Source organism: Burkholderia crassaminum (assembly GCF_964265005.1).
In the GTDB taxonomy this organism is placed as follows: Bacteria; Pseudomonadota; Gammaproteobacteria; order Burkholderiales; family Burkholderiaceae; genus Burkholderia.
The window spans coordinates 683408-739024 of sequence record NZ_OZ183801.1 but is presented as its reverse complement, the minus strand read 5'-3'; the positions used below and the strand labels follow the sequence as shown (position 1 = coordinate 739024).

The following is a 55617-nucleotide window of genomic DNA, read 5'->3' as shown; positions in this document are numbered from 1 at the left end:
GCGGCCGGCGAACCGGTCGAGCGTATACACGCCATATGTGCTGGACGCCGAGCGCACGCCGCCTTCCTCCGGTTCGCCCGCGATGCGTGCGAGCTCCGCCTGCAGCGCGGGCGACGGCAGCGCGTCGAGGCAGGGCAAATCCTCCAGCGCGCGTTTCCAGTCGCCGGCCGGGATGTCGCGGAACAGTTCGAGTGCGGCATCGGCGTCGACGAGCGGCACGAGTCCGAGCGCATCGATCTGCCGGTGCAGCCAGTGCGCGAATTTGGCGCGCGGGTCATCGAATGCCTGGTCGCGCATCAGGATCTCGTGCTCGACACGGCGCAGGGCCGGCCAGACTGCACCGAGCGTGTGTGCGTCGAGTGTCGACAGGTCGATCGGCGTGCCGGCGAAGCGCGGATGGTCGGCGCTGCCGGTCAGCCGCGCGACGAGCTGGTCGACGAGGGCGCGATCAGTCATCCGCGGCCTCCTTGCCGGCTGCGTTGTTCCGGCGCCATTTCTGTACGTTCCGGGCGGCTCGGATTATGCCGCCGAGGTTGGATGCGTGTTCGATCGTGTGCTGCATGGTCTGACTCCGGCAATGAAAACCGAGCGGACGCACAGTATTGCACCCTAATTCATGCAACCGGGCGAAAGGCCGCGCGGCGGGCGTTCCGGGCCGATCCGGCCGCGCCGCGCAAGGCTTCCGGCCGCCCGGCCATTTCATAAGACGTACAGTTTTCCCGCCATGCGCGATTCGCGCCGAACTGTACTCTTGTTCGCGCGGTCGATGTGTGTACTCGTCGCCAACTGTTCTGCTCTTAAGATTACATCATCAAGGGCACAGTGCCGCAGATCCAGTCGTACCGGAACCCTGTTGGCGCATCTTCAAGAGCGAGCCAGTGCGATGGAAAAGGCAAAACCGGAGGGAAAGATCAGGAATCACGACGGCCCGGCGAGCGGGCGAAACACGTGCGTGTCGGACGCACACGGCGGGGCGGTGCGGCTGCGCAGGCCGGCGGGAGGCGCGCGATGAAACTCTACGAAAAACTCGCGGACGACATCGAACGCCTGATCCGCCAGGGCGTGTACCGGCACGGCGACCGGATTCCGTCCGTGCGGCAGGCGAGCCAGCAGCACCGGATCAGCATCACGACCGTGCTGCACGCGTATCTGCTGCTGGAAAGCCGCGGGCTGCTGGAGAGCCGGCCGCAGTCGGGCTATTTCGTGAACCTGCGGCGCGACGACCGCAATGCGCCAGTGCGCGAGCTGCGGCCGTCGAAGCCGATCGCGATCTCGTCGTCGGTCGACGTGAGCCGGCTCGTGCTGTCGACGCTGCGCTCGATCGGCACCGACGACGCGGTGCCGCTCGGCTCGCCTTATCCGGACCCGAGCCTGTTCCCGTTCGAAAAGCTGAACCGCTACGCGTATGCGGCCGGCCGAGACAAGTCGCTGTGGGGTGTGACGGACGGGCTGCCGCCGGGGCATCCGCGGCTGATCCGGCAGATCGCACGACGCTACCTGGAAAACGGGATGTCGGTGGATCCGAACGAGATCATCGTGACGGTGGGCGCGACGGAGGCGATCAATCTGTGCCTGCAGGCCGTCGCGAAGCCGGGCGACACGATCGCGGTGGAGTCGCCGACGTTCTACGCGATGCTGCACGCGATCGAGCGGATGGGGATGAAGGCGATCGAGGTGGCGACGCATCCGGAATACGGGATCGACATCGCGGCGCTGGCCGCGATCGCGAAGTCGCAGCCGATCGCCGCATGCATGGTGATGCCGAACTTCCAGAACCCGCTCGGCTTCCAGATGCCCGACGAGCGCAAGCGCGAACTGGTCGAGTTCGCGACGAAGGCCGGGATGCCGCTGATCGAGAACGGTGTGTATAACGAACTGTATTTCGGCGATGCGCATCCGAGTTCGCTGAAGTCCTATGACCGCAACGGGATCGTGCTGCATTGCTCGTCGTTCTCGAAGAGCCTGACGGCTGCGTACCGGATCGGCTGGGCGCTGCCGGGCCGTTATCGCGATCAGGTCGAGAAGCTGAAGTTCCTGAACACGCTCGCGACGCCGTCGTTGCCGCAGCTCGCGATCGCGGAGTTTCTCGAACGCGATGGTTATGAGCATCACCTGCGGCGCTTGCGCAAGGCGTATGCGCAGCAGGCGAACCTGATGCGCGCGATGGTGTCGCGGTTTTTCCCGGAAGGCACGCGCATTTCGAGCCCGGCGGGTGGTTATGTGCTGTGGGTCGAGTTGCCCGCGCAGGTCGATGCGATGAGGTTGTACCAGCTCGCGCTGGAGCAGGGGATCACGATCGGGCCGGGCTATATGTTCTCGATCACGGACAACTACCGGAACTTCATCCGGCTGAATTACAGCAGCCCGTGGTCGCCGGAGATCGAGCAGGCGGTGATTACGGTGGGGAAGCTGGCTTCGGCTTGCATGAAGTGATCGGCGCGTGTTGTTGCATGCGGGGGAATGACGAAGCCGGCTTGGGGCCGGCTTTGTTTTTGGTTTGGCGGCGGGGCGGGGAGTGCGATGCGATTTGGCGGCGTTCGGCCAGGATCGGTCGGTGATCCGAGGGGAAAGCGGCCGCTCAACGTTTGGTTAAGGTGTGGGCTTTAGCCCGTCCCTGTGAGCAAAGCGAACGATCTGAACCAGTTGTTATTTGTTTTCACGATTCCAGTCAGCCTCCTTGTGTCGTGATATTAGCTCCTCTTCAATATAGTTTCGAAGAGATTCCGGTTCGATTGTGACCCAGGAAATTTTCACCAGCCCACCTGACTGAACATGTGTAACGATGTTTTCGAGTTTTGCTCCGGTTCTCTCGTTCTTTTTTATTAAATGGTTGCGGACTCTTTGGCGCGCAAGCTTTCTCGTTGTTTTTCCGATGTATTTGAGGGTGAAGACATTGGAATCTCCAGGTGCGGTGAATATCGCGTAAACGTTGGCGCATCCCGCAACGAGATCAAGAGTAAACTCATTTTCCGCGTCGAGTTGCTGGGCATTCCAAGGTGAGATGCTTTGCTGCGGATACTTGAAGGAGATTCGCCTCTCCTCTTGTAGAAGAGCGGCTTCCACTTTTTCCAAATACTCTTCAAGGCTTTTAAGTTGCTCGTACTTCATGTTTTGCGAGTCCCGTCATGCATAACACTTTAATTCTGGTTCGACCCATTATGGCGATTACCCGGAATGAACTTTTGTAGGTCACGTTCACGAAGAGTACTTCTGACCCTGGCCCAAGACGTAGTCCGGATCAAAAGTAGAGAAATTCGGCATTGAGGCTCGCCCCTCAGACCAATCCCACGCGACTTGTGCTGCTTGTCGCCGTCAAGGAGCTACAGCAGGTCAATGCATTGGTTCAAGGTGGTCGCTTCCCGATTTCGTCGACCGGCCTGACCATTATCTACGACGAAAATGGAGCCGGAAAATCCGGCTATTCCAGAATATTCAAACATGCGTGCCGCGAACGGGGCCGCAGAGCGCCTGTCTTCCTGTCGGCCTGCGCACTGAAACGCGTTGCCAAGCAAACGCGACGGCACATTGCTCGGCAGATGCCGCCTGCATGTATGAGATGGCGGCGAGAACGCGAACGCCGTACTTCGCGTGAGCGCCTCGCCTGCATCCATGTCCGTTGCTGAACGACCAACGTCTCTTTCGAAAGTCAGAAGGCCGGTAGTCCAGCAGCGACATGCCTGACACCCTCAATCATCCAATCTCACCGGATGTAACCCCCGCGCGTGCCGTACGACGTGCCCGGCGTCGCCGGAACACAACTGCGAAGATCCCCAGCAGCACGACAACCACCGGTGCTGCGAGCATCAACGGCCGGGCCCGCACGAGCAGCGGAACCGGGCCGCCGCTGCGCGCGACGGCCACGTCGTCGGGCGTCACGGTCACGTCGGCATTGCCATACTGCGCGAGCACGTAGTTCGCGATCGCGGCGATCTGATCGTCCTTCAGCGGCTGGACATAGGAATCCTCTCCAAATGACGGCATCAGCACGTGCTCGCCGCCCGCGTTGCGATCGACACCGTACAGGATCGCCGCAATCAGGTTCGACGGATTGCGCGAGCCCGTGGCGGTATTGTTCGACAGCGACGGGTAGGCCTGACTCGGGCTGCCCTTGCCGTTGGCCTGGTGACAGCTCGCGCAGTAACCGCTGAACAGCGCCTCACCCGTGGTCAGCGTACCGTTCGCATTCAACGCGGTCGTGCCGCGCAGCGTCGCTTCGCTGCTGACCGCGCGCCCATGCGCAAATGCCGGTGCAGACTCGTGCTCGTCGCGAATTGGCTTCGTGCTGCGCAGATACGTGACGATCGATTTCAGGTCCGCGTCCGACAGATACTGCAGGCTGTTCTGCACGGCCTCCGCCATCGGGCCGGCCGCCTGGTTCTTGCCGGGTGCGCGGCCGGTCTTCAGGTACGACACCAGCTCGTCGTCGGTCCATGCGCCGATGCCGCTTACCGGGTCCGACGTGATGTTCGGCGCATACCACGCACCGAGCTGCGCGCCGCCCAGATTGCGGCCGAAGTCTTCGGCCATCAGCGCGTTGCGCGGCGTATGGCACGCACTGCAGTGCGCGAGCACATTGGTCAGGTACGCGCCGCGATTCCACTGCGCGTCGTGCGCCGGATCGGCTTCGAAACGCTTGTTCGTCAGGAACAGCATGTTCCAGCCCGTCATCGCGATGCGCATGCCGAACGGGAACGGCAGGTTCGTCGCGGGCGCGGGCTCGTCGACCGGCTTCACGGCGTGCATGAAGTAGCTGTAAAGCGCGTGCACGTCGTTGTCGCTGAGGCCGCTGTACGACGTATACGGCATCGCCGGATACAGGCGTGCGCCGTCCGCGCGCACGCCTTCACGCAGCGCGCGTGCGAACTGCGCCTCGGTGTAGTTGCCGATGCCGGCCGTTTTCGACGGCGTGATGTTGCTCGAATAGATCTGCCCCATCGGCGACGCGATGCCGTACCCGCCCGCGAACGGCTTGCCGCCGTCGAGCGCCGTATGGCAGGCCATGCAGTCCGCCGCGATCGCGAGTTGATGGCCTTTTTTGATCAGCGCGGCGTCGGCCGACGTCGGCGTCGGCGCCGCACCGGTCGCTGCGTCCTGCGCGAACGCGGGCGTGCCGCCGACGCTGCCAAGCACCGCGAGTGCGACGGCCGCGCAGTAGCCGGCGCCGCGCAGCGTGCGAAGTTGTCGTTGGATCGTCTGTGTCATCGAATCAACCCTTCGCGAGGCTCGCGGAAATCGAATCCGCGGCCTTCAGGCCGAGGGCTGCCATCGACAGCGTCGTATTGACGACGGACGCCGACGGCATCGCGCCGCCGCCCGGCAACCACAGGTTCGCGTGATCGTGCGCGCGGCAGTCGCCGTCGACGACCGAGTTCTTCGGATCGGAGCCCATGATGGTGCCGCCCATGATGTGATTGTTCGCGTTCAGCGACGTCGTGATGTTGAACTCGACCGCATCGAACAGGCTGCCGATATGCGTGAGCTGCTTGCAGGCCGCGTCGTAGCCGCGCCGCACATAGTCGCCGACGTCGTAGTGGATGTCGGGGCACGCGAGGCCGAGCGGATCGAAGCGTGTCTTGCTGAGCGTCAGGCGGTTGTTCGGATCCGGCAGCGGTTCGAGGCTGATCGACAGGTCGACGCCGTAGATCGCGCGGCGCCGGATTTCCTCGTCGAGCGCCTTGCCGACCAGGCCGAGCTTCAGCGCCTGCTGCGTGGCCGGCCCGACGCGCGAGATGTTGTTCAGGATCATCTTGTTCGCCGAATACTGCCCGCGGAAATCGCCGTCGCGCGGGCCGACGATACAGCTGCTCTGCGCGGGGCCACGGCCGAGCCACATCGGCTCGTTCGCGAGGAACGTGCAGTGGAAGCCCGAGTGATCCATCATGTTGCGCCCGACCTGGTCCGAGCCGTTCGCGATGCCGTGCGGATTGCGCTCGTTCGCGGCCAGCAGCAACAGGCGCGGCGTCTCGATGCCGTTGCACGCGAGCACGAACATCTTGCCGCTCGCCTTGTGCGACTTGTGCGACGCGTCGTACCAGTGCACGGCCGTCACGCGATTGTTCGCATCGGTGTCGATCTTGTAGACGACCGATTCGGCGAGCACTTTCGCACCCTTGCGCTCCGCGCGCTCGATGTGGTGGATGCCGTTGTACATCGCGCCGATCGGGCAGATCGGCTGGCAATTGTTGTTGCCGCAACAGACCGGGCGACCTTGCCACGGCCGCGTGCTGCGTGCCTGCGGAATCGGGATCGACCGGTAGCCATGCGCGTTGACGATTTCGGCGAAGCGCCGGTCGCCATGGCCCCACGGCACCATGTCCATCGGATAGGGGCGGCTGCGCTGCGACGGCGACTGCATGGCCGGATCGCTTGGCCCGGCGACGCCCATTTCCTCTTCCGCGCGGCAATAGTACGGCTCGAGGTCGTCATAGGAGATCGGCCAGTCGCGGCCGATGCCATAAGCCGACTTCATCCGGAAATCGACCGGCAGGTGCCGCCAGCTCGACGCGGCCCAGTGCCACGTCGTGCCGCCGACTGTGCGCAGATAGCCCTGCTGGAAACTCTGGCCATCCCTTCCGCTCAGGCCGACGTAGTTGTTCTTCGGAAAATAGAGCGGGGCAGGCGCATTCGCCGCCTGCGGGTAGAGCCCCTGGAAGTCGGAGCCCACGCGATTGTCGAAGGGCATGTTGCGCCAGTTCTCGACCGCCTGCCCACGCTCGATGCGCAGGCCCGATTCGATGATCAGCACCGAATGACCCTGGCTGACCAGCTGGTCGGCGATCAGGCCGCCAACCACGCCGGAGCCCACGATCACGACGTCGGCCGATACGTCGCCGTTCGATTCAAATACAGGAGTTCTCATGAGGTTCAGGCGTGCGTTTGCGGGGGCGGGGTAGTTGCTGACGCAACCGTTTTGCGGGGCGGCGCGACGTCGGCCGGTGGCGGCTCGGCGGTCCACCATAGCGGGCCGTTCGAACAATAGGTCGGTGCGCTCATTCCGTCGTGGACGGTGTCGTACATCAGCGCATCGGCATAGGCAACCATCACGGCCTTCTGGCCATGACCGACGGTGCCCGTGTACCACGCGGCGACGATCGCGAGCGCCGTGTCGTGCAGGCCTGCGCCGTCGGCATCGGCCAGCAGTTGCGCGGGTGTCTGGCCGGCGCGGACGCGTTGCGCCAGCGCAGCCGCACGCGCGGCAAAGCCGGGGTCCGTGCGTCGGAATGCGTCGACGAGGCGCGCAGCCGTCGTCGGGTCGAGGTTCGCATGGCCTGTCAGCGCTTTCGATAGCGCGAGAAAGGTCCGGGTGTCGAGCGACGGCTGCTGCGCGAGTGCGTATCCGGGCGCGGCGGTGAGCAGCCCGACTTGCGTCAGCGCTGCGGCCATCACTTTCAGCGCCGCTCTACGGGTCATGCCGGCGCGCGCGAGGATGCGCGATTCATGTTTGTATGGGGCCATGTCGTTTTCGTCTTTTCCGCGAGACGTTGCTCGCATGTTTTCTTTCTTCCGAATGTTCCGCGTTGGGAGCCGCTCCGGGCCGAAACGACCCGAATGCGTCCCCCCGGCGGCGCTGCGTTACCCGTCCGAGCGCATCGGCAAACGACCATTGCCGGCTGAACAAAGTATTGCACACGCCGCATGCAGAGGTTTTTATCTGTTCAGGCGAGACAGCGTTCGGGCACGAGATTATGGAACCGGTTCCATTCGAGCGTCCAGTGTCGCGCTCAAATTTCATTGCAACGGGGGAGTGTATCGATATCGCACGATTCGCGTATTTTCAACGCGGCATCGGCGTACTGCGACCGGCTTAAAACAAACGTGAAAGAAAAATGTAATTAAAACGTCGGAATTAGACTGTTGTATTGCCGAAATGGGCGGTTCAGCGGCAGCGCGAGCGTCGGCAACGATACGGTTTCGCGACACGCGCGATGACGCGCACCTTACTTGATTGCCGCCGCGCCGGCGGCCGCGATGACACTGTCCTGCACACCCGCGCCACCGCTGGCCCCGATCGCGCCGATCAGGTGCCCGTCGATCACGATCGGGATGCCGCCTTCGCCCGCGAGGATTCCCGGGATGCTGAGGTTACCTGTCGCACCGTTGTTGATGGCGCTTTGCATATCCCGGGTCTGTCTGCGGAATCGGGCCGATGCGCGCGCCTTGGCTTCCGCGATTTCAACCGAGGCGAGTTGCGTCCCGTCCATTTTGTCGCACGAGACCAGGTTCCCGCCGCTGTCGACAACGGCAATCGCGTATTTCCAGTTTCGGCGTCGTGCCTCCGTTTCGGCCGCGGCCATGGCGGTACGCGCCTGCGTCAGCGTAATGGGCGGGCCGTAGGGGATGTCATACGGCAGTTGTTCGGGAATGGGGGCGGACGCGGCGGATTGTGCTGATGCATGAGCCGCGAAAATTGCGCTGGCCGCGATGAGGATCCGGAATTTATTCGAAAACATAGATTGATGATACGAGTGCCCCTGATTATTTCAGGCGCCGGTCAATGAGAATGAATACGATGCGATCCCGCAACGATGAGTTTCCTGGCTCGATTGCCGGGACATGTCGCGATCACGGGGAAAATATATTGCATCCTGGGCCAACGTGCAGTGAAGCGGGGCAACTGCGAACACCACAGGCACCGGCGAACTGTTCGCGGACTGCCGGCACGAAGCGTCGATGGAGCGGGACGGCGCGTGTCGCTATTGCGCGCCGTTCGAGTCGGAGATTTGTGCGTGCACGGCCGACGTGTGTCGCCGCGAGGCTTCTGGATGTCGTACGGCCAGCCGAGGGGATCATCGTGCTTGATCGTATTGAACCTGTTGTTCATCACGCACGATCTGGCTGTGACGGGCGCGACGGCGCACCGCGTGAATCAGTAACGCGTTATGGGTGGCGCGGGAACCGCCGATTCTGAAGTTCATGCCTTCGCCCACGGGCGGACGGCGGCGTACGGTCGATGATCTAGCCGCTTTGAACGGCATCTTTCGTGGACGCACGAGGCATCCTGCGGGCTGCCACGGTCACTGGTGCCAATCGGCACGAATCGATGACGTTCGAGCCCACATCTGATGCGATTCCGGCGGTACCTGGCCTGAACGGCCAGCCGCGCAAACGTCCGAGCAAGTTGCTCGCGGGCTGTGTTTGCACCTTGCCGACGTTATCTGAGACGGCGTGGCGTCAAGGCCCGTATCGCCCGTCGCGGCGTGGAAAGCAGCGAGCAGTCAGGACGGCATCGCTGGGCCGTCGAGCGAACGCATGCCTGGTTCGCAGGGTTCGGCAAGCTCCGTATTCGCGTCGAGCGTTGCCGCGATATTCGCCTCGCTTTGCTCTTCCTGGTTGCGGCCGAATCTGCTCGCGATTCGTGGAAGACTCGTGTCGGCGGCTTTTATCGCGTGTCGGCTATTGATGCTGCCCCGGGTCTCATGGTGAATGTCGGGAGTCGATCCGCAAACGGTCACTGCCAACGATTAATGTCGAAGATCGCCAGCGAGACGCGACCCGCCGCCAGAGCGGCGACGGTCCTCCTCGAAACGTCGCGTCAGCGCGAAGCTGCGCCGTCGCCGAGCGACGATTCTCGACAGCCGACGGAGTTCAGGCCGCTGCCGCTTGTTTCATCGCGTCGTGCTGCTCGCCACCCAGGCTATCGACGAGATCGGTCAACATCCGCGCCAATTCGCCCGTCATCAGCGTGACATCCGAGTCGAAGCGTTCGTCGTCGTTCTGCGCGGTGGGATCCGTCGCTTCCTTGATCACGTCGAGCGGCGTCACACGCTTGATCGTCAGCGATGGTGTCAGCACGAAGGAGATCCGGTCGTTCCAGGTCATCGCGAGGCGCATGCATTGTTTGCCGGCCTCGATGTGCCGGCGCATGTCGTTCGCTTCCAGCGCGTGGCCGACGTATCGCACCGTGGCGCCGCCTTCGCCGCTCGAGCGCAACTCGGCGTCCTGGTCCACGGTGAATCCGCCTGGCGCTTCGCCGGACAGCAGCCAGTCCGTCATCGCGGCGACCGGCGAATGCGCCACTTGAACGCTGGCGAGCGGCAACGGGTCGATCGATTTGACGAGCAGGCCGCGAATGTCGTCAGCGAGCGCCTGCGAAGCCGCATCGATGACGAGCCAGCCGTTCACCGTGTCGATCCACACGCGGGTATCGCGGCGAATGCTGAACGCGCGCGGCATCAGTTCGTCGGTAACCTGCTCCTTGAGTTCGCGCAACTGTTTGCGCCCCAACTTGAAGCCCTGCTGCTCCTCGACTTCAAGCGCCCGGGCCTTGGTCACCTGATTGACGACCGACGCCGGCAGCAGCTTCTTTTCCGCACGAAACACCAGCAGCATCTGCCGGTTGTTCGAATACACAAGCGCGCCGTCGTCACGCGGCGACGCCCATCCGAAGCGCTGCATCTCGATGCTGTTGCACGGCTGAAACGCGTAGGGCGCCAGCCATTTTTCCATCTGGTCGGGGGTAACGGCCCAAGGGGCCGGAAGACGATGAAGCTGAAGATTCTTGAACCACATAGGAGGGCGGGCAAAGCGGCAAAGCGTGCCATTCTATATGACGGGGAGGTGTTGCGGCCATGCGTCGATCGCGTCGATACACACTGACGACCGAGGGCCGCACGAACATCCGCGATGTCATATCAATCAGTGAACGCCCTGGCACGGCCGAGATCTGCTGTTCGGCAACGCCAATGGCCGGATGGCGACATTCGTCGAACGCCAGGCCCGGTTCGTGATGTGGGTAAAGATTATTCGCAAGGACGCTGAGGCTGTAGTCAGCGCTCCGATAAGACACGCCGGCTGAACGATTCCATCCAGCTGCTGCGTCGACCGGTTGAATTCGCCGTCAATGCCGGACGTCGACTTCGCGCGAAAGCGCAACGCTCGATGCCCGCCGTGGACGGGATCGCACCGACAGATGCAAGCGTTGAATGCCGGTCTCGGTCTAAACAGTGGCCGTCCAATCGTGGAGTAGTATTCCCCCCACGTCCAGGTTATTGCTCGGCCGCTCTGGCACACGGGCAGCCCATCCGTGACGGGGGCGGCAAGCGCGTTGAAGGGTTGGGAAGCCGCTTCAACGATACGTGTGGCGGCGTTGGCCGTGACAACGGAATTGACGGGAATGCATCATGTCAACCGAGTGGAAGCACCGCGTCAGACTGTTTATCCAGCGCTTCTGGCAGCCGACCAGTGCGTGCATGACCTGCATGCCGGGGAGCTGGGGCAACATCATGAGCCTTGCCCACTGGACTATCGCATTTCATACAGGTCTGCTTACCGGACTCCTGGCTGTACTTTTGACGTTCACGCCCGCGGTGAAACTCTACGCGCATCGATACGGCAATGCGCTGGTCGTTGGCTGCCTGACGACGTTGGGCGATGCCTACTCGCACACGAGTCACTACCGTATTCCGTATGTCGAGCACATCGTGACGGGGGCGATTTCAGGTCTCTTGACGCTGGTGGCCTCCTATCTCCTCGAGGACCGTGCGCGACGCCTTCGGGCGGTATGGGCTCGGGTATTCGGGTAGCTTGTCCGTTGACTTTTTGAACCCACGCGGCCCAACGGAAAGAGGCTCCCCGGTGTGGCTACGCTTCATGATCGCGAGGCTGCGCATCGACAACGGGACTCGCGAGCGTTACATGCCCCAGCTTCAGGGCGCGGCCAGAAGCGCTCTGTCGACGATCCGGTTGATATCCTCGACAATCTTTATAGCCGTGCCTGATTGCACGAGGTCGCGAACCCGCTTCCGCCGTCGTCCAACCTGTCCTCGCAAGTAACCATGCCACTACCGCTCGTCTTCTTGCCTGCAATGCCGTGCGACGAACGCATGTATGCCCATCAAATCGAAAGGTTGAGCGATCTGGTTGCGCCGTCTGTCCGGGTGCTCGGTTATCCTACGTTTGCCGACAGTGCCGAGAGCCTGCTTGCCTCCGTTGACGGCCCATTCATCATTGCAGGGACGGCCTACGGTGGCTGTCTCGCGATGGAAGTGCTGGCCCGAGCGCCTGAACGTATACGTGGACTCTGGTTGATGAACTGTCAGCCGGGCGCACATCCATATCCGGACGTTGTTCGCGCTACCAGCCGGAGGATTCGGGCGGGCGAGCATGAGCAAGTGATCGCCGAATTCGCCGAGAACGCCATTCCTCCGGAAGATGTCCGGTCGAGAGCAGCGTTTGTTCAAATGGCGCGCGATACCGGTTCGGACATGTTTGCGCGACAATCCGATGCTACGCTGACGCGCTCGGATCGGTGGTCGACGCTGGCAACGAGCAAGATTCCAACACTTCTCATATGGGGCAAGGCAGATCGCTTCGTTCCGGTCGATGTCGGCCTTCGTATCGCCAGGCTGATGCCGCATGCTCGATTCGAGTCGCTCGAAGGATGCGGGCATTTTCCGACGCTGGAGCGGCCATCGTCTTGCACTGACATTGCTCGACGCTGGCTGGTAGAGCAAGTTGTAGGCTGCCGTGTCCACGGTATCGTAGTCGGATGAGAAAAGGCTGAAACTGCCGGCCACGAACGGTTGTTCGACACCGTGCCTCGCCTGGACGACAATCGACCGGCTTCCTGCGTTCGCAGGCCGTCGACAGGGCCCCAAATGCCGATTACAGAAACGCTGCGCCCCCCGGGGGTCATCGTCGTACTCAACGGTCCGAGCAGCTCGGGCAAAAGCACATTGTCCAGATATCTACGCGAGAACCTGGACGAGCATCCTTTGCACGTCGAGCTTGATGTATTCCGGAGCATGGAGCCTGCCAACTATTGGGACGTCGAGAAGCCGTTGGTAGAGATCCGCTTGGCAGCCCTGTGTCGGGCGATCAATGCCACGGCCGCCACATTCTCCAGACATGGTCAGGCCGTGATCGTCGATCACGTTCTATCGTCCGATGCGTGGCGCTACATGCTTGAAGACCTGATCGAGCTACCGGTACTTATTATTGGTGTTTCCTGTGCGCTTGAAGTCCTGATCGAACGCGAACAGGCCCGTGGCGACCGTAAGATCGGACTCGCCAAGTCTCAGTTTCACTCGATTCACGCTAACCGGCACTACGATTACGTGGTGGACACATCGTCTTCGAACGGTGCCGAATGCGGTCAGCAGGTTCTGGAGTGGCTAGAAACCCGACCGACACCCGCTGCATTCACGAAGATGCACCAGCAGTTTTTCGGGTAACCCAGATGGACAGGTGTCGGCCATGTAGCGTCGTTCGCCTATCTCGCTGAACCGACATTTGGACGTCAGCTTCGCATCGGTTATCGGCCGCTCGCGTAACGATAATGCGCGCCACATCATCGGCTTCGCCCTGCCAGGATTGACAGGTATCATTGCGCCATTTCCATAACTATTATCCTTCCATTCACAATAAAAAATAATCGATCAGTTGTCGAAAATGAATTACACAAAAAATTAAGCGCAACTGTTGTAGCAGTAATGTAAGCGTGCATGAGGGGCTTCTTAAACTACCTTTCAAAACGGGGCATGCCATGTCAGACAATCGAGTATCCGGATTTTCTCCCTCGGGATGGATTTCCGGAACGGTCGACAACACTCTGCAGCAAAAGGGCTCTATCTCGGTACTTCCGCCGTTACCAGCTGGCACGATCATCTTGGGGCTGACGGTCTTGCCCATTCACCTTTATTCCAACGACCCACATCCCGAGCCGTTTCCCGGGCTACAGACCAACTTCACGACCGACGGACGCGGATTCATATTGTCGGCTGAGCCTTATAATCCGCGCGATTCAATCCAGTTTTTCATGTGGCAGGTTACGTATGGGACCGCACCGGCGGGCTATCAGCCGCGAGGCTGGAAATCCGGCGTGACCTCGAACGCTTCGTTGCCACAGAAAATCAATACGCAAATCTCCCCCAATGAGGCCATTGCCGGGGTCACAGTTCTACCAATTCATATTTACTCCAATGATCCGAATCCCGAGCCTTGGGCCGGCCTGATTGCCGAATTTACGGAATCCGGCTCGATATTTCTCAGTTCGGACGGGACGAAGGCGCGCGACAGTATCGACTGGTTCTTATGGCAGACTTTTCTGGGACGTCAAGGCGCGAGCCCGACCCGAATTGGCTGGAATTCCGGCGTAACAGGTAGCGCCGATCTGCCTGCACGTATTAACCCGACGATTCCACCGGGTTTCGGTATTGTTTCGGTGACGGTCTTGCCGATTCATATCTACAAGAACGATCCTAAGCCGGAACCCTGGCCAGGATTGCGTGTGGACTTTCCGACGCCACAAAGCTTCACGATTCAAGCGGTAGCCAACGACCCTCGCGATAGCATCGATTGGTTCGAATGGCAGGTTACTTATGCTGCGCTGGGTTGATGACAAGGTGGCCGTCCCCCGGTTTCCTGGACAGAGGCTGCAGCGTTAGTGTTCGAGCTTTCATGAGCCTTCGGCGTACGGCCGAAGGCTTTATTGTCGCGCGAATGTGCGCGGTGTCAAATCCTCGAGGGGGATGAGCAAGGTTCGTGATCGTGCTCTGCAGAGCATAAGGCAGAGATTCTTTGATTGGCGGTCGCGGCAACCAGCGCATCGCCATCGAAGAAACCCGTTCAAGCGAAGCTGTCACGACGCTTACTCCCAATCCAGGGTCAGGAAATCAGTTCAAGATGCTTGGCGCCGTTCGGCACGGCATCGTCATCAACCAGGTGCCGATCGAAGGTCGCCAGCTTGCCCTTGTGAGCACGAGCGAGCGCAAGCAGGTACGTGTCGGTCAGTCGAGCGGACGACAGCACACGGGTGGCGTCGACGTGTTTCCATCCAGCAAGCTCACGTCGTCCGGCCAGAAAGTGTGCCCCGCGTGGGCTGGCCGTTGTACGACGAGTGGTGAAACGGCTGACGGCAAGCCCATCGTGTTCATGTATTTCGGATTCCAGATAATTTGAGGCGTGCCGTTTTCGGTGAGGGGGCAGGTGGCCTAGGCAGAATGACCTGATCGGCCAAACCAGCATGCGCCGGCTCGTGCTGAACGTGTGCCGGGCCAAACGGCCGCTTCGGGTAGTTAGCCGAGAAATACCAACGGAATTCCACGAATCGCCACGTTCCCCGACGTCCACATCATTCCCGCCCGCCCAGATACTCACAAAGAAAATCCACGAACACCCGCACCTTTGCCGACAGGTTGAGCCGCTCCGGATACACCGCATAGATATCCGACGGCGGCAACGACCAATCCTCGAGCACGCGCGTCAGCGCGCCCGAATCGATCAACGGTTGCGCGTCCCATTCGGATCGCACCAGCACGCCGTGCCCGTCGATCGCCCAGCGCAGCGTCGCTTCGCCGTCGTTGCTGCTCATCACGCCATGCACCTTGACGAGTTCATGGCGCTTGCCCTTCGTGAAGTGCCACGTGCCGTATGCGGTGTCGTTCTCGCGCAGCACGATGCAGCGGTGGCCGCGCAGGTCGCCGGGCACCTTCGGCGTCCCGTTCGCCTTCAGGTAAGCGGGTGACGCGCAGACGAAACGGCGGTTCGCGGCCAGCTTGCGGCCCACCACGCGCTGGTCGGGCAGTTCGCCGAACCGGATGCCCACGTCGTACGCGAACTCGGCCAGGTTCATCGGGCGGTCGGTGAGTTCGAGCTGGATCTCGACCTCCGGATGACGATCGCGAAACGCGGACAGCGCGGGCACGATGTGGCGGCGCCCGAACCCGAAAGTCGCATTGACCTTCAGCAGCCCTTGCGGCTGGTTGCGGCTGCTCGACACCGTGCGTTCGAGTTCGTGTACCTGTTCCAGCAACTTCGAGCCGGTCGCGAGATACACCTCGCCCTCGTTGGTCAGCGCGAGCCGCCTCGTGGTGCGGTTCAGCAGCTTCACGCCCAGGCGCCGCTCGATCTGGTTGAGCCGCGCGCTGACGGCCGGCGGCGTCACGCCGAGATCGCGCGCGAGTGCCGACAGGCTGCCGTGCGTGACGAGCCGCGCGAAGAATTCCAGGTCTGCGATCGGATCCATCTTAAAGTTTCATTTAATAATGGGTTAAGCCGTGCCTCATTTTAAGGCGTCACCCTCCAAATTACACTTGCCGAAACGTCCGCACCAGGGCGTTTTCGCAAGACAGACCGGAGGAACGATGGGACAGACGCTTTACCGGAAGATCGTGGCGAGCCACACGGTGTTCCGCGTCGACGAGCAGCATGTCGTGCTTTATGCCGACCTGCACATCATGAACGAGTACACGAGCCCGCAGGCGTTCGCGGGGCTCGCGGAAAAGAACCTGCCGGTGCGCCGCCCGGAAAAGCAGATGGGCATCGTTGATCACGTGATCCCGACGCATCCCGTTCCGGTCGGCCAGCGCACGATCGTCATCGACGCCGCTGCCAGCCAGGCCGCCAACTTCACGCGCAACTGCCGCAAGCACGGCATCCACCTGTTCGACGTGCAGGACACCGAACAGGGCATCGAGCATGTGGTCGCGCCGGAGATCGGCCTGATCCGGCCCGGGATGGTCGTGCTGTGCGGCGACAGCCACACGACGACGTACGGCGCGCTGGGTGCGCTCGGCTTCGGCATCGGCACGTCGGAAGTCGAGCATGTGCTGGCGACGCAGACGCTCGTGTACCGCGTCGCGCGCGACATGCGTATCCACGTGGGCGGCGCGCTGCCCGCCGGCACGACGTCGAAGGATCTCGTGCTCTACATCATCTCGCGGATCGGCGCGCAGGGCGCACGCGGTTTCGTCGTCGAATACGGCGGGCCGGCGATCGCTGCGCTGAGCGCCGAAGCGCGGATGACCCTGTGCAACATGACGGTGGAAGCCGGCGCACGCGGCGCGCTCATCGAACCCGATGAAACGACGCTCGCGTATGTCCGCGAGCGGGTCCGCGACCTGCCGGCGGCGCACATCGACGAAGCCGCCGTGCAGTGGGCGCAACTGAAATCCGACGCCGATGCGCAGTTCGACATCACGCATCGCTTCGATGCCGCGGACGTCGCGCCGTTCGTGACCTGGGGCACGAGCCCCGACCAGGCAATCGCGATCACCGCGTGCATTCCGGCGTTGTCGGCCGAACCGCTCGAACGCGACAACGCGCGCAAGGCGCTCGACTACATGGGGCTCGATGCCGGGCAGCCTATCGATGGCCTGGCCGTCGATCACGTGTTCATCGGTTCGTGCACGAATGCGCGGATCGAGGACTTGCGTGCGGCGGCGGACGTCGTGCGCGGCCGCACGGTCGCGCGATCGGTGCGCGCGATGGTCGTGCCGGGTTCGGTTGCGGTGCGGGAGCAGGCCGAGCGCGAGGGCATCGCGCGCACGCTGATCGATGCCGGTTTCGAATGGCGCCAGCCGGGCTGTTCGATGTGCCTCGCGATGAACGACGACATCCTGCAACCCGGACAGCGCTGCGCGTCGACGACGAACCGCAATTTCGAGGGCCGCCAGGGCCGCGGCGCGCGCACCCACCTGATGAGCCCGGCGATGGCCGCTGCCGCCGCGCTGGCCGGCCGCATCGTCGACGTACGCAAGGAGTTCGACCATGTCTGAGCATGCATTCGTCACCGGCATCGCCGCGCCGCTGCCGCTGAACAATCTCGACACCGACCAGATCATGCCGAAGCAGTTTCTGTTCGGCATCGACAAGTCGGGGCTCGCGCGCGGCGTGCTGTACGACCTCCGCCACGACGGTTCGGGCGTGCCGCGGCCGGATTTCGTATTGAACCGTCCCGAGTATCAGCGGGCCCGCATCCTCGTGGCCGGCGCCAATTTCGGCTGCGGCTCCAGCCGCGAGCACGCGGTGTGGGGCCTGCAGCAGGCGGGCTTCGAAGCGGTGATCGCGCCGAGCTTCGGCGAGATCTTCTACTTCAACGCGCTGAACAACCGGCTGCTGCTGGTGATGCTCGATCCCGCCGTCATATCGGTGCTCGTCGGGCAGGCCGGCGACCCGGCCACGAGCACGCTGACGATCGACGTGCTGCGCCAAGTCGTCAGGATAGCAGATGGATCGGAATACCCGTTCGATCTGCCCGAGCGACAGAAGCGCATGTTCGTCGAGGGGCTCGACATGATCGGCATGACGCTCGCCGACCGCACCGCGATCGATGCGTTCGAGGCACGCCACTACAAGGCCCATCCGTGGATGAAGATCGATCTGCCGAAGCAGCAACGCGGCGTGACCGAAGCGCCATAGCGCCCGCTATACGGGGCCGGACGCGCGGTTTCGCCCGGTCTTGCCGAAGTGCGACTGGAACATAAAAAAAGGAGACATGAGATGGAAGCTTCCCCCGTGCAGACGAGCGTTCCGCCGCCAACGCGACGAGCGTCGCTGCTGACCCTGAAGATCGGCGGGATGCCGCTGCCGATGTTCATTGCGATCGCGATTGTCACGATGCTCGCGGCCGTCACGAAGCGGCTGCCGAACGACATGATCGGCGGTTTCGCGGTGCTGATGTTGTCCGGGCTGCTGCTCGGCGAGATCGGTCGCCGGATTCCGGTGTTCCGTCATATCGGCGGCCCCGCGATCCTGTGCCTGTTCGTGCCGTCGGCGCTGCTCGGCTACCGGCTGATGGACGATGCGATGCTCAGCGCGATCACGGTGACGATGAAGACGGCAAACCTTCAGTATCTCTACATTGCGTGCCTGGTCGCCGGGAGCATCCTCGGGATGAACCGGACGATCCTGATCCAGGGCTTCCTCAAGATGTTCGCGCCGCTCGCCGTCGGCACCGTGGCCGCGATCGCGGCGGGGGTCGCCGTCGGCCTCGCATTCGGCTACGACCCGCGGCACACGTTCTTCTACATCGTGATGCCGATCCTCGGTGGCGGCATCGGCGAAGGCATCCTGCCGCTGTCGATCGGCTATTCGGAGATCACCGGCGCCGCGCAGGGCCACCTGATCGCGACGATGGTGCCGGCCGCGCTGATCGGCAACGTCGTCGCGATCCTCGCGAGCGGCATGCTGAAACGCTTCGGCGAAAAGCACCGCGACTACAGCGGCGACGGCCTGCTGGTGAAGACCGGCGAGGATCGCGCACTGCTTGCCGCGCAGAAGGCCGAGGCGGCACTCGACCTACGGCTGATGGGGTTCGGCCTGCTGCTCGCGTGCACGTTGTTCATCCTCGGCGCATTGCTGGCACCGCTCACCGGCATCCCGGGCCCGGTGCTGATGATCGTCGCGGCAGCCGTGCTGAAAGTGTGCCGCGCGATTCCCGAGTCGATGGAGATCGGCGCGTACCAGATGTACCGATTCATGTCGACGAACCTGACGTTCGCGATCCTCGTCGGCCTCGGCACGCTGTTCGTGTCGTGGGACAAGCTCGTCGGCGCGTTCTCGCCCGGCTACTTCGTGATCTGCGCATCGATCGTGATCGCGATGGTGGTGTCGGGCTTTTTCGTCGGCGCCGCGCTGAAGATGTACCCGGTGGAATCGGCGATCATCACCGCGTGCCACAGCGGGCTGGGCGGCACCGGCGACGTCGCGATCCTGTCGTCGTCGAACCGGATGGGGCTGATGCCGTTCGCACAGATCTCGACACGTATCGGCGGCGCTGCGATGGTCGTGTTCGCGACGATCGTGATGAAGTGGCTGCATTGATGCGCGCGGGGTTGCCGGCCCGTTCGTGCGGCCGGCCCCGTTCAATTCGATACAACGCCGGCCTCCCGGAGCCAGCGAACCCGGCTACCGCTCGCCGTTTTCCTGAAAGCCGGTCAACGGGCTCGCAGCAAGGGAGCACCGCACGGTGCTGCGCGGGCGACCCGTCCCGGGGCGCGTGATTACGACGGGTAACGCCGGGGAAGGGTAGCTGCGACACGCACCGCTCAGAGGCTGTCCAGGAACGCCTGCGTGACCGCGACCCACGGGCCGTTCCCGTCGTTGTTCGCATCGTATTCGACAGCGGGATTCTGGCCGCCCCAGATGATCAGGCCGGCCGCGGCGGTGCTGCGGATCGTGTTCAACATGCTCTGCCAGGTCGAAGCCGGGATCAGCGTCGTGTTCTGGTCGTAGTACTGCGGCCAGATGTACGGAAACACCGGATGCGTGCCCGTGCTGCTCTGCCGGTCGATCGTGCCCGTCGTCGCGAGGTCGGCGTTGAGCTGCGGCGCCCATGCCGCGCCCGTATACGGCGACGTGCCGTTGGCCTTCACGTATTCGCTCGGGAAGTACGCAGTCCTGCCATTGTTGAGGTCCATCAGCTGCGCGATGTCACGATAGGCGCTGGCCGGATCCACGGTGCTGATGTTGGCCGCGTTCGCGAGCCCGTACCACCCGAGCACGCGATTGGGGCGAATCGCCTGGGTCCACTGCTGGAGTTGCTTGAGGATCGCGAACCGGTTGGCGATCGTCGCCGTGCTGCCGGTCAGGTACAGCTTTTCGCAGTCGAGCACGAGATAACCGGGCGCGTCGGCCGGTGTCGGATCGTAGGTGTTGACCAGCGCCTCCCAGTCGCTCTGCGACGGCAGCTTGACCTTGCCCGTCGACGCATCGTACGTGAGCGGCTGGCAGTAGCGGGCCGGGATGAAATTGGTCTTGACCGAGCCGTGTCCGAGTGAAACATCGGCGTATGCGGTGTTGTCCAGCACGGTAAACGACGGCGCGGCATCGGCGTCGAGCGGATGGGTGAGCGCAAGCGCGAGCAGCGCGGCCGTACCGACACTTGCTGCGATCGGAATGCGCGGGCGGAAGGATCCGGATGGCATGGTTCGACTCCTGGTTGGCAAAGTGGAAGAGCGTGGCGCGGCGCGCAAGGCCAGCGCGGCCGGCCACGCGGGCTAGAACACTGTCTCGATGCCGGCATAGACGCCGGTTTGTCCATGACCCGGCGCCGGGTTCGTGCCCCAGCCGGCGTTCATCGGCCCCAGGCCCGGGCTTTGCGGGTTGACGCCGAAATTCGCGTTGGCGCTGTTGAACACGTGCGCGGCCATGCTGTACAGGAACGTCCGCTTCGACAGGTCGTACATGCAGCCGACGCCGACCATCGTCACGCGCGATTCGCCGTCGTGGTCGGCGGTCCACTTGCCGGGGCCGACCTTCATCGTGTAAGCAGCACCCTGCAGGTGGAGAAAGGGGTTCACGTCGTAGGTTAGGCCGGCCCACCAGAGATCGGCGCGGTCGGACAATCCCGCCGGTGTATCCGGCGCGGAGTAGTGCGTGTAGGCGGCCTGCACGCGAAACGGGCCGAACCGGTCGCGCACGCCGACGAACAACTCGCGCGAGTAGCTGAACAGGTTGTTCTCGATGCCCTGGGCATTGCGGATCTCGTCCCAGACCACCCGCACCTGGAAATCGCCGTGCGTGTAGGCACCGCTGAAGCCGTCCGCGCGCCCGGCCTTGCCCGCGTTGCCCGGATCGCCCGCGTTGAAGCTGGTCGGGCTGTTGCCCAGGTTCAGCTCCGCATCGAACGAGAAGCCGTGCAGGTCGGGCGACAGGTAGCGGATGCCGTTGGACAGGCGCGAGCCGTTCCGGTACGCGACGAACGACTGGGCGCCGAAGTTTTCCTCGAGCAACGGGTCGTATTCCCACACGTAGTTGTTGAGCATCGGCCCCTGGCCGAACCGGATCGTGCCGTACGTGTCGTTCTTCAAACCGACCCAGGCCGCACGCTGGAAGATCAGCCCCGCGACCAGCGAGCCGGTCGGCGTGAAAGCCGATTCGAGCCAGAACAGCGCGTGGTTCCCGTTCCCCAGATCTTCCGTGCCCTTCAGCCCGATGATGTTGACGCCCCAGTCGCTGCCCTGCGACCAGCGGGACGCGGTGCCGTGCGGTGTCTGCACGCCGCTCGTGTACTGGACGTCGCCGCCCAGGCGTCCCCACAGCAGGACGCTCGATTGCGCATGCGCGAGCGTCGTCGCGAAGCACGCGATCGCGAAGGCGATTCCCCTTTTCATTTATTTAGCTATCCATATTTAATAGGGCAATAAAGAGGCGGCCGACCACTGGCACGACCGCCATTGCGCAAGGCCGCTCAGCGCGTCTGCTGCACCGGCAGCGGCCCGTCCGCCAGCGGCTCGGCGCGGCGCGACGCCGGGCGGACGAACTGTCGCTGCTGATCCTGCGTCAACCCGAAGAACCAGGTGAGCACGAACGCCGATGCATACGCCGTCGCCGTTGCGAGGCAATAGGCCGCGACGCTGCTGCCGAGCCCCATGGGCCCCGTGACGAGCGGAATCAGCATCAGGTTGGCGGGGCCGATTGTGGTCGCGCCGACGAAATCGCCGTGACTGGCGAGGTATCCGAGCACGAGCGCGCCGATGCCGCCGCCGATCGACGACGTGACGAGCGGGCGGCCGAGCGGCAGCGTGACGCTGTAAAGCAGCGGTTCGGACACACCCAGCATGCAGGTCGGCAACGTATCGCGGATCCGCTGTTTCAGTCCCGCGTCCTTCACGCGGAAATACAGCGCGAAGGCGGCGCCGGCTTGCCCGCAGCCGGACATCGCGAGGATCGGGAACAGCGCGGTGAAACCGTACTGCGCGATGAGTTGCGCATGAATCGGGATCAGCGCCTGATGCAGGCCGAACATCAGGAGAACCACGAACGATGCGGCGAGCACGAACGCGGCCGGCATGCCGCCGACATTCAGCAAGCGCGTGGTGAGCGCGCTGACGCCGTTCGTCAGCACGTCGGCCACCGGCATGAGCACGAACAGCGTCGCGACGCCCGCGACGAGCAGCGACACGGTCGGCGTCACCAGCGTCTCGATCGCCGGCGGGATTCGCGTGCGCAGCTTGCGCTCGACCAGCGCGACCAGCACGCCGGCCAGCAGCGCGCCCATCAGTCCGCCCTGGCCGGGCCGCAGTACGATCTCGCCGAGCAGCGGCAACGTGAACGCATGGAGCTTGGTCAGCGTCGGCACGATCATCACGCTCGCGGCCGCACCGCCGAGGCTCGGCGTGCCGTCGAACTCGCGCCCCGCGTTCATGCCGACCTGGATGACGAGGAACGCGAAGAATGCCGTGCCGATCGTCGACGCGACGGTCGCGAGAAAGGTCAGGTCGCTCGCGCTGTCGGCCGGCGAATGGCGGGCCCAGAGCAGCAGCAGGCCGCCCAGCGCGTTGATCAGCCCCGCGCCGACCAGCGCGGGGATCAGCGGCGTGAAGATCGACGCGATGCGGCGCAGGAAACCGCGCACGGCGTGGTTGCCGCGCCTGGCAGCCGCGGTCGGCTTCGCGGCCCGCGCATCGTCTTGCGGATGCGCGTCGCTTGCATCGTGTTCGCTCAATGCCTGCGCGAACGCGCCCCATACCTGCTTGACCGCGCCGGGGCCGATCACCACCTGGAGTGGATCGCCGGTCACCACGCCCAGCACGCCGGGCAGTTGCCGCAGCACGGCGGGATCGGCGAGCGCCGGATCGACGAGGTTGACGCGCAGTCGCGTCATGCAATGCGTGTGATTGCGCACGTTCCGTGCGCCGCCGATTGCCCCGAGAATCGCGCGGGCCAGTGTCCCGAACTGCTCTGCCGTGTCCGCCGCCATGCCTGGCTCCTGTGAAATGCCGAATCGCCCCTGTCCGGAGGCGAGTACGTTGAATTGTCGATAAATTGGAACGTACCAATTCACATATTGGTTGGCAATAGGTAGTTTTGTAGAAGCTGTCCAGGGATCGGATGGATAGCTTTTCAGTCTCGGAGATAACGGGGTCAGGGTGCGGTCCTGAACCGCTCGCACATTGAAATCTAATTCGTATCAGTGGTTTGACGATGTTTCGTTGTCGGCGTCAGCGAAGTTACCGGCTTCAACGATGCGACGCCCGATGAATTGGCGATTTACAACCAATGCCATACCAATTATGATCAAACCCATCTTTCGCCCAACCTGTGGAGTGCCGCCATGCCGCTGGATCGTTTGATCACCGAGCAGCCCAACGTCTTCAGCGCGAACCTCGATCAGCTCAGCATCGAAGAAGGCGTGGCGTTGATGAATCGCGAGGATGCGTTCATCGCGCCGTGCGTGGCGCGTGCGTTGCCGTCCATCGCGGCGGGGGTGCGGGCGGTCGCGCAGGCACTCCGCGCGGGCGGCCGGCTCGTCTACATCGGCGCCGGCAACAGCGGACGGATCGGCTATCTCGATGCGCTGGAATGCCAGCCGACCTTCGGCATGTCGCCGAAGGAGGTCGTGGGCATCGTCGCGGGCGGTTTCGTCGGCATGTCCGAGGGCATCGAGGATTCCGCGGCAAGAGGGCAGGCGGATCTGGAGGACATCGCGCTGCGGCGCGAGGACGTCGTGGTCGGGCTGAGCGCGAGCGGCCGCACGCCCTATGTGATCGGCGCGCTTCGCCATGCGCGGCACATCGGCTGTTCGACGGTTTCCGTGGCCTGCAACAGCGGGAGCGAGGTCGGTGCCGTGGCCGATGTCGCGATCGAAGTGGACTGCGGCCCGGAGATCCTGGCCGGCTCCACGCGCCTGAAGGCCGGGACCGTGCAGAAGATGGTCTGTAACATGCTGTCGACGCTGTCGATGGTCGCGCTCGGCAAGACCTATGGCAATCTGATGGTCGACCTGCAGGTGCACAATCACAAGCTGCAGCTCCGCGCGCAATCGATCGTCGCGCAGGCGGCGGGGGTCGCGCCGGACGTCGCGGCGCGCACGCTCGCGGAAGCGGGCAACCGCCCGCGGATCGCGATACTGATGCTGCTGGCGGGCTTGAGCTGCGGCGAAGCCGAGGCGTTGTCCGTCGAGCATGGCGGGTCGATTCATCACGCGCTGCAGTCGCGCAAGCCGTCCTGATGCCGTGCATCGCACCGTGTCGAATGTCCTCCAATCCTGACCAATTTTTAGTGTATCGATGACGGAACGCAGCCTGGATGACCCTCTTTCGCGCGACCCGCAACCCGGCGCGCCGTTGTTCGGCGCGGCGCAGGTCGCCGAGCTGCATGCGCCGTCGACGGGCGGCGCGCGCATGCCGATTGCGTCGCGACTCGCCCGGATGCTGCGCGCGACCATCGTCGACGGCACGATGAAGACCGGGGAGAGCTTTCCGCCCGAGCGGGAACTGGCTGCCCAACTGCAGGTGTCGCGCGACACCGTGCGGCGCGCGATCGAGGAACTGATCCGCCAGGGGCTCGTCGAAGCGCGGCAGGGCGCGGGGACGTTCGTCGCCGCGCGCGTCGAGCAACCGTTGACCGAGATCACCAGTTTCTCGGACGACATGCTCCGTCGCGGCTTCCGTCCGGGGTCGCACTGGGTCAAGCGCGAACTGCGCCGCCCGACGCCGGAGGAGTCGCTCGCACTGGGTCTCGCGCCGGATTCGGTCGTCATGCACCTGGAGCGTGTCAGGACGGCGGATGCGGTGCCGATGGCGATCGAGCGCGCGGTGTTGGCGGCCGACCTGCTCGGCGGCAACCTGGAATTCGGCGATTCACTGTACGGGGCGTTGAATGCCGCGGGCATTTGCCCGGTCAAGGCGCTCCAGCGGCTGCGCGCGGAACTGGCGTCCGGGCCGGACGCCGAGTTGCTCGGCATCCGCAGCGGCGATCCGGTGCTGCATATCGAGCGGCGGTCGTTTTCGATCGAGGGGCGGCCGCTCGAGCTGACGCGGTCGTTCTACCGTGGCGATCGTTACGATTACCTCGCGGTGATGGGAAAGGCGTGATTCCCAAGAAGACGGACGGCGACTGAATATCGCGCGCGACACGCCCGGCTTCGGGCAAGCACTGAACGACTGAATGCGCCGGCATCGATTTCGACGCCGGCACATTCAGCGTATCGGTTGCCAGGTTGCTGGGGGTGATCGCCTGCCCCGCAGCGGAGCCGTGTCGCGATTCGATGAGGACTCCAACGTGTTGCGTCACCGCTGCGAAACGCTGCGGCACGTTACGCGTCGTACCCGCGCGTGGCCCGAATCACATCACGGCCGCGAACCCTGTCATCCCGCTGCGCGCATTGGCGTCGGCCGCGAGGCGTCGTTCCCGTTCCGTCGCATGGATGCGGTCCCATGCGAGTACCTTGGGGGTCATCAGCCGGTGCCAGAGCGGCGGGATCATCGCGACGACGATCGTCGTCAGGTAGCCGCCGATCATCATCGGCGCATCGGCAAACGGCTTGAGATCCTGGTAAGGCACTTCGCCCTGCGCATGATGATGCGAATGGCGCGTCAGGTTGAACATCGACCACGAACTGATGCGCCGATTGGTATTCCATGAGTGGCGCGGCTGGACCGGCGTGCCCGGATCGCGAACGATACCGTAGTGCTCCATGTAGTTGACGATTTCCAGCAGTGCCTTGCCCCACAGCGTGCAGAGCAGGAAGTACATGCCCGTTCGGTACCCGCCGATGCTCCATGCGCCCGCGAGCAGCAGCACGCTCATCAGGTGGCCGCGAATCACCGCGTTGAACGGCGTGAACGCGCCGTGCCCGGCCCGCTTCAGGCGCTTGCCTTCGATCTTCCACGCGCTGACGTTGCCTTTGACCGTCGAGACGAGGACATGCAGGTAGACGTTGCGGCCGCGAGGGGCCGTGGCGGGGTCTTCGGTCGTCGACACGTAGCGATGGTGCCCATACACGTGCTCGATCGAGAAGACCGTATCGAAGCTGAAGGCCAGCAGCCAGCGGCCGATGAACATCGACACCCGGTCCCACGTGCGATGGGTCAGCTCGTGCGCGGGGATGGTGCCGATCATGCCGATCATCAGGCCGGTGAGCACGACGCCGGACACGTGGTGCCACCGGTTCGTCGCCGCGCGCGCCGCCAGCGCATCGTATCCGGTCAACCGTTGAACCAGTGTGCCGAATCCGAGCGGATCGGAGGCGGCGATCGACCAAACCGACGCAAGGACGATCAGCGACAGCAGCGGCAGTGCCATCCAGAGTTGAAACGTCAGGATGCCGGGATGGCGCAGCACGGGTGTCGACGTATCGTCGCCGCCTATCGCGTCGCCGACGATATAGAACGCGAGGATCGCGACGAGATCGAGCGTGATCCACGCCCCGCCCGCGACGAAGGCGACGATCGCGGAGATGCCGATCACGTGGAACAGGAAGTACTTCAGGTAGTGGTGCATGGGGACGTGTCTCCTCCGGGTTGGTATGGGCATTCAGGCGACTGCCTGCGTGTCGTGTTGCGTGGTGAACCGGTCCGCGTGAATGTGTTCGCGGGCAAGGCCGCGGGCCGTCAGCACGTCGGTGGCCGCGTCGATCATCCGGGGCGGCCCGCACAGGTACGCATGGGCATCCGCCGGCAGGTCGGCGGCGATGCCGTCCGTCACCCACCCGCGCGCACCGCGCCATGACGAATCGTCCGGCTCTTCGGAAAGGATCGGCAGGAAATCGAAGCGGTCGCGCCAGCGGCGCGCCAGATCCGCAATCGTGTCGAGCGCGTACAGGTCGCGTTGGGCGCGCGCACCGAACAGCAGCGTGACCGGACGCGCCACGCGTGCCGCCGCGCCGTCTTCGAGCAGCGCGAGAACGGGCGCAAGCCCGCTGCCGCCGGCGATCAGGATCAACGGGGTCGTGGCGGGGCGCATCCAGAAGTCGCCGAGCGGACCTTCGACGGTCACGGTCTTGCCGGTCAGGTCATGGCCGTGGACATGGCCGGAAAATACGCCGCCGGGCACCTTGCGCACGAAAAAGACGGCCTGCGCATCCGGTCGTACGCCGGTCGCGAACGAGTAGCTGCGCGCCTCGCCCGGCAAGGACGCGATCGACAGCTGCGCATACTGCCCGGCCTTGTACGGAAGCGCTTCGTCGAGCTGGATGCGCAGGCGCACGATGTCGTGCGTCAGCCGGTCCTGGCCGATCACGCGGCCGCCGACCTTCCGTCGCGCGCCGTAGCGGCTCAGGTCGACGGCGATGGTCACGTCGGAGCGCGGGAGGCTCTGGCAGGCCAGGATGAAGCGCTGATCGAGATCCTCGTCGGGCAGGATGTATTCGGTATGCGTGAGTTCCTTCACGCGGCCGTGGATCAGCCTGCATTTGCAGGTCGCACACCCGCCGACCCGGCAGCTGTGCGGAAAGTCGATGCCTTCGCGCAATGCCGCCTGCAAGAGTGTTTCCCCCGGCTGGACCGTGATGGTGCGATCGTTGATGACGGCCGTCACAGTCTTGGGTTTTGTCAGGAAGCTGAACATGGTGCCTTCCGGTCGGTACGGTTGAGGTACGTTCATCGTAGGGAACCGGCCGCCGTTACGGGAGTGCTCGAATTGACATCGATGGCGCATTTCAGGTCAATTGATGTCCGTCACCCACCGAGGATGTCCGACATGTCCGAGACGGACTTTTTTCTTCAACCGCAATACGCGCTCCAGATCTCGGATCAGGTCGTCCGGATGGGGGCGCGCTTGCCCGACTGGTTCGTGCAGCTGCAAGGTCCCGGCGCGACGGGCGAACTGACGGTCCGGGATTTTTCCTTCGACGCGTTCAAGCGGCTGGTGAGCGATGCAATCGACGCAACGCGCGAGCCGGCGTTCGGGCTGCTCGTGGGGGAGCGCCTGCGGATCGGCAGTCACGGGATACTGGGTTACGCGATGGCCAACAGCGTGACGCCGCGACAGGCGCTCGAACTCGTCGAGCGTTTCGTGCAGGTGCGGACCACCCTCGTTTCCGCGAAGCTCGAGACGGCGGGCGAACACGTGCGGCTCGTGTTCGTCGAATGCCATCCGCTCGACGACATCCGGCAGCCGGTGATGGAAGCGATCGTGTTGACGATCAAGAACCTGCTCGACTACATCACGCGGGGTGCGAGTCCGGCTTCGTTCGTGGCTCTCCCGTTCGATTTGCCCGGTTATGCGGATCTGGCGAGGGAGCTGTTCGGTTGCGACGTCCGGTATGGCCTCGACTGGGCGGGCCTGGACTTCCAGGCCGGCGACCTCGATCGGCCACTCGACAGCAGCAACGCACGTGCGCTGACGGAGGCGGTTCGCATCTGCCAGGTCGAACTCGCGAACCTGAGCCGGCAGCATGCGCTTGCGTCCAGGGTCCGGCGGCTGATGCTCGAGCGGGTAGGCGCGTTCCCGTCGCAACAGGCGACCGCCCAGTTGCTGAACATGACGCCGCGCACCTTGCATCGGCGCTTGACCGATGACGGAACGTCGTATCGCGAGATACTCGAAAGCGTGCGCCATGCGCTGGCGGTCGAGAGCGTGAAGTCGGGCAAGCTCAGCCTGCAGGAAATCGCGTTTCTGCTCGGCTACGACAGTCTCGGGAATTTCCGGCGCGCATTCATCCGCTGGGAGGGCATGTCGCCGTCCGAATTTCGCCGGGCCGCGACCCGTTCGTGACGCGTCGCCCGCGGCGATCCTGTCGTGGTGGGAGTCGATCGCGATCGTGCGCGAACGGCATACGGGCGTACGCACCGGGTTGACTGAACCCGGGATCGGTGTCGCGACGGCGAAGTGGCCGACGAGTGTCTACCGGTATCCGGCGTCACCGGGATTCCGCCCGTCGCGATTTCACCCGCCCGTCACCGGCGGGAAAAACGCGACCTCACTGTCTTCCCGCACGACGAATTCGCCCGTCACCATCTCGAGGTTCACGGCCGCCCGCACGGGCCGGTCCATCCGCAGCGCGTCCGCGCTGCGGGCGTCGCGCGCGGCCAGCGTGCTGCGCAGTGCGTCGACGGTGAGTTCGCGGGCGTCGACCTCGAGGGTTTCCTCGTCGCGCTCGAGTTGTTCGCGAATGCTTGCGAAGTATTTGATCGTCAGTTTCATGGCGATGTCTTGAATGGAGTCGGCGGGAACGGAAAGCGCATGGCGGACGGGCTCAGCCCCAGCGTCGCATGGCCTGGTCGTCGTGTGCCTTGGCCTCGACCCAGCCGGATTCGCCGTCGTGGCGGATCTCCTTCTTCCAGAACGGCGCGTGGGTCTTCAGGAAGTCCATCAGGAATTCGCACGCATCGAACGCGCACGCGCGATGCTCGGCGGCCACCACGACCAGCACGACGGCCTGCCCGAGCGGAATGCGCCCGACGCGATGCACGATCTTCACCGCTTCGAGCCGCCAGCGCGCGCTGGCTTCCTCGACGATGCTCCACAGGGCCTGCTCGGTCATCGTCGGGTAGTGCTCGACTTCGAGCGCGACGACGTCGTCGGTGTCGCCTTCCTTGCGCACGACACCGAGGAAATTCACGACCGCGCCGACATTCGGATTGCGAACGATCGGCGCGAGCTCGGCGCCCGCGTCGATCGGCGCGTACTGCACGCGCACCTCGAAGCCGGCGGTAATCGCGGGCGGCGGTTCGGGGTGCGGGTCGGCCGCATCGACGGGAGGCGGGTGGCCGCCGGCACGCAACGGATCGTCCGGCAGCCCGGCACGGGATTCGGTGAAGGTCGTCATGACTGGTTCTCCATTAGGCGGCGCGTGCCGTGTCGCGCGGCGGCCCCTCAGCCGCCGACGAGCGACATGCGCACGGTCGGATAGGTCTTGCCCGGCGCGCGGGCCGGCTGCGCGGCCCGGCGCTCAGAATAGCGGTCGTCGCGGTGCGTCCAGCGATCGCGCACGGCGGCGGCGAGGTCGGCGCTCGACGCGGCTTCATCGAGCCACGGCCGCAGGTCGGTGCCTTGCGTCGCGAACAGGCACGTGTAGAGCGTGCCGTCGGCCGACACGCGGGCGCGCGAACAGGTGCCGCAGAACGGATGCGACACGCTCGCGATGAAGCCGACCTCGCCCGCGCCGTCGATGTGCGCGCATCGGATCGCGGTCGCGTCGTGCGCCGGTTCGCCGACGAGCACGAGCGGGTAGTGCGCCTCGATCAGCGCGCGCATCTGCGCGGCCGGCACGACCTTGTCGCCGGACCAGAAGCTCGCGCCGCCGACATCCATGTATTCGATGAAACGCACGGCCACGCCCGTGTGCCGGAAGTGGCGCACGAGCGGCAGGATCTGGTCGGCGTTCACGCCGCGCTCGATCACCGCGTTGACCTTGACCGGCGCGAGCCCGGCCGCCTGCGCGGCCTCGATGCCGGCCAGCACGCGCGACACGGGCACGTCGGCGTCGCTCATCCGGCGGAACATCGCGTCGTCGAGCGCATCGAGGCTGACGGTCACGCGCGACAGGCCCGCGTCGCGCAGCGTGCGCGCCTTCGCGGCCAGCAGCGAGCCGTTGGTCGTCAGCGCGATTTCGACGGGCTTGCCGTCGACGGTCGTCAGCGCGGCGAGGCGTTCGATCAGCGCTTCGAGGTTGCGGCGCAGCAGCGGCTCGCCACCCGTGATGCGGATCTTCTCGACGCCGAGCGACGTGAACGCGCGGGCGATCTTTTCCAGTTGCGCGAACGACAGCCGTTCGGACGACGGCATGAACGCATAGTCGGCGCCGAAGCTTTCGCGCGGCATGCAGTAGCCGCAACGGAAATTGCACTGGTCGATGACGGACAGGCGCAGGTCGCGCAGCGGGCGGCCGAGCGTGTCGGCCGTGCGGGGGAAAGCGCCGGGCGATGCGCCGCCGGAAGCTGCGGCGGCGGCCGGCGCGGCGGAAACGATGGCATTCACGATCGGTTCGTCGGCCTGCATGAAGTAAGCGAAGGGGCGTCGCCGTTCGGCCGTGCGCGTGCCGAGGTGGCGGCGCACGGCGCGTGACGAGCCTCATCGTGAGGATAGTCCGCCGGGTTTTTCCGGCAGGGACACAATCGCGCCCGAATTGCAGGAATACAGTTCGCGGCGCGGGACGCGCGGCGCATGCGCTGCAGAGGGCGAGTGTCGGAGGGCACGCTCATGCGAGCCACGGCGAGAATTCGTAATACGGGACCGTGTCGCCGTGCGCGATGCGCCGCCCGGCCGGCAGCCGGGCAAGCCCGCTCGCCTGCACGAGCGACTGCAGCGTGCCGGCGCCTTGCTGGCGCAGCGTATCGAGTACCGGCATGCCGTCGAGGCCGACGGTGCAATGCACGCGTACGAAGCGCTCGCGCTGCGCATCCGGTTCGAAGTCGGCATCGATCGGCAGCGACGGCACGACCGGCATGCGTGCGTCGCGCCCTTGCAGGCGGCGGATCAACGGTGCGACGAACAGCGCGAACGCGGTCATCGCGGCGCCCGGGTTGCCCGGCAGCAGCACCACCGGCCGCGTGTCGAGCCGTGCGAGTGCAACCGGCTTGCCCGGTTTCATGCGCACGCCGGCAACGATGAACGATGCGCCGAGCGCGTCCAGCGTGGGGCGCAGCAGATCCTTGTCGCCGACCGACGCGCCGCCGACGCAGATCACCAGGTCGCAGCCCGCATGCAGATCGCGCAGTGCGCGATCGACGGCGGGCGCGGTGTCGGCCGCATGCAGGTTCATCGCGACCTCGGCGCCGGTGCCCGCGACCAGCGCGGCGAGCATCGGCGCATTGCTGTTGTAAATCTGTTGCGGCGCACGCGGCTGGCCGCACGCGACGAGTTCGTCGCCGGTCGTCAGGATGCCGACGCGCAGCGCCGGACGCACGTCGACGCGCGCGAACCCTTGCGCGGCGGCCACGCCGACATGCATCGCGCCCATGCGCACGCCGGCCGGCACGAGCAGGTCGCCGGCGCGCACTTCCTCGCCCCGGCGGCGGATGTGCGAGCCGCTGCGCTGCGGCGCATCGAACGCGACCCAGCCGTCCTGCTCGTGCGCATGCTCCTGCATCACGACGGTGTCCGCGCCGGGCGGAATCAAGCTGCCGGTGAAGAGGCGCGCGGCCGTGCGCGGGGCCAGCGGCGCCGGCGTGTCGCCCGCGTAGCAGCGCTGCGCGACGTGCAGCGGCTCGCCCGCTGCGAGATCCGCGTGACGCACGGCGTAGCCGTCCATCGCGCTCTGGTCGGCCGGCGGCTGGTCGAGCACGGCGGTGAGCGGCGCGGCCAGCACATGGCCGGCGGCCTCGCCGACGGGGATGGACGTGGTGGCCTCGAGCGGCGCGAACGCGCTGGCGAAATGCTGCTGCGCGGTATCGAAATCGGTCAGTGGTTTCATCAGGAGAAAGCCGGGCGCGCTTGCGCAAGCGCCGGTGGGTCGGGTTGAACGGCGTCGGGCGACACGTACTCGACGAAGCCGTCGTTGCGGCAGAAGCCGAGCAGGCGCACGCCGGCTTCGCGGGCGACGTCGATCGCGAGCGACGTCGGCGCCGAGATCGTCGCGATCATCGGGATGCCGACCCGCGCGGCCTTGCGCACCAGTTCGTAGCTCGCGCGGCTCGACAGGAACACGAAGCCTGCGTGCAGATCCGCGCGGCGCCGTGCGAGCCGGCCGATCAGCTTGTCGAGCGCGTTGTGGCGGCCGACGTCCTCGAACACGTCGAGCACGGCGCCGCTCCGGTCACACCATGCGGCCGCGTGGATGCCGCCCGTCTCGCGCATCAGCGCCTGATGGGCCGGCAACGTTCGCGCGGCGCGTGCGATCGCGTCGGCGCCGATGCCGGCGGCCGTGCCGGCGGCGGCGATGCGCGGCGGGTGCAGGTCGAGCTGCGCGATGCTCTCGATCCCGCATACGCCGCAGCCCGTGCGGCCGGCCAGTGCGCGCCGGTGCGCCTTCAGCGCCATGAACGCCTGCTGCGACACGGTAAGCCGCACTTCGGCGCTGCCGGGCCGGCATTCGCTTTCGATGTCGAACACATCCGACGCGCGCTCGACGATGCCTTCGCTGAGCGCGAAGCCGAGGCCGAACGCGTCGAGGTCGATCGGGGTCGCCATCATGACCGTGTGCGCAATCCCGTTGAATACGAGTGCAACCGGCGTTTCGTCGACGACGCGGTCGACGGTGTCGCGCGCTTCGCCGGCACGGTGACGTGTCACATGACACGCGGTGCTGCCGGTCGGCTCGTCGCGGCGGATGCTGGACTCCATGCAGTTTTCTCCAGGCGGATCGGCCGGCGGGCCGGCCGGGTCGGGCGCGTACGCCGGACCAGGGAAATCGAGGCTGCCGGGCGGGCGCCGCCGAGGGGCGCGCCGTGGCCGTTGGCAAGCGTTACACCGAATGTTAGCGGGGATGCGCTGTATGCCGGATGCACAGCGCTGCAATGCGGAAAGCAGTACAGCTGACCATCCCGCAGTCACGAAATGTGTTTTCCGTACACACATCTTCGGCAGTGGAAGCAGCACAGTTTCAGCGCACGTTCGAACGATTGCGAGTATCGTTGCAAACGCGATATCGTCATTCACGCTTCGATGCCATGCGAGTGACCGTTTGTGTTCGCATGTGTTGTCGCCAAGCCGTCGCGCGATTTCCTGCTTCGAGCGTACGTCCTCACAACCACGAGCAAATTACGGTCATGGAAATCTTCGATGCGTTCCATCTCGCCCGATTGCAATTCGCATTCACGGTGTCGTTCCACATCGTGTTTCCCGCGATCAGCATCGGCATGGCGAGCTTCCTGGCGGTGCTGGAATGGCGCTACCTCGTCACCGGCGACGCCGCCTACAAATCCATGTTCCAGTTCTGGTCGAAGATCTTCGCGATCGGCTTCGGGATGGGCGTGGTCTCCGGCGTCGTGATGGCGTACGAGTTCGGCACGAACTGGGCCGGCTTCTCGCGCGTCGCGGGCAACATCACGGGCCCGCTGCTCACCTATGAAGTGCTGACGGCATTCTTCCTCGAAGCCGGCTTCCTCGGCGTGATGCTGTTCGGCTGGCAGCGCGTGAGCCCGCGCGCGCACTTCTTCGCGACGCTGATGGTCGCGGTCGGCACGCTGATCTCGACGTTCTGGATCCTCGCGTCGAACAGCTTCATGCAGACGCCGCAGGGCTACAAGATCGAGAACGGCCTCGTCGTGCCGGTCGACTGGTTCAAGATCGTCTTCAACCCGTCGTTCCCGTACCGCCTCGTGCACATGACGATCGCGGCGTTCATCGTCGCGGGCTTCATCGTCGCCGCGTGCGGCGCGTGGCACCTGCTGAAGGGGCGCCGCGACGAGCCGGTGAAGCGCAGCTTCTCGATGGCGCTGTGGATGCTGCTGATCCTCGCGCCGATCCAGATCGTCGTCGGCGACGCACATGGCCTGAACACGCGCGAATACCAGCCGGCGAAGATCGCGGCGATCGAGGGGCTGTGGGAAACCGAGAAGGGCGGCACGGCGCTGAACCTCTTCGGGCTGCCCGACATGCAGGCCGAGACCACGCGCTATGCGATCCAGGTGCCGCACCTCGGTAGCCTGATCCTCACGCACAGCTGGGACGGCGAGATTCGCGGGCTGAAGGAATTCCCGCCGCAGGACCGCCCGTATTCACCGATCATCTTCTGGACGTTCCGGATCATGGCGGGCCTCGGGATGCTGATGCTGCTCACCGCGCTGCTCGGGCTGCTGCTGAGAAAGGGCGGGCGCCTCTATGAAACGCGCTGGTTCCAGTGGTTCGTGGTGGCGATGGGGCCGTCGGGCATCGTCGCGCTGCTGGCCGGCTGGATCACGACCGAGGTCGGGCGGCAGCCATGGACCGTCTATGGCGTGCTGCGCACCATCGATTCGGTTGCGCCGCTCAGCGCGCAGCAGGTCGGTGTGTCGCTGCTGATCTTCGTGGTCGTGTATTTCCTGGTGTTCGGAACGGGTATCTACTACATGATGAAACTGATGAAGCGCGGGCCGGCTGCCCAGGCCGGGTACATCGAGCTGCACCGGCATCCGGGGCTGCGCAAGAGCGCGCTGTCCACGCCGCTGAACGTGACCGAAGCGGAGTAAGCCATGCAAATCGATCTTCCTGTCGTGTGGGCCGCGATCATCGGCCTCGGCGTATTCATCTACGTGATGCTGGACGGCTTCGATCTCGGTATCGGCCTGCTGTTTCCGTTCTTCGATGCGAAGGCCGAGCGCCAGGTGATGCTCGATACCGTCGCGCCGGTGTGGGACGGCAACGAGACGTTCCTGGTGCTCGGCGGCGCGGGGCTCTATGGCGCGTTCCCGGTCGTGTATTCGACGCTGCTGCCCGCGAACTACCTGCCGCTGGTCCTGATGCTGGTCGGGCTGATCTTCCGCGGCGCGGCGTTCGAGCTGCGCGCGAAGGCCACCCGCACGCAACACATGTGGGATCTCGCGTTCATCGGCGGCTCCGCGCTCGCGGCGTTCTGCCAGGGGATCGTGCTCGGTTCGCTGCTGCAGGGGATCAAGATCGTGAACAACCAGTTCGCGGGCGGGCCGTTCGACTGGCTGTCGCCGTTCAGCCTGATGTGCGGGATCGGCGTGCTCGTCACGTACGCGACGCTCGGCTGCGGCTGGCTGATCCTGAAGGTCGACGGCGAACTGCAGCGCAAGATGCGGCTGCTGATGAAGCCGCTCGCGGGCGTGCTGCTCGCCGTGATGGGCGTGGTCAGCCTGTGGACCGTGATCGGGCTGCCGGCCGTCGCGCACCGCTGGTTCGGCAGCGGCGATCTCGGCTGGTTCCTGCCGGTGCCGATCCTCGTCGTCGCGTGCGTGTGGGGCATCTTCCACACGGTGAAGCGCGAGCACGAGGCCACGCCGTTCCTGCTGACGCTCGCGCTCGTGTTCCTCGGCTACACGGGGCTCGTGATCAGCATCTGGCCGAACATCGTGCCGCCTTCGCTGACGATCTGGGATGCATCGTCGAGCCCGTCGAGCCAGAAGTTCGCGCTCGTCGGCACCGTGATCGTGCTGCCGATCATCCTCGTGTACAACGCGATGCAGTACCGCGTGTTCCGCGGCAAGGTGCGCGAGGGCGACGTCGGTTATCACTGAGCGCCGCACGATGTGACGGGCGCGGCGCGCGCGGGCGTATCATCTCGCGCAGCACGGCGCCCGGCCCGGCATTCACCCGCCAGCGGCCCGCCATGCGCGGGCCGTTGCGCATCGGGCGCCGGCGTGCAGCCTGACGCATTTCCCTGGCAGTCGAGAAAACACCATGATCGTCCGACCACGACAAAACTGGCTCAGGATGCTGTTCGTCTGGAACGGCTCCGTATTGCAATCGATCATTCCGCAGCTCGTGTTCATGGCGATCGTCAGCACGCTGGCGGTCTTCACGAACGGGCGCATCTTCGGCGAGAAGATTCCGCTGAACACCGCGCCGTTCACGCTGTTCGGGCTCGCGCTCGCGATCTTCCTCGCGTTTCGCAACAACGCGAGCTTCGAGCGGTTCAAGGAGGCGCGGCATCTGTGGGGCAACCTGTTGATCGCCGCGCGCACCGTGACGTCCCAACTGAACCGCTACCTGCCCGACGGCGTCAGCGTTGTCGAGCGCAACCGGCTCGCCGATCTGCTGATCGCGTTCACGTATGCGCTGAAGCATCAGCTGCGCCATACCGATCCGACCGCAGACCTTCAGCGCATTCTCGGTGCGGAGCGCACGGTCGAGCTTGGCGGCAAATGCTTCAAGCCCGTTGCGATCCTCGACGAGCTGCGCGGCGGCATCGTCCGCGCGCTGGGCCGCGCACCCGGCAGCGACACGACCTGCTGGATGTTCGAGACGCAACTCGACGAGCTCGGCAAATCGGTCGGCGGGTGCGAGCGCATCCTGTCGACGCCGATCCCGTTCTCTTACAGCGTGCTGCTGCATCGCACCGTGTATGCGTATTGCGTGCTGCTGCCGTTCGGGCTCGTCGATTCGACGGAGTTCTTCACGCCGCTGATCTGCGTGTTCATCTCGTACACGCTGATCGCGCTCGAGGCGATCGCGAACGAGGTGGCCGAGCCGTTCGGCCTCGCGCCGAACGCGCTGGCGCTCGATGCGATGACGCGTACGATCGAGCGGTCGGTGCTCGAACTGGGCGACCGTCCGATGCCGGAGGAGTTCGTGCCGGCGTCGACCTACCAGATCACGTAAGCGGGCGCGCGCAAGCGCGCAACGAGCGGATCGCGTCGGGCGCTAGAATGGCGCTTGCCTGTTCTTCGGACCTGACGCAATGACCCTCGTCGACACCTATCTCGCCGGCCTGCGCGCCGCGCTGCCCGACACCGACAACGCGGCACTCACCGCCGCCACGGGCGCGACGCCCGCACAGCTCGACGCGCTGCGCGCCGCGTATCCGCAGTGTCCGGCCAGCCTGCTCGAACTGCTCGGCAAGCTCGACGGCACCTACTGGCGCGACTACGGCGGCACGACGATCAATGTGCTGGTGCTCGGCTCCGACGTCTACGAATACCCGTATTACCTGCTGTCGGCCGGACAGATGCTCGAGGAAGGGGCGAAGTACCGCGACAGCATCGCGGAGATCTACGGCGACGACGCGAACGACGACGGCGAACTCGTCGATCCGCGCATCGACATCGCGCTGCCGATGGGCCGGCGGCTGTGCTTCTCGCATTGCATGAACAACGGCGGCACGTCGCAGCTCTACATCGATTTCGAGCCGGCGCCGGGCGGCAAGGTCGGGCAGGTCGTGCGCTTCCTGCACGATCCAGACAGCTATGCGGTGATCGCCGACGACTTCGACGGCTACCTGCGCAAGCTGATCGACGACGGTTATGCGTTTGTCATCGATTTCGACGAAGAATAGCGAAGGGCGGGGCGACGCCCCGGTTTCGATCATCCGGCGTGGCCGGGCGAACGATGTTCGCCGGTTGCCGTTTCAGGAGCATGCACGATGCGAATCTACGTGACGAACGTGTTCGTCGACGACCAGGACAAGGCGTTGGCGTTCTATACCGACAAGCTCGGGTTTCAGGTCAAGTACAACGTGCCGGTAGGCGAATTCCGCTGGCTGACCGTGGTGTCGAAGGACCAGCCCGACGGCACGCAGTTGCTGCTCGAGCCGAGCAATCATCGCGCGGTGGGGCCGTACAAGCAGGCGCTGTACGAGGACGGCATCCCGGCCGCATCGTTCCAGGTCGACGATCTCGATGCGGAGTTCGCGCGACTCAAGGATCTGGAGGTCCGCTTCACGCTGGAGCCGATGGACGCGGGGCCCGTGCGCGTCGCCGTGCTCGACGATACGTGCGGGAACCTGATTCAACTGATGCAGATGAAGTGACGTAACGCGCCGCGCGCGGCGCGTTCAGCGCACCGCGACCGGCGGCGCATCGTGCATCCAGCTGCGCTCCTGCGTACGGCTCCGGATGCGCCACCCGCATTCGGTTCGCACCAGCAGGTCGCGATACCAGAGCCCGACGAAGCACACGCGATCGTCGCCGGTTTCATCGGCCGAGATCATCATCGCCTGGCCGGCCGTTCGCGCGGTGGCGGCATCGCCGTCGACGATCAGCAGCGACGTCGAGATCGTGTGCTGCGTGCCGCGCATCGCCGATGTCATCCGTTCCAGGTAGGCGGCGATTTCCGCGCGGCTGCCGGCCGGGCCGCCGAATGCCGTGTAGTCGAGCGTCGCATTGGCCGCGAAGAGGCGCTCGAATTCGTGCCAGTCGTGACGGTCGACGGCGTGGCAATAGCGGGTCAGCAGATCCTGGATCTCCATCCGGTCGATCGTTTCCTGCGGCGTCATGGTGTCGAGGGTGAGTGGATGACGGGGAAACGATAGCGGGGGCGTGCGGGTGCGGCATCGGCGGAGTGGACTAAGGGCCGGCCCGCTGCCGGCGTGAACGGCATCGCATGTGACGCTGTCGGGCGTTCACGTATCGCCCACAAGCGGCAGGGGTGACTTCGATGCGAAAGGCCGCGCTCAGGTAGACTCGTGTGCCCTTCAACGGAGTAGATGCAATGCAACTGCTTGATCACGTGTCAATCAGCGTGCCGGATGTCGACGTGGCACGCCCGTTCTACGATGCCATCATGGCCGCGCTGGGCGCATCCAAGGTCTATGACCGGGGAACTGCGCTGGGCTACGGCGAACGCTGCAATGCCAACGACACCGCATCGACCTGTCTGGCGGTCTACCTGGACCCCGCTGAAGTTGGTATGAGCAAGCGGCACTGGTGCTTCAAGGCCGCGAGCCGCGCGCAGGTGGATGCGTTTTTCGAGGCCGGCCTGTCGACGGGCGGGCAATCCGACGGTGAGCCCGGCTTGCGGCCGCATTACCACGGCGACTACTACGGTGCGTTTCTCGTCGACCCGGCCGGCAATCGCGTCGAGGCCGTGTGCCACGCGTCCGTGCCGGCGCACGCATCGTGACGCGGTGCGGTTGTCGCGCCGCCCGCTCGCGCACGTGACGCAGTGACCGCCACGCGCCGGCCCGATACCGTCCGGCGCGCGGCGCGCATTCACGCACTTGCTGCCTGCGCCGCTCAATCGAAGTAGTTCAACCCCATCGCGCCCTTCACCTCGGCGAGCGTCGCGCCGGCCACGTCCCGCGCGTGCATCGTGCCGCGCTTCAGGATCGCCATCACTTCGGCCTTGTCGGCCTCGAATTCGCGGCGGCGCGCACGGATCGGCTCGATCAGCGCTTGCAGCCGCTCGTTCAGCACGCGCTTGACGACGCTGTCGCCGAGCCCGCCGCGGCGGTAGTGCGCCTTCAGCTCGTCGACCTTCTGCACATCGGGCTCGAACGCGTCGAGGAACGTGAACACGACGTTGCCCTCGACCTGGCCGGGATCGCTCACGCGCAGGTGGTTCGGGTCCGTGTACATGTCCTTCACGGCCTGCGTGATCTCGTCCGGCGTCGAGCCGAGCGTGATCGCGTTGCCGAGCGATTTGCTCATCTTCGCCTTGCCGTCGATCCCCGGCAGCCGCGTGACCGCCGACAGCACGGCCTCGCATTCGACCAGCACTTGCTTGTCGACCGTCGCGTTGAAGCGGCGCACGAGTTCGTTGGTCTGCTCGATCATCGGCAACTGGTCGTCGCCGACCGGCACGTGCGTTGCCTTGAACGCGGTGATGTCGGCCGCCTGGCTCACCGGGTAGGTCAGGAAGCCGGCCGGGATGTCTCGCTCGAAGCCGCGCAGGCGGATCTCTTCCTTGATGGTCGGATTGCGTTCGAGGCGCGCGACCGTGACGAGGTTGAGCAGGTATTGCGACAGCTCGGCGAGCTCGGGCACCTGCGACTGCACGACGATCGTCGAGATCGCCGGATCGATGCCGACGGCGAGATAGTCGAGCGCGACTTCGATCACGTTCTCGGTGACGCGCTGGCGGCGGCCCATGTTGTCGGTCAGCGCCTGCGTGTCGGCGAGCAGCAGGAACTGCTTCGCTTCGTGCTGCATCTGCACGCGCGCGCGCAGCGAGCCGATGTAGTGGCCGAGGTGCAGCGGGCCGGTCGTGCGGTCGCCGGTGAGGATGGTCGGTCGGGTGGTCATGTTGGTCGTTGCTCCGGGTTATCGAAGCCGCCGGCCATGACGTCTGCGCAGAAACGCAAATGCCGCCATGGCTGGCGGCATCACGTTCGGGTCATGCAAAAGGAAACGGGCCGCCTGGGTCAGGCGCGCCACCAGCAATGCACGTTCGGCGAGGCGGGTTGGGTTTCCATGGCGCGAGTATAGCGTAGTGCGGGGACGGACGTGCCGCGTCAGCGGATGACCGACTCCATCGCGAGGCAGGCGGTTTCGGCCGACGGCCACAGCAGGTACAGCAGGCCGGCCATCAGCAGCAGCGCGCCGGCACGCACCAGCGGCGTGCGGTCTTTCTCGCGCGGGGGGCGGGTGGGCGGCTTCGAGTTCTTCATGCTTGCTGGCGCGCGCGGCGCCACTCCAACGGTTGCTGCAACGGGTCGCGTGAGGCGACGCCGGGGTGTTGCGGGGTTCGACGGGGGCTGGGGTGCGGTCGGGCACCGTGTCGCCTGGGCGGGACGGCGGGGTTGGCCGCTTGTGGGCATAAAAAGGGACGGTTGAACGCCCTTTGGCTGCCGTCCATACCGACGCGACCGGCATCCTACCAGTTCGGCGCTGTGGTGACAGTCAAGAATTGTCGGAGACAGGGGCCGCAGGGGGCGCGCGGAATGGCCGGAATTGCCCTCCGCGAGCCTTGACCCGCACACGCGACAGCCGACGACCGTAAGGTACCCGTCGGCCGATTGCATGAATAAACGCCGTTACGCACCCGTGATTATCCGGTGTCGGTTTTTTACGATCTCGTCGTAAATGGCTTGGATTATTCATGAAAATTAAACGGGCCAATCGCCACTTCAGATTCCGCATTTTTTTGATAATTTCGCTCGCCTTTGCCTTGCGAAAACCAATTCCATCTGCTTTATTTACTCATACCAAATCAGGATAAAACGCTATCGGGGTATCTCGGCTACTTTGCCAGGCATTCGTGCCTGCCGAATCGGCATCGATTCACCACGGCATCCCTGCGATCTGAAGGCGCAGCCCCTTTCCAGAGGGCGGGCTACGCCTGTTGCGCGTGTCCACGCCACTCATGGAGGCGATCAGGCGACCACGCGGGCCTGCCTATGGCCCGCTGATTAATGCTTTCAAAATGCCAGGCGATATTTGAATAAAAATAATTCTATTGAAAGCGAGTTTCGCTGATTTATTAATTACCCGTTTACGTTCAAAACCTGGCGGCAAAACCGTAACGCTACCCACGAAGGAGGCTGGATACATCATGACTAACGCATCTGGAGTCAGAGTTCGTCCGTCGATCGAATCGTTGCAAGTCGAATATCGGAAAGGCAACAAAAAGCCGCTGGAAGACGTGATGCGCGCGTGGAAAGGCATCAAGGAATTGCCGCCCGACGATCCGAACTCGTTCTTCATGATCGGCGGCTTCCACGGCGAACCGTTCCGCGGCGCCGGCTGGGGTTCGGCGTCTTACTGGGGCGGTTATTGCAACCACGGCAACGTGCTGTTCCCCACCTGGCACCGTGCCTACCTGGTGCGGCTGGAACAGGCGCTGCAGAGCATCCCCGGTTGCGAGCAGGTGATGCTGCCGTTCTGGGACGAAACCAGCGAAGAGTCACTGACGAAAGGCATTCCGTGGGCGCTGACCGACCCGGATTTCGAGCTCGACGGCGTAAAGATTCCGAACCCGCTGGCCTCCTTCACGTTCAACCGGGCGATCACCGACCACATCAACGGCGACGATCCGAACTACAGCAAGCCGCTGACTTACGTCACGGTTCGCTACCCGCTATCGGGGCTCGTGGGTACCCCCGAGGACCGGGCCGCCACCAAGGCGCACAACGACAAGTTCCCCGACGCCACCCAGAACGTCATGTTGCTGAACCGGAACATCGTGGACTGGCTCACGTCGTACATCGTCGTGAAGGGCGAGGTGGTGCCGACCAACGTGAAGCGCATGTTCGAGCAGTGCCTGGACGCGCCGAACTACACGTTGTTTTCCAACACGTCTTCCGCGGCCCAGTGGAACGACAATGTTCCGGAAGGCGCGATCCCTGTCGTCTCGCTCGAGGAGCCACACAACAAGATTCACCTTGCGGTCGGCGGGTTCGACGTGCCTTACGGTCCGAACAAGTACGACCGCTCGCCGATTCCGGGCGCCAACGGTGACATGGGCGAAAACGACACGGCGGGCCTCGACCCGATCTTCTATTTCCACCACTGCTTCATCGATCGCGTGTTCTGGCTGTGGCAGAAGCGCCATGGCTTCACGCAGCACCTCGACCTCATCGCCGAGTATCCGGGCACCAACTCCGTCGACGCGCAGGGGCCGACGCCGGGCACGGTGCCCAACTCCTGGCTCACGCTCGAATCGCCGCTCGATCCGTTCAAGAAGAGTGAGAACGGCAAGGAGCGCGCCTATACGTCGCTCGACTGCATCAACATCGAGGAACAGCTCGGCTACACGTACGGCCCCGGTTCGCTGGAAAGCCTGCCGAAGCTTTCGCTGGCGGCGACGACCGTGCCGGCCGGCAACAGCAGCAAGGTCGTGCGCGTGACCGGGCTGAATCGTGCGCCGATTGCCGGGTCGTTCCTGGTTTCCGCGTACGTCAACGTGGACGGCGAGCGGCAGTTGCTCGGCACGCACGCCGTGCTGAGCCGCTGGAGCGTGCAGTCCTGCGCGAACTGCCAGACGCACGTCGAAGTGAGGGCGTTCTTTCCGCTGAACCAGTTCACTGAAAGTGCGGTGGAGGATGCCCAGTACGAGGTCGAGGTCCATACGCGTGAGGGCGTACGCCTGCAGACGCAACCGGCTTCACCGCCCGCTTCGCAAGCCGTCGCCGGTGCGGCTCCGCAAGCTGCTCCGAAACTGTTCCGGCTCGAGGTCCGGTAACCACGGCGCGTGACGAACCGGCGCCATCGCCTGGCGCCGGTTCACCTCGGCACTTCGACAACGCGGACATGAAGGGGAGAGGCAGGCATGAGCTACACACCCGAAACCGGCAGCCTGGTAGGCCAGTGGACCTATCGCAGTTTCCTGAACGATCCCGACCCGGCCACCTCGTTCAACGACCTTGAATTCGGCCTCGGCACGATCGAGATCGCGCAGGCACCGGCGGGCATTTTCAAGGGGCGCATTTTCGGCCCGGGATGGGCGCTGCAGCTCAACGGCTGGATCAGCTACGGGAATCCCGGCACCGTGCGCTTCCAGGGGCGCGGCGTGGTCAACGGCGAGGAGTGGGTCTACGACTATGTCGGGTACGTGAGCGCGCCCTGGCCCAATGGCATCGATCAGCGTCCGGCGCTGACCGGTTCGATCGTCCGCACGGTTCCGCATGCGAGCGGCAACGGTGGTGTCGCGCCGGCCGGTGTGGTGTGCTCGTGGTATGCGGTCATGCGAGATCCCGCCTGAACGGCCATGACTGCTCCGACTGCACCGCCGGCCGACCCGGCCAGGCGTCCGGCAACGGTGACGGACGCGATCCGCGCATGCGTGGGCACCGGCATCGGCCCTGTGCGAACGGCCATGCTTTCGATGCCCGAACGCGTGCGCGGCGCGATGGCGTTCGCGATTCTCGGTTACCTGGCCTGCGACTTGCCGACCAGGCTGCATGGCGCTCCTTCCAGCTGGATATGGAGCGGCATCGGTGCGCTTGCCTGCGGTATGGCGGGTTATGCGACGAAAAGCGGAGCGCCGGGCAGGTGTGCGCGCCGGTCGATGCTGTGGTGCATGGCCGCCATCTGCGCGGGGTTGACGCTCGATGCGATGCGGGCGCCCCTCGAGGCCATTCTCGACATCTGCGGTGGAACGCTCGATGCCGGCGCGATGTGGAGCACGCTCGTGCTCCATCTCCAATGGTTTCCGATGTCGATGCTGGCCATGCTGGCGCTGTTGATCCTGCGGGAGGCCGACCGCCAGGACAGGCATCGACGCAGCGCGGTACGCGTGCTGGTTCGGGTTCCGGTTCGGGTCGCGCTTGAATTTGCGGGGATGTTGCTCGTCATGGCACTCGGCATGACCGCGATCAAGGGATTGGCGGTCGGCCTGGGGCTGCGTTGGGATACGAGCGGCGTCGCGTTCTCGATGCTCGTCAGCATGCTGGCGTTCTACGCACTGAGCGATCGAGCCGCACTCGCAGAGGTATCGCTGAAAAACCGCTTACGAAATAAAAACGGCCAAATTACTTAGGATGACAAAAATATATCGGAGATCACATTCGACGGAACATGATCGAGGCGTAGGTCAATTCCAATAAAAAAGACCACGCGCCCGGCGGCGAGTGAATGGAGCGCAACGGTATCAGCCGGCCTGCGCGGGGCAGCTTCGTGCCCGCGCATTGCCGCATCGTGCGTCGTGTTGCGTCGAGTTACGTCGCGCGAGCAGCGGCGTTCGCGCCGGCTCCGGGCAACGAGCGTGTCCACGAGAGGAACGGCGCGCCTTCGTACGGGCGCCGCTTGCCGCACCCGCGGCGACCAGATGCAACGGGGAACACCATGAGCATTTCAGCGCGCGACGAACAGAATCAACCCGTCGATACGTGGTTCGCCTACAAGGTGCCGAAACTCATCGGCGGCCAGACCAGCGCGGGCGCCACCGGCTACGAATACGCGTACTACGACCGCAAGGTGGGCGCGTTCGCCAAATCGCCGAGCCTGATGAACGACAAGCAGGGCGCGCTGTTCTACACGCTCGACGCCGTGTTCGGCAACCCGGCCGGGACGTACGGCTGGGTGCTCTACAACGACGAGATGCCGGCCGATGCCGGTGTTTTACGGCCCGCGTTTCCGTAACGTGAACCCGCCGGCGTAGGCGCGACGCACGGCGAAGACCGACTTCACAGACCCCTCGCACGGTTCGTCCCTGCAGCGGTCCTGCCGAAATTTCCGGCAGGGCCGCCGCCTGTCCATTTCCCGGAGAACACCATGCGATATCCATTGCAGTACGCAGGCCGAGGCGCCCCGGCGCTGCGTCCATCCGCACCCGAACCGCACGCACCGGCGCCGTGGGCGGCCATCGAGGAGGCGTGAGCCATGAGCAACGACGCACTCGACCCCTTGCTGCGGCAGTTCGCGGAGAAGCGATTGGGACGGCCCCTCGAGCCGGGTGAGGAACGGGCGCTGCTCGAGCGGCTGCCGAGTCGTCACGGAACCGAGCCGGCGCCGGCCGCCGGCACGGCCACGCAGGCGAGCGCCGCGAACCCGCCATTGCCGCGCTTGAAAACCCGGCAGGAGGCGCGCGAGCAGGTCAAGCATTTTCTGCAGCTCAACCAGCAGAAGGCGTACGAGAAGATGCGCGGCATCCTGCAGACGATCGACGCGCAGAACGAGACGACCCTCGGCATGCTGGCGTCGGAACAGCAAAAGGTGTCCGGCGTACTCGACGCGCACGAGCCGCCGGGTGACGCACCGGCATCCGGTGCGGCCGACATCCAGGACAGCACCCGCGAGGCGCTGGCGATGATCGGCGAACAGCTGACGGGCCTCATCCGGCAGGAAATCGACGCCTGCTTCCGGCAGCACGTCGATTCGCTCGCCGAACGGCTCGCCGTGCGGTTCGACGAGATAGACGAGCGGCTGCAACGCATCGACGCCCGACCGGCCGAACTGCACGAACCGGCCGCTACCGCCACCGCCCCCACTTCTGTTCACGATACCCCCGGGCCAGCGTCCATGGAGTAGCACACGGGGCATGCGGTTGAAGTCAGGCGGCCGAGGTCCGGCAGCTGAACGCAAAACCGGCCGGCCTCGATGTGCGACCTCTCAACTACGTGAATCAAGGAGCAAAAAATGGGTGATACGTGTCAGGTGTGCCAGGTCAATCCTGCGATTACCGATGCCGTCACGCAGGTCAACGTCAAGGTGGTCGCCGAGGCGCCGGCAATGGCGATGGGCTCGCTGTACCAGGCCCAGAGCCATTCGCTCAGCATCCTGTTCGAGAACGCGGTGCAGCAGCAGTCGCAGGCCGCGATCCAGTCGCAGACGTCGACGAACGTGGGGACGATGCAGCTCTACACGATCGGGCCGGAAAGCGCGGGGGCGGCCGCCACGGAAATCGGCGCGAACGGGATCATCTCCATTCTGGCCGACGTGATCGCGATCGGGAAGGCGATGCGCCCGTAAGGCGCGGTCGCAACGCCGTGGTTGAGCGGCGGCGCAAGCGGCAGGGGCCGCCGATACCGCCGCCGCGCCGCCGATCCGCAGCACGGCCGCCGGCGCCTGAACAGCGGTGCCGCGCGGTGTTCCGGAGCAAACGACAGAACGGGTAGAGCCGATTCGATGCGGCGCCCGTTCGCAAACCAGGAGAAATACGATGGCAAATGATACAACCGACCCGACGGACAAGAAGGATCCGAAAGACCCCTGCAACTGCAAGACGTGCGCGGTCAATGCCGCGATCACCGACGCCGTCACGCAGACCAACGTCAAGGTGGTGGGCGAAGCGCCCGCGATGGCGACGGGCTCGCTGTACCAGGCCCAGAGCCATTCGCTCAGCGTGCTGTTCGAGAACGCCGTGCAGCAGCAGTCGCAGGCCGCGGTACAGCTGCCGACCTCGACGAACGTGGGCACGATGCAGCTCTACACGCTCGGGCCGGCGAGCGCCGGCGCCGCCGCGACGGAAATCGGCTCGAACGGCGTGCTGTCCGTGCTGGCCGATGTGCTCGCGCTCGGCAAGGCGCTTGTCTGACGCGTAACCCGGCGTCGACGCCGGGCGGCGGCCCCGATTCTCGTGGCTGCCGCCCGGCGCCTGTCGTCATGCCGACGCTCGCGATGGCGAGCACTCGCGCGTACCGATGCTGCCGCCCGGCGCACGTCGCCGACCGACCCATTCATGCGTTCGCCGTGACTGCATCGCAGCGGCGGGCAAACCAGGAGCAACGACATGCCGGAACAGGTTTCCGCCGCGGTGACCGATGCGGTCACGCAAGCCAACGTCAAGGTGGTGGGCGAAGCGCCCGCCGTGGCCTTGGGCACGCTCATGCAGTCGAACAGCCATGCGTCCGCGATCCTGCTTCACAACGCGGTGCAGATGCAGGCGAATCAGGCGATGTCCAACCTCGCCGCCACGACCGTCGGCATCATGCAGCTCTACGCCGGCTCGCCGGTGGCGGTGGCCGCCGCGGCGCGCTCGGCGAACGACAACTTTGCGTCGCAACTGACCGCCGTCGCGCAGTTGATGAACGCCATCGGCCACTGGCGCGGCTGATCTTCGCCGCGCGCCGCGCAACCCGGCGCGCGCGACCTCCTGCCGCCACGGCGCGTCACGGCGCACGCGCCTGACGCGTCAATTGGCGTTGACGATGGTCCGGAGCTGCTCCGGTTTCTCGATCGTCACGCCGTGCTCGTGAAGCCGGATCAGGCCGTCGCGCTGCATCTTCTGCAGGCTGCTGTTCAGTCGCGGCCGGCTGACGTTGAGCATCGCAGCGAGAATGCTCTGGTTCTCCGGTAGCCGCACCTCGAGATCGTTCCCTTGCATGCGGTTCAGCAGATGGCGCGCAAGCCTTGCTTCGAGCCGGTACAGGCACGCCGATTCGATGAAGTCGCTCAACTGATGGACGTGCCGGCACAGCTGCTCGTGGATGCGCTCCATGAAATCCGCATTGGCCAGCAGCGGCGCGAAGTACTGGCGATGCAGCAGCGACACGCGGCAGTCCGGGCTCAGCTGCGCGGTGAAGCTGCGCCGGTGGGCGCGAACCAGCGTGTTTTCGCCGATGAGTTCGCCCGGCAACGAGTGGCCGAGAATGAGTTCGCGTCCGCCGGGTTCGTGCAGCGTCTTGTAGACGCGGCCGCAGTGCACGAAGGCGACGAAATCGCCCGGATCGCCCTTGAAGAACAGCAGCCGATTGCCGTGTTCGGGCCAGGGCGAGAGATGCCGCTCGATGTGAGCGAGCAGGCTTTCCGGAAGATCGGCGAGTATCGGTATATTGCACAGCGTTCGACCGTTGACGAGGGCAGGCATGTTTTCCGTGCAAGGTTGTTTGACGATGCGGCCACCTAGCGAAAAACGTTGCCTTTGGCATTGCGTGAAAAATGAATGATGGAAATAACCAGATAATGGGAAAGTGGTCCCGGTATGGCTTTGCTTCGGCGCCAGGGACATTTGGTCGACCGACATCGACAGCAGCGTGCCGGCGTAAGCGCATCGCGGCGGCAGTCGCTATTTTTCATCGAAATGCCATTCTTCACGCTCGACGGCGCGCCCGAATCGACGGATGAGGAGAGGCGAGGGAATTAAAGTTTCCGTTAATAATAATCAAGAAAATTTACAGGGGCCGATTATCTTGATAACGGTGTTACGCGGGTAACAGCGTCATTCTCGGCATCGAATCGATTCTGTGTTTTCCATGAAAAAGGAAGGCACGGGATGACAACCTCGAACCAGCACGCTGTTTCGACGCCTGAGTCACCGGCGCAGCAGCTCGATCACACGTGGCGGGAAATGCAGGCGAAATTGCGGCGCCGCGCGCGCCTGTTGTGCAAGGGCGATATTCACCGTGCCGACGAACTGCTCTCCGATACCGCGCTCAAGGTCCACATCTACCTGCAACGTTCGCCCGAGCGCGTCCGGAACCTGGCCGGCTTTCTCTTTCTGGCGCTGAACCACGCGTTCCTCGATGGCGCGCGCCGTCGTCTGCGCGAAAGCGGCATGCTCGAATTCGACTCGGGCTGGGACGACGATCACACGGCCGAGCTGGCTGGCCACGCGCCGTCGGTGGAGCAGCAACTGCTGCTCCGGCAACAGCTGCTGCGTCTCGAGCAGGTGCTGTCCACGCTCCCGTCGCAGCAGCAGATGCTGTTCACGCTGAAGTTCGAGGAGGACCGGCCCTATCTGCACATCGCGGCGACGCTCGGGATCAACGAGCCACTGGCCAGAAAGCGCGTCGAGTTGCTGCGCAAGAAATTGCGCGAGGAACTCGCATGAGCGCGTTCACGAACGCGGGCATGCAGCGTTCCTAACGGCATGCGCGGCGTCGATGGCCTGCCGGCCCGCCGTTCCTTCAATCGCATGCCGGAGCCGAGATCCGAGGAGGCCTCGTGGCAGACAAAGTCAATGAGCAGGTTACCGACGCGGTGACGCAGACCAATGTCAACGTCGTCGCGGGATCCCCGGCCCAGGCGCTGGGCACGCTCTACCAGATGTTCAGCCAGGCCGTCGGCATCTCAGCGCAGAACATGACGCAGCAGCAGGCGGCGCTGAACCAGATTTCGAACGCCGTCGTGTCGAAGGCGGTGGCCATGATCCTGTCCGTCGAAGCGTCGCCGAAGCCGGCATCGGGCGGCGCGGCGCAAGCCCCGGCGGCCGGGCCGCAGACGGGTTCCACGCATTAGTCGACTCTCGGGATACCTGAACCATGAACATGAAAGGCCTTTTGGGCGGACGCGGCGACGGTGCGCCGCAGGCGCCGCACGATGGCGCGTCCGCAGCAGCAGGCGCAACCACGCCGGCCGACGCCACGACGCCCGCCGAGGTCGCGCCGCACGTCGTGGCGTCGAAGGCAGGCGCACGCGCGTGGCCGGTCAACCGGCTGCGCAGGCTCACCGATGCGCTGAAGGCACCGAACCAGGTCGCCGGTCCGGCCGGAGCCGGCGGCCCGGCGCTGCAGACCGTGCAGGCGATCAACGCGGAGGCTGCGTCCTACGCGACGACGCAGATCGCCGTCGGCCCGAACATGATGATCACGCAGGCGGGCGGGATGGTTGCGCAGGCGGCGGCCAACTACTTCGAGGCGACGACGTCGCTGGCGATCGCGGGCAAGAGCGTGCTGATGAAGGATCTGGCGCAGAAGACCATCGACGAGAACGTGGGTGGGATGGCGATGGATGCGGTGGGCCTGCTGTTGACGGACCTGTTCGTCGCGACCGCGGCGATCGTCGCGGGTGCCGCGGAGGCGATCGAAGGGGAGGCCGCGAGCGTCGCGCTCGACAAGATCGACGAGAGCCTGCAGAGGTACCAGTCGCTGCTGGACAAGAAGGGCCCGTAGCGTGCGACCGCGCGCGCAGCGACGAGGAATCCATCGACACGACCCGCGGGGCCGTCAGGCTCGATGCGGGATGTGAGCGACGGGAACGACGCGTGTCCGTTTTCCCGGACACGCGTCGTTCCCGTCACCGGCAGTCCCATCGAGTCAAGTGAGGAGCCCATGCCCTACGACATTCAGAACGTACAAGGTCCCGCGCCGCTGGCGGTTGGCGAGCGCATCTGGGGAGATGCGACGGAAATCGATTTCGGCGCGATGACGAGCTGCATCGCGCTCGTCGAGCAGGTGCCGGGCCAGCCGGCGTCGGTGCGCGCGATCCATCTGTCGATCGTCAGCGCCGACGGCACGCAGGTGTACGACCCGTCGGCGAACGTGGCCGGGCAGGTCGAGACGATCATGCAGCAGAGCGGCGACCTGCGTACCTGCCTCGGGCGCATCGATCTCTGGCAGGCCAGCCAGTCGCAACAACTGCGTGATTTCTTCGCCGCGCTGATGCTGAGCCTCGACATGCAGAACTGGGTGCCGTTGCCGGACGGCAACCTGCGGGTGCGGATCAACGGCGGCGTGATCGAGTATCGGCAGGGCGCCGGCCCATGGGCGCACGCGTAGCCGGCGCGACCGGTCGAAGCCGACGCCCGCCATCCGGCGGGCGCCGGTGCAACACGGGCTCGTCGTCCGGTGCCGGTCACCGCCCGCGCCCCCCAGCTTTTTGCTCATCAACACCAACAAAAATCATCATTTCGCCGCAAGCGGGGTGTCAGCAGAATGTCTCCATTCCAGCTCACGCGACAGCACGCACGTCGCACTGAGCCGCACTTCAGAAGGAGACAGCCGTGGCAGTCGAAACAACCTCAATCGATACGCTCGTCGTCGGCGCCGGTCAGGCCGGCGTGGCCATGAGCGAGCATCTGGGCAAGCTGGGCGTGCCGCATCTCGTACTGGAGCGCAGCCGCATCGCCGAACGCTGGCGCACGGGGCGCTGGGATTCGCTGGTCGCGAACGGCCCCGCGTGGCACGACCGCTTCCCGGGGCTCGAATTCGACGGCCTCGATCCCGACGCGTTCGCGTCGAAAGACCAGGTCGCGGACTACTTCGAAGCGTATGCGCGCAAGTTCGACGCGCCGATTCGCACCGGCGTCGAGGTGAAACGGGTCGTGCGCAATACGGGCAAGCCGGGTTTCGTCGTCGAGACGTCCGACGGCACGATCGAGGCGAACCGCGTGGTCGTCGCGACGGGGCCGTTCCAGCGCCCGATCATTCCGCCGATCGCGCCGGACGACGCGCGTCTCGTGCAGCTCCATTCCGCCGACTATCGCAACCCGGGCCAGCTTCCGGACGGCGCGGTGCTGGTGGTCGGCGCGGGTTCGTCAGGCGTGCAGATCGCCGACGAGCTGCAGCGCGCGGGCCGGCAGGTGTACCTGTCGGTCGGCCCGCACGATCGCCCGCCGCGCGCGTATCGCGGCCGCGACTTCTGCTGGTGGCTCGGCGTGCTCGGCGAATGGGACAAGGAAGTCGCAACGCCCGGCCGCGAACACGTGACGATCGCGGTGAGCGGCGCGCGCGGCGGCCATACGGTCGATTTCCGCAAGCTCGCGAACCAGGGCGTGACGCTCGTCGGGCTGACCAAGTCGTTCGACGGCGGCGTGGCCACATTCGAACGCGATCTCGCGATCAATCTCGCACGCGGCGACGAGAACTACCTGTCGCTGCTCGACGCGGCCGACGTCTACGCGGCGCGCAACGGCCTCGACCTGCCGGAAGAACCCGAAGCCCGCCGCATCCTGCCGAACCCCGACTGCGTCGCGCACCCGATCCTCGCGCTCGACCTCGCCGGCGCGGGCGTCACGTCGATCGTCTGGGCGACGGGCTATGCGGTCGACTACGGCTGGCTGAAGGTCGACGCGTTCGCCGAGAACGGCAAGCCGCAGCACCAGCGCGGCGTGTCGAAGGAGCCGGGCATCTATTTCCTCGGGCTGCCGTGGCTGTCGCGACGCGGCTCCAGCTTCATCTGGGGCGTGTGGCACGACGCGCGGCACATCGCCGATCACATCGTGACGCAGCGCACCTACCTCGAATACCACGACGCGTCGCAGCGCCGCTCGGGATCGCGCACGGAGCAGGGCGGCGCCGCGTCGCACGCCGACGCGCAGCCGCTTGCCGACGCGGTGAACTGACCGGACCCATGCTGCCTGCCTGCTGCACCGCGTTCGCATCCGGTGCGGCGGCGCGACCATTGACGACCAAAGGATTTCGATGAGCCAACCCACCCATACCCGTATCCGCATGTTCAACACGAAGGATACCTACCCGAACCAGACGCTCGACAACGACCTGTGCCAGGCCGTGCGGGCCGGCAACACCGTCTATGTGCGCGGCCAGGTCGGCACCGATTTCGACGGCAACCTGATCGGCCTCGGCGACGCGCGCGCACAGGCCGAGCAGGCAATGAAGAACGTCACTCAGTTACTCGAAGAAGCCGGCAGCGACCTCACGCACATCGTGAAGACGACGACCTACCTGATCGACCCGCGTTATCGCGAGCCCGTGTACCAGGAAGTCGGCAAGTGGCTGAAGGGCGTGTATCCGATCTCGACGGGGCTCGTCGTGTCCGCGCTCGGCCAGCCGCAGTGGCTGATGGAAATCGACGTGATCGCCGTGATCCCGGACAACTGGCAGCCGAACCGCGCATAGGAGGCGACATGACTTTCTCCATCGTCGGGCGCTGCCCGGAGACGGGCCAGCTCGGCATCGCGATCAGCTCGTCGAGCATCGCGGTGGGCGCGCGCTGCCCGTGGGTGCGCGCGGGCGTCGGTGCCGTCGCGACGCAGAACATCACGCTGCCGGCGCTCGGCCCGCAGATCCTCGACCTGATCGAGCACGAGCAGCTCGCGCCCGCCGCGGCGCTCGACCGCGCGCTCAGCGCGAACGGCTGGAGCCAGTACCGGCAGGTCACGGTGATCGACGGGCAGGGGCAGACGGCGTGCTTCACCGGCAAGGAAGCGCTCGGCACGCATCACGCGGTGCGCGGCGAACAGTGTGTGGCGGCCGGCAACCTGCTGGCTTCGCCGGCCGTGATCGACGCGATGGCGCGCGCCTTCGAACAGGCGCCCGGCCTGCTCGCCGATCGCCTGCTGGCCGCGATGCACGCGGCGATGGCGGCCGGCGGCGAGGCGGGGCCGGTGCATTCGGCCGCGCTGAAGGTGGCCGGCGACGTGACCTGGCCGATCGTCGACCTGCGCGTCGACTGGGCCGATGTCGATCCGGTCGGGCAACTCGATGCGCTGTGGCGTGCGTATCGGCCGCAGATGCAGGACTACCAGACGCGCGCGCTGAACCCGACCGCCGCGCCGAGCTACGGAGTGCCCGGCGATGAATGACACGTCGAGCCGCGCGTTGCTCGAACGGCTGATCGGTTTCGCGACGGTCAGCCGCGATTCGAACCTCGAGATGATCGGTTTCATCCGCGACTATCTCGCGGGCTTCGGCGTCGAGAGCGAACTGTTCTACAACGCGGAACAGACGAAGGCGAGCCTGTACGCGACGATCGGGCCGCGCGATCGCGGCGGCATCGCGCTGTCGGGCCATACCGACGTGGTGCCGGTCGACGGGCAAGCGTGGACGGTCGAGCCGTTCCGGCTGACCGAGCGCGACGGCCGCCTGTACGGCCGCGGCACGGCCGACATGAAGGGCTTCATCGCGTCGGTGCTCGCGGCCGTGCCGGCGTTCGTCGCCCGGCCGCTGAGCGTGCCCGTGCATCTCGCGTTCTCGTACGACGAGGAAGTCGGCTGCCTCGGCGTGCGGCCGATGCTCGACGCACTCGCCGCGCGCGAGCACCGGCCGCGCCTGTGCCTGATCGGCGAGCCGACCGAACTGAAGCCGGTGCTCGGCCACAAGGGCAAGCTCGCGATGCGCTGCCACGTGAAGGGGGCCGCGTGCCACTCGGCGTACGCGCCGTCGGGCGTCAACGCGATCGACTATGCGGCGAAGCTGATCGGCCGGCTCGGCGAGATCGGCGCGGCGCTCGCGCGGCCCGAACGGCACGACGGCCGTTTCGATCCGCCGTTCTCGACCGTGCAGACCGGGCTGATCAAGGGCGGCCGCGCGCTGAACATCGTGCCGGCCGAATGCGAGTTCGATTTCGAGGTGCGTGCGCTGCCGGATTTCGATGCGCACGACGTGCCGAGGAAGCTGCAGGACTATGCGGAATCCGAACTGTTGCCGAAGATGCGTGCGGTGCAGCCCGATACCGACATTCGATTGCAGCCGCTGGGCGCGTATCCGGGGCTGGCCACCGCGCCGGACAGCGAAGCCGCACGCCTGCTCGCGATGCTGAGTGGTTCCGACGCATTCGGCACGGTTGCATTCGGCACCGAGGGCGGGCTGTTCGGGCAGGCCGGCATTCCGACCGTGGTGTGCGGGCCCGGCAGCATGGACCAGGGGCACAAGCCCGACGAGTTCGTCACGCTCGACCAGCTGCACGGCTGCGACGCGATGCTGGGCCGGCTGGCCGCGCATCTTTCGTCGGCCGCCTGAAACCGTCACCGCCGACACGCACGCACTGCCTCGCGCGGTGCGTGCGTGTTTGCGCTTGTTATCGCGCCGTTTCCGCGACGATCTGCGCGAGCCGCTCGCGGCAGAAATCGACGAACGACTGCGCCTGCTTCGTGAGTTGACCGCGCTTCAACCGCGCGCTCACGAGCCCCGAC

General features: G+C 65.1%; 57 protein-coding genes and 3 pseudogenes (2 of these 60 only partly in view). 36 read left to right on the top strand and 24 right to left on the bottom strand.

The features are described from left to right. Positions 1-456 carry the 5' portion of a DUF4132 domain-containing protein gene (locus ACPTTF_RS36580; protein ID WP_423372386.1) on the bottom strand. Its footprint begins 1722 nt before the window's first position, so 456 of the gene's 2178 nt are visible here — the first part of the coding sequence; its start codon is at positions 454-456; its stop codon lies beyond the left edge, outside the window. 552 nt (positions 457-1008) lie between these two features. On the opposite strand from ACPTTF_RS36580, the gene ACPTTF_RS36575 reads away from it, so the two are divergent. Beyond that, entirely contained in the window at positions 1009-2433 is a 1425-nt protein-coding gene (locus ACPTTF_RS36575) for a PLP-dependent aminotransferase family protein (protein WP_166959432.1), read from the top strand. Positions 2434-2646: 213 nt separating this feature from the next. Here ACPTTF_RS36575 and ACPTTF_RS36570 read toward each other — a convergent pair whose 3' ends face one another. The 6 genes from ACPTTF_RS36570 to ACPTTF_RS36545 all read right to left on the bottom strand — a co-directional run bounded on the left by ACPTTF_RS36570 (position 2647) and on the right by ACPTTF_RS36545 (position 8915). Next, positions 2647-3108: a hypothetical protein gene (locus ACPTTF_RS36570; RefSeq protein WP_423372385.1), complete on the bottom strand. Its 462-nt coding sequence runs from the start codon at positions 3106-3108 to the stop codon at positions 2647-2649. Between the two features lie 582 nt (positions 3109-3690). Next, positions 3691-5202, bottom strand: coding sequence for a c-type cytochrome (locus ACPTTF_RS36565; RefSeq protein ID WP_423372384.1), 1512 nt, complete (start codon positions 5200-5202; stop codon positions 3691-3693). A 4-nt stretch (positions 5203-5206) separates the two neighbouring features. After that, positions 5207-6859 carry a GMC family oxidoreductase gene (locus ACPTTF_RS36560; RefSeq protein ID WP_423372383.1) on the bottom strand — a complete coding sequence of 551 codons (1653 nt, stop codon included), beginning with the start codon at positions 6857-6859 and terminating at the stop codon, positions 5207-5209. A 5-nt stretch (positions 6860-6864) separates the two neighbouring features. After that, positions 6865-7455, bottom strand: a complete 591-nt coding sequence (locus ACPTTF_RS36555) for a sugar dehydrogenase complex small subunit (protein ID WP_423372382.1) — start codon at positions 7453-7455, stop codon at positions 6865-6867. A 482-nt stretch (positions 7456-7937) separates the two neighbouring features. After that, positions 7938-8450 (bottom strand): GlcG/HbpS family heme-binding protein, encoded by a 513-nt coding sequence (locus ACPTTF_RS36550; RefSeq protein WP_166959445.1) that lies wholly within the window; start codon positions 8448-8450, stop codon positions 7938-7940. A gap of 336 nt (positions 8451-8786) precedes the next feature. After that, the gene (locus ACPTTF_RS36545; RefSeq protein ID WP_347814781.1) at positions 8787-8915 is read right to left on the bottom strand and encodes a hypothetical protein; all 129 of its coding nucleotides are present in this window, start codon (positions 8913-8915) and stop codon (positions 8787-8789) included. A 65-nt stretch (positions 8916-8980) separates the two neighbouring features. On the opposite strand from ACPTTF_RS36545, the pseudogene ACPTTF_RS36540 reads away from it, so the two are divergent. Beyond that, positions 8981-9400: pseudogene (locus ACPTTF_RS36540) on the top strand (transposase); the annotation flags it as partial. Between the two features lie 185 nt (positions 9401-9585). On the opposite strand, the gene ACPTTF_RS36535 reads toward ACPTTF_RS36540, so the two are convergent. Next, a complete protein-coding gene (locus tag ACPTTF_RS36535) occupies positions 9586-10509 on the bottom strand; it encodes a recombination-associated protein RdgC (protein WP_423372380.1) in 924 nt (307 codons plus the stop codon). A 56-nt stretch (positions 10510-10565) separates the two neighbouring features. Here ACPTTF_RS36535 and ACPTTF_RS36530 point away from each other — a divergent pair. From ACPTTF_RS36530 to ACPTTF_RS36505, 6 genes and pseudogenes are all read left to right on the top strand, one after another. Next, a pseudogene (locus ACPTTF_RS36530) lies at positions 10566-10792 on the top strand (IS30 family transposase); the annotation flags it as partial. Between the two features lie 328 nt (positions 10793-11120). Next, on the top strand, positions 11121-11522 hold the full coding sequence (locus ACPTTF_RS36525) for a hypothetical protein (protein WP_166959451.1): 402 nt from the start codon (positions 11121-11123) through the stop codon (positions 11520-11522). Between the two features lie 252 nt (positions 11523-11774). Continuing rightward, entirely contained in the window at positions 11775-12491 is a 717-nt protein-coding gene (locus ACPTTF_RS36520; RefSeq protein ID WP_423372379.1) for an alpha/beta fold hydrolase, read from the top strand. 105 nt (positions 12492-12596) lie between these two features. Further along, entirely contained in the window at positions 12597-13172 is a 576-nt protein-coding gene (locus ACPTTF_RS36515) for a chloramphenicol phosphotransferase CPT family protein (RefSeq protein ID WP_423372378.1), read from the top strand. A gap of 311 nt (positions 13173-13483) precedes the next feature. Then, positions 13484-14335, top strand: coding sequence for a hypothetical protein (locus ACPTTF_RS36510; RefSeq protein WP_423372377.1), 852 nt, complete (start codon positions 13484-13486; stop codon positions 14333-14335). Between the two features lie 182 nt (positions 14336-14517). Next, positions 14518-14898: a hypothetical protein gene (locus tag ACPTTF_RS36505; protein WP_423372376.1), complete on the top strand. Its 381-nt coding sequence runs from the start codon at positions 14518-14520 to the stop codon at positions 14896-14898. A 172-nt stretch (positions 14899-15070) separates the two neighbouring features. On the opposite strand, the gene ACPTTF_RS36500 is transcribed toward ACPTTF_RS36505, so the two are convergent. After that, complete coding sequence (locus ACPTTF_RS36500; protein ID WP_423372375.1) at positions 15071-15964, bottom strand: LysR family transcriptional regulator; 894 nt, start codon at positions 15962-15964, stop codon at positions 15071-15073. Between the two features lie 118 nt (positions 15965-16082). On the opposite strand from ACPTTF_RS36500, the gene leuC reads away from it, so the two are divergent. The 3 genes from leuC to ACPTTF_RS36485 all read left to right on the top strand — a co-directional run bounded on the left by leuC (position 16083) and on the right by ACPTTF_RS36485 (position 19542). After that, positions 16083-17495 carry a 3-isopropylmalate dehydratase large subunit gene (gene leuC, locus ACPTTF_RS36495; protein ID WP_423372374.1) on the top strand — a complete coding sequence of 471 codons (1413 nt, stop codon included), beginning with the start codon at positions 16083-16085 and terminating at the stop codon, positions 17493-17495. Then, positions 17488-18138: a 3-isopropylmalate dehydratase small subunit gene (gene leuD, locus ACPTTF_RS36490; RefSeq protein ID WP_423372373.1), complete on the top strand. Its 651-nt coding sequence runs from the start codon at positions 17488-17490 to the stop codon at positions 18136-18138. Before leuC ends, leuD begins: the two co-directional genes overlap by 8 nt. Positions 18139-18219: 81 nt before the next feature. Further along, a complete protein-coding gene (locus tag ACPTTF_RS36485) occupies positions 18220-19542 on the top strand; it encodes a 2-hydroxycarboxylate transporter family protein (RefSeq protein ID WP_423372372.1) in 1323 nt (440 codons plus the stop codon). 224 nt (positions 19543-19766) lie between these two features. Here the strand turns inward: ACPTTF_RS36485 and ACPTTF_RS36480 are convergent, their stop codons facing one another. From ACPTTF_RS36480 to ACPTTF_RS36470, 3 genes are all read right to left on the bottom strand, one after another. Then, complete coding sequence (locus tag ACPTTF_RS36480) at positions 19767-20645, bottom strand: hypothetical protein (protein ID WP_423372371.1); 879 nt, start codon at positions 20643-20645, stop codon at positions 19767-19769. Positions 20646-20717: 72 nt separating this feature from the next. Continuing rightward, complete coding sequence (locus ACPTTF_RS36475) at positions 20718-21833, bottom strand: porin (protein WP_423372370.1); 1116 nt, start codon at positions 21831-21833, stop codon at positions 20718-20720. 77 nt (positions 21834-21910) lie between these two features. Next, a complete protein-coding gene (locus tag ACPTTF_RS36470; protein ID WP_423372369.1) occupies positions 21911-23422 on the bottom strand; it encodes a PTS transporter subunit EIIC in 1512 nt (503 codons plus the stop codon). A 282-nt stretch (positions 23423-23704) separates the two neighbouring features. Here ACPTTF_RS36470 and murQ point away from each other — a divergent pair, with 282 nt between their 5' ends. Both murQ and ACPTTF_RS36460 read left to right on the top strand, forming a co-directional pair. Further along, entirely contained in the window at positions 23705-24673 is a 969-nt protein-coding gene (gene murQ / locus ACPTTF_RS36465; RefSeq protein WP_423372368.1) for an N-acetylmuramic acid 6-phosphate etherase, read from the top strand. A 58-nt stretch (positions 24674-24731) separates the two neighbouring features. After that, a complete protein-coding gene (locus ACPTTF_RS36460) occupies positions 24732-25538 on the top strand; it encodes a GntR family transcriptional regulator (protein ID WP_423372367.1) in 807 nt (268 codons plus the stop codon). A gap of 250 nt (positions 25539-25788) precedes the next feature. Here the strand turns inward: ACPTTF_RS36460 and ACPTTF_RS36455 are convergent, their stop codons facing one another. Continuing rightward, the gene (locus ACPTTF_RS36455; protein ID WP_423372366.1) at positions 25789-26946 is read right to left on the bottom strand and encodes an alkane 1-monooxygenase; all 1158 of its coding nucleotides are present in this window, start codon (positions 26944-26946) and stop codon (positions 25789-25791) included. A 33-nt stretch (positions 26947-26979) separates the two neighbouring features. Beyond that, entirely contained in the window at positions 26980-28047 is a 1068-nt protein-coding gene (locus ACPTTF_RS36450; RefSeq protein ID WP_423391205.1) for a 2Fe-2S iron-sulfur cluster-binding protein, read from the bottom strand. 96 nt (positions 28048-28143) lie between these two features. On the opposite strand from ACPTTF_RS36450, the gene ACPTTF_RS36445 reads away from it, so the two are divergent. After that, positions 28144-29160: an AraC family transcriptional regulator gene (locus ACPTTF_RS36445; protein ID WP_423372364.1), complete on the top strand. Its 1017-nt coding sequence runs from the start codon at positions 28144-28146 to the stop codon at positions 29158-29160. Between the two features lie 171 nt (positions 29161-29331). Here ACPTTF_RS36445 and moaD read toward each other — a convergent pair whose 3' ends face one another. The 5 genes from moaD to fdhD all read right to left on the bottom strand — a co-directional run bounded on the left by moaD (position 29332) and on the right by fdhD (position 33669). Then, positions 29332-29589: a molybdopterin converting factor subunit 1 gene (gene moaD / locus ACPTTF_RS36440; protein WP_124818665.1), complete on the bottom strand. Its 258-nt coding sequence runs from the start codon at positions 29587-29589 to the stop codon at positions 29332-29334. Positions 29590-29641: 52 nt separating this feature from the next. Next, positions 29642-30214 carry a molybdenum cofactor biosynthesis protein MoaE gene (locus tag ACPTTF_RS36435; RefSeq protein ID WP_423372363.1) on the bottom strand — a complete coding sequence of 191 codons (573 nt, stop codon included), beginning with the start codon at positions 30212-30214 and terminating at the stop codon, positions 29642-29644. A 47-nt stretch (positions 30215-30261) separates the two neighbouring features. After that, positions 30262-31386: a GTP 3',8-cyclase MoaA gene (gene moaA, locus ACPTTF_RS36430; protein WP_423372362.1), complete on the bottom strand. Its 1125-nt coding sequence runs from the start codon at positions 31384-31386 to the stop codon at positions 30262-30264. A 199-nt stretch (positions 31387-31585) separates the two neighbouring features. Then, positions 31586-32800 carry a gephyrin-like molybdotransferase Glp gene (gene glp, locus ACPTTF_RS36425; RefSeq protein ID WP_423372361.1) on the bottom strand — a complete coding sequence of 405 codons (1215 nt, stop codon included), beginning with the start codon at positions 32798-32800 and terminating at the stop codon, positions 31586-31588. Next, a complete protein-coding gene (gene fdhD / locus ACPTTF_RS36420) occupies positions 32800-33669 on the bottom strand; it encodes a formate dehydrogenase accessory sulfurtransferase FdhD (RefSeq protein ID WP_423372360.1) in 870 nt (289 codons plus the stop codon). Before fdhD ends, glp begins: the two co-directional genes overlap by 1 nt. A gap of 425 nt (positions 33670-34094) precedes the next feature. Here fdhD and ACPTTF_RS36415 point away from each other — a divergent pair, with 425 nt between their 5' ends. From ACPTTF_RS36415 to ACPTTF_RS36395, 5 genes are all read left to right on the top strand, one after another. Next, positions 34095-35495 (top strand): cytochrome ubiquinol oxidase subunit I, encoded by a 1401-nt coding sequence (locus ACPTTF_RS36415; RefSeq protein ID WP_166959511.1) that lies wholly within the window; start codon positions 34095-34097, stop codon positions 35493-35495. 3 nt (positions 35496-35498) lie between these two features. Further along, entirely contained in the window at positions 35499-36506 is a 1008-nt protein-coding gene (gene cydB, locus ACPTTF_RS36410) for a cytochrome d ubiquinol oxidase subunit II (protein WP_166959513.1), read from the top strand. A 163-nt stretch (positions 36507-36669) separates the two neighbouring features. Then, positions 36670-37590 (top strand): bestrophin family protein, encoded by a 921-nt coding sequence (locus ACPTTF_RS36405; RefSeq protein ID WP_423372359.1) that lies wholly within the window; start codon positions 36670-36672, stop codon positions 37588-37590. 79 nt (positions 37591-37669) lie between these two features. Continuing rightward, positions 37670-38263: an SMI1/KNR4 family protein gene (locus ACPTTF_RS36400; protein WP_423372358.1), complete on the top strand. Its 594-nt coding sequence runs from the start codon at positions 37670-37672 to the stop codon at positions 38261-38263. Between the two features lie 87 nt (positions 38264-38350). Next, on the top strand, positions 38351-38737 hold the full coding sequence (locus ACPTTF_RS36395) for a VOC family protein (RefSeq protein WP_166959523.1): 387 nt from the start codon (positions 38351-38353) through the stop codon (positions 38735-38737). A gap of 24 nt (positions 38738-38761) precedes the next feature. Here the strand turns inward: ACPTTF_RS36395 and ACPTTF_RS36390 are convergent, their stop codons facing one another. Then, the gene (locus ACPTTF_RS36390; protein ID WP_166959526.1) at positions 38762-39202 is read right to left on the bottom strand and encodes a nuclear transport factor 2 family protein; all 441 of its coding nucleotides are present in this window, start codon (positions 39200-39202) and stop codon (positions 38762-38764) included. 215 nt (positions 39203-39417) lie between these two features. Here ACPTTF_RS36390 and ACPTTF_RS36385 point away from each other — a divergent pair, with 215 nt between their 5' ends. Further along, entirely contained in the window at positions 39418-39828 is a 411-nt protein-coding gene (locus ACPTTF_RS36385; protein WP_423372357.1) for a VOC family protein, read from the top strand. A gap of 113 nt (positions 39829-39941) precedes the next feature. Here the strand turns inward: ACPTTF_RS36385 and trpS are convergent, their stop codons facing one another. Continuing rightward, positions 39942-40949, bottom strand: a complete 1008-nt coding sequence (gene trpS, locus ACPTTF_RS36380; protein ID WP_423372356.1) for a tryptophan--tRNA ligase — start codon at positions 40947-40949, stop codon at positions 39942-39944. Between the two features lie 209 nt (positions 40950-41158). Next, the gene (locus tag ACPTTF_RS36375; protein ID WP_166959535.1) at positions 41159-41314 is read right to left on the bottom strand and encodes a hypothetical protein; all 156 of its coding nucleotides are present in this window, start codon (positions 41312-41314) and stop codon (positions 41159-41161) included. A gap of 884 nt (positions 41315-42198) precedes the next feature. On the opposite strand from ACPTTF_RS36375, the gene ACPTTF_RS36370 reads away from it, so the two are divergent. The 8 genes and pseudogenes from ACPTTF_RS36370 to ACPTTF_RS36335 all read left to right on the top strand — a co-directional run bounded on the left by ACPTTF_RS36370 (position 42199) and on the right by ACPTTF_RS36335 (position 48138). Next, positions 42199-43827, top strand: a complete 1629-nt coding sequence (locus ACPTTF_RS36370) for a tyrosinase family protein (RefSeq protein WP_423372623.1) — start codon at positions 42199-42201, stop codon at positions 43825-43827. Positions 43828-43914: 87 nt separating this feature from the next. Further along, the gene (locus tag ACPTTF_RS36365) at positions 43915-44346 is read left to right on the top strand and encodes a hypothetical protein (RefSeq protein WP_423372354.1); all 432 of its coding nucleotides are present in this window, start codon (positions 43915-43917) and stop codon (positions 44344-44346) included. A gap of 6 nt (positions 44347-44352) precedes the next feature. Next, positions 44353-45123, top strand: a complete 771-nt coding sequence (locus tag ACPTTF_RS36360; protein WP_423372353.1) for a hypothetical protein — start codon at positions 44353-44355, stop codon at positions 45121-45123. A gap of 305 nt (positions 45124-45428) precedes the next feature. After that, a pseudogene (locus ACPTTF_RS36355) lies at positions 45429-45698 on the top strand (deoxyribonuclease II family protein); the annotation flags it as partial. Positions 45699-45965: 267 nt separating this feature from the next. After that, positions 45966-46613: a hypothetical protein gene (locus tag ACPTTF_RS36350; RefSeq protein WP_423372352.1), complete on the top strand. Its 648-nt coding sequence runs from the start codon at positions 45966-45968 to the stop codon at positions 46611-46613. 108 nt (positions 46614-46721) lie between these two features. Next, entirely contained in the window at positions 46722-47054 is a 333-nt protein-coding gene (locus ACPTTF_RS36345) for a RebB family R body protein (RefSeq protein WP_021157934.1), read from the top strand. Positions 47055-47244: 190 nt separating this feature from the next. Then, complete coding sequence (locus ACPTTF_RS36340; RefSeq protein WP_423372351.1) at positions 47245-47619, top strand: RebB family R body protein; 375 nt, start codon at positions 47245-47247, stop codon at positions 47617-47619. 195 nt (positions 47620-47814) lie between these two features. Further along, complete coding sequence (locus tag ACPTTF_RS36335) at positions 47815-48138, top strand: RebB family R body protein (RefSeq protein ID WP_060060907.1); 324 nt, start codon at positions 47815-47817, stop codon at positions 48136-48138. A 78-nt stretch (positions 48139-48216) separates the two neighbouring features. Here the strand turns inward: ACPTTF_RS36335 and ACPTTF_RS36330 are convergent, their stop codons facing one another. After that, positions 48217-49047 carry a Crp/Fnr family transcriptional regulator gene (locus ACPTTF_RS36330; RefSeq protein WP_423372350.1) on the bottom strand — a complete coding sequence of 277 codons (831 nt, stop codon included), beginning with the start codon at positions 49045-49047 and terminating at the stop codon, positions 48217-48219. A 249-nt stretch (positions 49048-49296) separates the two neighbouring features. Here ACPTTF_RS36330 and ACPTTF_RS36325 point away from each other — a divergent pair, with 249 nt between their 5' ends. From ACPTTF_RS36325 to argE, 8 genes are all read left to right on the top strand, one after another. After that, a complete protein-coding gene (locus ACPTTF_RS36325) occupies positions 49297-49854 on the top strand; it encodes an RNA polymerase sigma factor (RefSeq protein ID WP_423372349.1) in 558 nt (185 codons plus the stop codon). A 113-nt stretch (positions 49855-49967) separates the two neighbouring features. Further along, on the top strand, positions 49968-50261 hold the full coding sequence (locus tag ACPTTF_RS36320; protein WP_166959557.1) for a RebB family R body protein: 294 nt from the start codon (positions 49968-49970) through the stop codon (positions 50259-50261). A 23-nt stretch (positions 50262-50284) separates the two neighbouring features. After that, positions 50285-50914: a hypothetical protein gene (locus ACPTTF_RS36315; RefSeq protein WP_423372348.1), complete on the top strand. Its 630-nt coding sequence runs from the start codon at positions 50285-50287 to the stop codon at positions 50912-50914. Between the two features lie 159 nt (positions 50915-51073). Continuing rightward, on the top strand, positions 51074-51520 hold the full coding sequence (locus ACPTTF_RS36310; RefSeq protein WP_166959561.1) for a hypothetical protein: 447 nt from the start codon (positions 51074-51076) through the stop codon (positions 51518-51520). A 224-nt stretch (positions 51521-51744) separates the two neighbouring features. After that, positions 51745-53085 (top strand): flavin-containing monooxygenase, encoded by a 1341-nt coding sequence (locus ACPTTF_RS36305; RefSeq protein WP_423372347.1) that lies wholly within the window; start codon positions 51745-51747, stop codon positions 53083-53085. A 79-nt stretch (positions 53086-53164) separates the two neighbouring features. Continuing rightward, entirely contained in the window at positions 53165-53602 is a 438-nt protein-coding gene (locus tag ACPTTF_RS36300; RefSeq protein ID WP_166959565.1) for a RidA family protein, read from the top strand. A gap of 8 nt (positions 53603-53610) precedes the next feature. Next, positions 53611-54288 (top strand): DUF1028 domain-containing protein, encoded by a 678-nt coding sequence (locus ACPTTF_RS36295; RefSeq protein ID WP_423372346.1) that lies wholly within the window; start codon positions 53611-53613, stop codon positions 54286-54288. After that, positions 54281-55444, top strand: coding sequence for an acetylornithine deacetylase (argE, locus tag ACPTTF_RS36290; protein ID WP_423372345.1), 1164 nt, complete (start codon positions 54281-54283; stop codon positions 55442-55444). Before ACPTTF_RS36295 ends, argE begins: the two co-directional genes overlap by 8 nt. A gap of 58 nt (positions 55445-55502) precedes the next feature. Here the strand turns inward: argE and ACPTTF_RS36285 are convergent, their stop codons facing one another. Further along, positions 55503-55617, bottom strand: partial view of a LysR substrate-binding domain-containing protein gene (locus ACPTTF_RS36285; RefSeq protein ID WP_166959574.1) — the end only. The gene runs 809 nt beyond the window's last position; only the last 115 of its 924 coding nucleotides appear in the window; its start codon lies beyond the right edge, outside the window; the stop codon is at positions 55503-55505.

Coding starts and splice junctions, on each gene's coding strand:
- ACPTTF_RS36575 (WP_166959432.1), top strand. CDS start 1,009: ATGAAACTCTACGAAAAACTCGCGGACGACATCGAACGCCTGATCCGC.
- ACPTTF_RS36570 (WP_423372385.1), bottom strand. CDS start 3,108: ATGAAGTACGAGCAACTTAAAAGCCTTGAAGAGTATTTGGAAAAAGTG.
- ACPTTF_RS36565 (WP_423372384.1), bottom strand. CDS start 5,202: ATGACACAGACGATCCAACGACAACTTCGCACGCTGCGCGGCGCCGGC.
- ACPTTF_RS36560 (WP_423372383.1), bottom strand. CDS start 6,859: ATGAGAACTCCTGTATTTGAATCGAACGGCGACGTATCGGCCGACGTC.
- ACPTTF_RS36555 (WP_423372382.1), bottom strand. CDS start 7,455: ATGGCCCCATACAAACATGAATCGCGCATCCTCGCGCGCGCCGGCATG.
- ACPTTF_RS36550 (WP_166959445.1), bottom strand. CDS start 8,450: ATGTTTTCGAATAAATTCCGGATCCTCATCGCGGCCAGCGCAATTTTC.
- ACPTTF_RS36545 (WP_347814781.1), bottom strand. CDS start 8,915: ATGAACTTCAGAATCGGCGGTTCCCGCGCCACCCATAACGCGTTACTG.
- ACPTTF_RS36535 (WP_423372380.1), bottom strand. CDS start 10,509: ATGTGGTTCAAGAATCTTCAGCTTCATCGTCTTCCGGCCCCTTGGGCC.
- ACPTTF_RS36525 (WP_166959451.1), top strand. CDS start 11,121: ATGTCAACCGAGTGGAAGCACCGCGTCAGACTGTTTATCCAGCGCTTC.
- ACPTTF_RS36520 (WP_423372379.1), top strand. CDS start 11,775: ATGCCACTACCGCTCGTCTTCTTGCCTGCAATGCCGTGCGACGAACGC.
- ACPTTF_RS36515 (WP_423372378.1), top strand. CDS start 12,597: ATGCCGATTACAGAAACGCTGCGCCCCCCGGGGGTCATCGTCGTACTC.
- ACPTTF_RS36510 (WP_423372377.1), top strand. CDS start 13,484: ATGTCAGACAATCGAGTATCCGGATTTTCTCCCTCGGGATGGATTTCC.
- ACPTTF_RS36500 (WP_423372375.1), bottom strand. CDS start 15,964: ATGGATCCGATCGCAGACCTGGAATTCTTCGCGCGGCTCGTCACGCAC.
- leuC (WP_423372374.1), top strand. CDS start 16,083: ATGGGACAGACGCTTTACCGGAAGATCGTGGCGAGCCACACGGTGTTC.
- leuD (WP_423372373.1), top strand. CDS start 17,488: ATGTCTGAGCATGCATTCGTCACCGGCATCGCCGCGCCGCTGCCGCTG.
- ACPTTF_RS36485 (WP_423372372.1), top strand. CDS start 18,220: ATGGAAGCTTCCCCCGTGCAGACGAGCGTTCCGCCGCCAACGCGACGA.
- ACPTTF_RS36480 (WP_423372371.1), bottom strand. CDS start 20,645: ATGCCATCCGGATCCTTCCGCCCGCGCATTCCGATCGCAGCAAGTGTC.
- ACPTTF_RS36475 (WP_423372370.1), bottom strand. CDS start 21,833: ATGAAAAGGGGAATCGCCTTCGCGATCGCGTGCTTCGCGACGACGCTC.
- ACPTTF_RS36470 (WP_423372369.1), bottom strand. CDS start 23,422: ATGGCGGCGGACACGGCAGAGCAGTTCGGGACACTGGCCCGCGCGATT.
- ACPTTF_RS36460 (WP_423372367.1), top strand. CDS start 24,732: ATGACGGAACGCAGCCTGGATGACCCTCTTTCGCGCGACCCGCAACCC.
- ACPTTF_RS36455 (WP_423372366.1), bottom strand. CDS start 26,946: ATGCACCACTACCTGAAGTACTTCCTGTTCCACGTGATCGGCATCTCC.
- ACPTTF_RS36450 (WP_423391205.1), bottom strand. CDS start 28,047: ATGAACGTACCTCAACCGTACCGACCGGAAGGCACCATGTTCAGCTTC.
- ACPTTF_RS36445 (WP_423372364.1), top strand. CDS start 28,144: ATGTCCGAGACGGACTTTTTTCTTCAACCGCAATACGCGCTCCAGATC.
- moaD (WP_124818665.1), bottom strand. CDS start 29,589: ATGAAACTGACGATCAAATACTTCGCAAGCATTCGCGAACAACTCGAG.
- ACPTTF_RS36435 (WP_423372363.1), bottom strand. CDS start 30,214: ATGACGACCTTCACCGAATCCCGTGCCGGGCTGCCGGACGATCCGTTG.
- moaA (WP_423372362.1), bottom strand. CDS start 31,386: ATGCAGGCCGACGAACCGATCGTGAATGCCATCGTTTCCGCCGCGCCG.
- glp (WP_423372361.1), bottom strand. CDS start 32,800: ATGAAACCACTGACCGATTTCGATACCGCGCAGCAGCATTTCGCCAGC.
- fdhD (WP_423372360.1), bottom strand. CDS start 33,669: ATGGAGTCCAGCATCCGCCGCGACGAGCCGACCGGCAGCACCGCGTGT.
- ACPTTF_RS36415 (WP_166959511.1), top strand. CDS start 34,095: ATGGAAATCTTCGATGCGTTCCATCTCGCCCGATTGCAATTCGCATTC.
- cydB (WP_166959513.1), top strand. CDS start 35,499: ATGCAAATCGATCTTCCTGTCGTGTGGGCCGCGATCATCGGCCTCGGC.
- ACPTTF_RS36405 (WP_423372359.1), top strand. CDS start 36,670: ATGATCGTCCGACCACGACAAAACTGGCTCAGGATGCTGTTCGTCTGG.
- ACPTTF_RS36400 (WP_423372358.1), top strand. CDS start 37,670: ATGACCCTCGTCGACACCTATCTCGCCGGCCTGCGCGCCGCGCTGCCC.
- ACPTTF_RS36395 (WP_166959523.1), top strand. CDS start 38,351: ATGCGAATCTACGTGACGAACGTGTTCGTCGACGACCAGGACAAGGCG.
- ACPTTF_RS36390 (WP_166959526.1), bottom strand. CDS start 39,202: ATGACGCCGCAGGAAACGATCGACCGGATGGAGATCCAGGATCTGCTG.
- ACPTTF_RS36385 (WP_423372357.1), top strand. CDS start 39,418: ATGCAACTGCTTGATCACGTGTCAATCAGCGTGCCGGATGTCGACGTG.
- trpS (WP_423372356.1), bottom strand. CDS start 40,949: ATGACCACCCGACCGACCATCCTCACCGGCGACCGCACGACCGGCCCG.
- ACPTTF_RS36375 (WP_166959535.1), bottom strand. CDS start 41,314: ATGAAGAACTCGAAGCCGCCCACCCGCCCCCCGCGCGAGAAAGACCGC.
- ACPTTF_RS36370 (WP_423372623.1), top strand. CDS start 42,199: ATGACTAACGCATCTGGAGTCAGAGTTCGTCCGTCGATCGAATCGTTG.
- ACPTTF_RS36365 (WP_423372354.1), top strand. CDS start 43,915: ATGAGCTACACACCCGAAACCGGCAGCCTGGTAGGCCAGTGGACCTAT.
- ACPTTF_RS36360 (WP_423372353.1), top strand. CDS start 44,353: ATGACTGCTCCGACTGCACCGCCGGCCGACCCGGCCAGGCGTCCGGCA.
- ACPTTF_RS36350 (WP_423372352.1), top strand. CDS start 45,966: ATGAGCAACGACGCACTCGACCCCTTGCTGCGGCAGTTCGCGGAGAAG.
- ACPTTF_RS36345 (WP_021157934.1), top strand. CDS start 46,722: ATGGGTGATACGTGTCAGGTGTGCCAGGTCAATCCTGCGATTACCGAT.
- ACPTTF_RS36340 (WP_423372351.1), top strand. CDS start 47,245: ATGGCAAATGATACAACCGACCCGACGGACAAGAAGGATCCGAAAGAC.
- ACPTTF_RS36335 (WP_060060907.1), top strand. CDS start 47,815: ATGCCGGAACAGGTTTCCGCCGCGGTGACCGATGCGGTCACGCAAGCC.
- ACPTTF_RS36330 (WP_423372350.1), bottom strand. CDS start 49,047: ATGTCGGTCGACCAAATGTCCCTGGCGCCGAAGCAAAGCCATACCGGG.
- ACPTTF_RS36325 (WP_423372349.1), top strand. CDS start 49,297: ATGACAACCTCGAACCAGCACGCTGTTTCGACGCCTGAGTCACCGGCG.
- ACPTTF_RS36315 (WP_423372348.1), top strand. CDS start 50,285: ATGAACATGAAAGGCCTTTTGGGCGGACGCGGCGACGGTGCGCCGCAG.
- ACPTTF_RS36310 (WP_166959561.1), top strand. CDS start 51,074: ATGCCCTACGACATTCAGAACGTACAAGGTCCCGCGCCGCTGGCGGTT.
- ACPTTF_RS36300 (WP_166959565.1), top strand. CDS start 53,165: ATGAGCCAACCCACCCATACCCGTATCCGCATGTTCAACACGAAGGAT.
- ACPTTF_RS36295 (WP_423372346.1), top strand. CDS start 53,611: ATGACTTTCTCCATCGTCGGGCGCTGCCCGGAGACGGGCCAGCTCGGC.
- argE (WP_423372345.1), top strand. CDS start 54,281: ATGAATGACACGTCGAGCCGCGCGTTGCTCGAACGGCTGATCGGTTTC.